At 55.5% G+C, this 56430-nt stretch carries 59 protein-coding genes, 1 tRNA gene, 3 pseudogenes and 2 riboswitches (1 of these 65 only partly in view); of the genes and pseudogenes, 10 read left to right on the top strand and 53 right to left on the bottom strand.

Translation table 11 applies throughout. The features are described 5' to 3' along the window. Window positions 1–95: 95 nt before the first annotated feature. Window positions 96–386 (bottom strand): annotated as a pseudogene (locus tag CV944_RS06075) (5-oxoproline transporter, DUF969 family subunit); the annotation flags it as partial. A gap of 309 nt (window positions 387–695) precedes the next feature. Between CV944_RS06075 and CV944_RS06080 the strand changes: the two are divergent. Next, window positions 696–1310, top strand: coding sequence for a sulfite oxidase-like oxidoreductase (locus CV944_RS06080; RefSeq protein WP_033014096.1), 615 nt, complete (start codon window positions 696–698; stop codon window positions 1308–1310). Window positions 1311–1352: 42 nt separating this feature from the next. Here CV944_RS06080 and CV944_RS06085 read toward each other — a convergent pair whose 3' ends face one another. Continuing rightward, entirely contained in the window at window positions 1353–1937 is a 585-nt protein-coding gene (locus CV944_RS06085) for an ECF transporter S component (protein WP_095859372.1), read from the bottom strand. Window positions 1938–2093: 156 nt separating this feature from the next. Next, a riboswitch (FMN riboswitch) is annotated at window positions 2094–2226 on the bottom strand. Window positions 2227–2308: 82 nt separating this feature from the next. Continuing rightward, window positions 2309–2548 (bottom strand): annotated as a pseudogene (locus CV944_RS06090) (threonine synthase); the annotation flags it as partial. A 195-nt stretch (window positions 2549–2743) separates the two neighbouring features. Here CV944_RS06090 and pepT point away from each other — a divergent pair. Next, on the top strand, window positions 2744–3979 hold the full coding sequence (gene pepT / locus CV944_RS06095; RefSeq protein WP_100659232.1) for a peptidase T: 1236 nt from the start codon (window positions 2744–2746) through the stop codon (window positions 3977–3979). Between the two features lie 169 nt (window positions 3980–4148). On the opposite strand, the gene CV944_RS06100 is transcribed toward pepT, so the two are convergent. Both CV944_RS06100 and CV944_RS06105 read right to left on the bottom strand, forming a co-directional pair. Next, window positions 4149–5771 (bottom strand): bifunctional metallophosphatase/5'-nucleotidase, encoded by a 1623-nt coding sequence (locus tag CV944_RS06100; RefSeq protein WP_100659231.1) that lies wholly within the window; start codon window positions 5769–5771, stop codon window positions 4149–4151. 300 nt (window positions 5772–6071) lie between these two features. Further along, window positions 6072–6497, bottom strand: coding sequence for an OsmC family protein (locus CV944_RS06105; RefSeq protein WP_033009997.1), 426 nt, complete (start codon window positions 6495–6497; stop codon window positions 6072–6074). Window positions 6498–6692: 195 nt separating this feature from the next. Between CV944_RS06105 and plsY the strand changes: the two genes are divergently transcribed. Continuing rightward, complete coding sequence (gene plsY, locus CV944_RS06110) at window positions 6693–7286, top strand: glycerol-3-phosphate 1-O-acyltransferase PlsY (protein ID WP_094238708.1); 594 nt, start codon at window positions 6693–6695, stop codon at window positions 7284–7286. A gap of 29 nt (window positions 7287–7315) precedes the next feature. Beyond that, a complete protein-coding gene (locus CV944_RS06115; protein ID WP_044742850.1) occupies window positions 7316–8680 on the top strand; it encodes an RsmF rRNA methyltransferase first C-terminal domain-containing protein in 1365 nt (454 codons plus the stop codon). A 127-nt stretch (window positions 8681–8807) separates the two neighbouring features. Here the strand turns inward: CV944_RS06115 and CV944_RS06120 are convergent, their stop codons facing one another. The 14 genes from CV944_RS06120 to CV944_RS06185 all read right to left on the bottom strand — a co-directional run bounded on the left by CV944_RS06120 (window position 8808) and on the right by CV944_RS06185 (window position 19128). After that, window positions 8808–9383, bottom strand: coding sequence for a YpmS family protein (locus CV944_RS06120; RefSeq protein WP_033009998.1), 576 nt, complete (start codon window positions 9381–9383; stop codon window positions 8808–8810). Between the two features lie 37 nt (window positions 9384–9420). Beyond that, window positions 9421–10194, bottom strand: a complete 774-nt coding sequence (locus CV944_RS06125; protein ID WP_033009999.1) for an SGNH/GDSL hydrolase family protein — start codon at window positions 10192–10194, stop codon at window positions 9421–9423. Between the two features lie 69 nt (window positions 10195–10263). Next, window positions 10264–10836 (bottom strand): SCO family protein, encoded by a 573-nt coding sequence (locus tag CV944_RS06130; RefSeq protein WP_061580917.1) that lies wholly within the window; start codon window positions 10834–10836, stop codon window positions 10264–10266. Between the two features lie 36 nt (window positions 10837–10872). After that, window positions 10873–11745 (bottom strand): DegV family protein, encoded by an 873-nt coding sequence (locus tag CV944_RS06135; protein WP_100659230.1) that lies wholly within the window; start codon window positions 11743–11745, stop codon window positions 10873–10875. Window positions 11746–11850: 105 nt separating this feature from the next. Further along, window positions 11851–12102: a YpmP family protein gene (locus CV944_RS06140; RefSeq protein ID WP_033010003.1), complete on the bottom strand. Its 252-nt coding sequence runs from the start codon at window positions 12100–12102 to the stop codon at window positions 11851–11853. 96 nt (window positions 12103–12198) lie between these two features. Further along, complete coding sequence (gene ilvA / locus CV944_RS06145) at window positions 12199–13470, bottom strand: threonine ammonia-lyase IlvA (RefSeq protein ID WP_033010004.1); 1272 nt, start codon at window positions 13468–13470, stop codon at window positions 12199–12201. A gap of 262 nt (window positions 13471–13732) precedes the next feature. Further along, complete coding sequence (locus tag CV944_RS06150) at window positions 13733–14176, bottom strand: YndM family protein (protein ID WP_063211610.1); 444 nt, start codon at window positions 14174–14176, stop codon at window positions 13733–13735. Between the two features lie 90 nt (window positions 14177–14266). Beyond that, window positions 14267–14767, bottom strand: coding sequence for a dihydrofolate reductase (locus CV944_RS06155; protein WP_033010007.1), 501 nt, complete (start codon window positions 14765–14767; stop codon window positions 14267–14269). Between the two features lie 13 nt (window positions 14768–14780). Further along, window positions 14781–15575 (bottom strand): thymidylate synthase, encoded by a 795-nt coding sequence (thyA, locus tag CV944_RS06160; RefSeq protein WP_033014075.1) that lies wholly within the window; start codon window positions 15573–15575, stop codon window positions 14781–14783. A gap of 74 nt (window positions 15576–15649) precedes the next feature. Further along, a complete protein-coding gene (locus CV944_RS06165) occupies window positions 15650–16354 on the bottom strand; it encodes an anthrax toxin lethal factor-related metalloendopeptidase (protein ID WP_033010009.1) in 705 nt (234 codons plus the stop codon). A gap of 91 nt (window positions 16355–16445) precedes the next feature. After that, window positions 16446–17030 carry a YpjP family protein gene (locus CV944_RS06170; protein ID WP_171698259.1) on the bottom strand — a complete coding sequence of 195 codons (585 nt, stop codon included), beginning with the start codon at window positions 17028–17030 and terminating at the stop codon, window positions 16446–16448. A 21-nt stretch (window positions 17031–17051) separates the two neighbouring features. After that, entirely contained in the window at window positions 17052–18236 is a 1185-nt protein-coding gene (locus tag CV944_RS06175; RefSeq protein WP_047818420.1) for an LL-diaminopimelate aminotransferase, read from the bottom strand. A gap of 251 nt (window positions 18237–18487) precedes the next feature. Then, on the bottom strand, window positions 18488–18619 hold the full coding sequence (locus CV944_RS06180) for a YuzL family protein (protein ID WP_080729592.1): 132 nt from the start codon (window positions 18617–18619) through the stop codon (window positions 18488–18490). 71 nt (window positions 18620–18690) lie between these two features. Next, window positions 18691–19128 carry a BrxA/BrxB family bacilliredoxin gene (locus CV944_RS06185; protein ID WP_100663976.1) on the bottom strand — a complete coding sequence of 146 codons (438 nt, stop codon included), beginning with the start codon at window positions 19126–19128 and terminating at the stop codon, window positions 18691–18693. 279 nt (window positions 19129–19407) lie between these two features. Here CV944_RS06185 and CV944_RS06190 point away from each other — a divergent pair, with 279 nt between their 5' ends. Continuing rightward, window positions 19408–19854 carry an NUDIX hydrolase gene (locus tag CV944_RS06190; RefSeq protein WP_100663957.1) on the top strand — a complete coding sequence of 149 codons (447 nt, stop codon included), beginning with the start codon at window positions 19408–19410 and terminating at the stop codon, window positions 19852–19854. 115 nt (window positions 19855–19969) lie between these two features. On the opposite strand, the gene CV944_RS06195 is transcribed toward CV944_RS06190, so the two are convergent. From CV944_RS06195 to CV944_RS06205, 3 genes are read right to left on the bottom strand one after another with little or no spacing between them, the layout of a single operon-like run. Further along, window positions 19970–21115 (bottom strand): conserved virulence factor C family protein, encoded by a 1146-nt coding sequence (locus tag CV944_RS06195; protein ID WP_033010012.1) that lies wholly within the window; start codon window positions 21113–21115, stop codon window positions 19970–19972. Window positions 21116–21147: 32 nt separating this feature from the next. Beyond that, window positions 21148–21624, bottom strand: a complete 477-nt coding sequence (locus CV944_RS06200) for a glutathione peroxidase (RefSeq protein ID WP_011231277.1) — start codon at window positions 21622–21624, stop codon at window positions 21148–21150. A gap of 59 nt (window positions 21625–21683) precedes the next feature. Continuing rightward, window positions 21684–22199, bottom strand: a complete 516-nt coding sequence (locus CV944_RS06205) for a hypothetical protein (RefSeq protein ID WP_011231278.1) — start codon at window positions 22197–22199, stop codon at window positions 21684–21686. Between the two features lie 125 nt (window positions 22200–22324). Here CV944_RS06205 and metA point away from each other — a divergent pair, with 125 nt between their 5' ends. The 3 genes from metA to CV944_RS17425 all read left to right on the top strand — a co-directional run bounded on the left by metA (window position 22325) and on the right by CV944_RS17425 (window position 23789). Further along, a complete protein-coding gene (metA, locus tag CV944_RS06210) occupies window positions 22325–23233 on the top strand; it encodes a homoserine O-acetyltransferase MetA (RefSeq protein ID WP_100663958.1) in 909 nt (302 codons plus the stop codon). A gap of 142 nt (window positions 23234–23375) precedes the next feature. Continuing rightward, window positions 23376–23471, top strand: a complete 96-nt coding sequence (locus CV944_RS06215; RefSeq protein ID WP_020959919.1) for a YjcZ family sporulation protein — start codon at window positions 23376–23378, stop codon at window positions 23469–23471. A 168-nt stretch (window positions 23472–23639) separates the two neighbouring features. After that, window positions 23640–23789 carry a hypothetical protein gene (locus CV944_RS17425; RefSeq protein ID WP_193442140.1) on the top strand — a complete coding sequence of 50 codons (150 nt, stop codon included), beginning with the start codon at window positions 23640–23642 and terminating at the stop codon, window positions 23787–23789. A 118-nt stretch (window positions 23790–23907) separates the two neighbouring features. Here the strand turns inward: CV944_RS17425 and cobO are convergent, their stop codons facing one another. From cobO to CV944_RS06335, 24 genes and pseudogenes are all read right to left on the bottom strand, one after another. Then, the gene (cobO, locus tag CV944_RS06220) at window positions 23908–24453 is read right to left on the bottom strand and encodes a cob(I)yrinic acid a,c-diamide adenosyltransferase (RefSeq protein ID WP_100663959.1); all 546 of its coding nucleotides are present in this window, start codon (window positions 24451–24453) and stop codon (window positions 23908–23910) included. Next, on the bottom strand, window positions 24434–25204 hold the full coding sequence (gene cobA / locus CV944_RS06225; protein ID WP_055358472.1) for a uroporphyrinogen-III C-methyltransferase: 771 nt from the start codon (window positions 25202–25204) through the stop codon (window positions 24434–24436). Before cobA ends, cobO begins: the two co-directional genes overlap by 20 nt. Then, a complete protein-coding gene (gene cobT / locus CV944_RS06230; RefSeq protein ID WP_100663960.1) occupies window positions 25201–26256 on the bottom strand; it encodes a nicotinate-nucleotide--dimethylbenzimidazole phosphoribosyltransferase in 1056 nt (351 codons plus the stop codon). Before cobT ends, cobA begins: the two co-directional genes overlap by 4 nt. A 221-nt stretch (window positions 26257–26477) precedes the next feature. Continuing rightward, window positions 26478–27980: a cobyric acid synthase gene (locus CV944_RS06235; RefSeq protein ID WP_100663961.1), complete on the bottom strand. Its 1503-nt coding sequence runs from the start codon at window positions 27978–27980 to the stop codon at window positions 26478–26480. After that, on the bottom strand, window positions 27973–29340 hold the full coding sequence (locus tag CV944_RS06240) for a cobyrinic acid a,c-diamide synthase CobB (RefSeq protein ID WP_047818426.1): 1368 nt from the start codon (window positions 29338–29340) through the stop codon (window positions 27973–27975). The genes CV944_RS06235 and CV944_RS06240 overlap by 8 nt, the downstream gene beginning before the upstream one ends. Further along, a complete protein-coding gene (locus CV944_RS06245; RefSeq protein ID WP_033010020.1) occupies window positions 29286–30470 on the bottom strand; it encodes a cobalt-precorrin 5A hydrolase in 1185 nt (394 codons plus the stop codon). Before CV944_RS06245 ends, CV944_RS06240 begins: the two co-directional genes overlap by 55 nt. A 1-nt stretch (window position 30471) precedes the next feature. Then, window positions 30472–31245, bottom strand: a complete 774-nt coding sequence (gene cobM, locus CV944_RS06250; RefSeq protein WP_100663962.1) for a precorrin-4 C(11)-methyltransferase — start codon at window positions 31243–31245, stop codon at window positions 30472–30474. Next, window positions 31242–31943: a precorrin-2 C(20)-methyltransferase gene (gene cobI, locus CV944_RS06255; protein ID WP_011887473.1), complete on the bottom strand. Its 702-nt coding sequence runs from the start codon at window positions 31941–31943 to the stop codon at window positions 31242–31244. The genes cobM and cobI overlap by 4 nt, the downstream gene beginning before the upstream one ends. Beyond that, window positions 31940–33145, bottom strand: coding sequence for a bifunctional cobalt-precorrin-7 (C(5))-methyltransferase/cobalt-precorrin-6B (C(15))-methyltransferase (locus CV944_RS06260; protein ID WP_063329959.1), 1206 nt, complete (start codon window positions 33143–33145; stop codon window positions 31940–31942). The genes cobI and CV944_RS06260 overlap by 4 nt, the downstream gene beginning before the upstream one ends. After that, complete coding sequence (locus CV944_RS06265; protein WP_044742813.1) at window positions 33111–34229, bottom strand: cobalt-precorrin-5B (C(1))-methyltransferase; 1119 nt, start codon at window positions 34227–34229, stop codon at window positions 33111–33113. Before CV944_RS06265 ends, CV944_RS06260 begins: the two co-directional genes overlap by 35 nt. A 6-nt stretch (window positions 34230–34235) precedes the next feature. Further along, complete coding sequence (locus CV944_RS06270; RefSeq protein ID WP_011231292.1) at window positions 34236–34883, bottom strand: precorrin-8X methylmutase; 648 nt, start codon at window positions 34881–34883, stop codon at window positions 34236–34238. 114 nt (window positions 34884–34997) lie between these two features. Next, on the bottom strand, window positions 34998–35774 hold the full coding sequence (gene cobK, locus CV944_RS06275) for a precorrin-6A reductase (protein ID WP_100663963.1): 777 nt from the start codon (window positions 35772–35774) through the stop codon (window positions 34998–35000). 22 nt (window positions 35775–35796) lie between these two features. Further along, window positions 35797–36621, bottom strand: coding sequence for a sirohydrochlorin chelatase (locus CV944_RS06280; protein WP_063329957.1), 825 nt, complete (start codon window positions 36619–36621; stop codon window positions 35797–35799). 37 nt (window positions 36622–36658) lie between these two features. Continuing rightward, complete coding sequence (gene cobJ / locus CV944_RS06285; RefSeq protein ID WP_100663964.1) at window positions 36659–38440, bottom strand: precorrin-3B C(17)-methyltransferase; 1782 nt, start codon at window positions 38438–38440, stop codon at window positions 36659–36661. Between the two features lie 64 nt (window positions 38441–38504). Then, window positions 38505–39293: an energy-coupling factor ABC transporter ATP-binding protein gene (locus CV944_RS06290; RefSeq protein WP_369806427.1), complete on the bottom strand. Its 789-nt coding sequence runs from the start codon at window positions 39291–39293 to the stop codon at window positions 38505–38507. Window positions 39294–39298: 5 nt separating this feature from the next. Next, on the bottom strand, window positions 39299–40024 hold the full coding sequence (locus CV944_RS06295) for an energy-coupling factor transporter transmembrane component T family protein (protein ID WP_100663966.1): 726 nt from the start codon (window positions 40022–40024) through the stop codon (window positions 39299–39301). Then, entirely contained in the window at window positions 40008–40301 is a 294-nt protein-coding gene (locus CV944_RS06300; protein WP_011231298.1) for an energy-coupling factor ABC transporter substrate-binding protein, read from the bottom strand. The genes CV944_RS06295 and CV944_RS06300 overlap by 17 nt, the downstream gene beginning before the upstream one ends. A 4-nt stretch (window positions 40302–40305) precedes the next feature. Next, entirely contained in the window at window positions 40306–41049 is a 744-nt protein-coding gene (locus CV944_RS06305; protein ID WP_044742818.1) for an energy-coupling factor ABC transporter permease, read from the bottom strand. Then, the gene (locus CV944_RS06310; protein WP_011231300.1) at window positions 41050–41448 is read right to left on the bottom strand and encodes a (2Fe-2S) ferredoxin domain-containing protein; all 399 of its coding nucleotides are present in this window, start codon (window positions 41446–41448) and stop codon (window positions 41050–41052) included. A gap of 185 nt (window positions 41449–41633) precedes the next feature. Then, window positions 41634–41827, bottom strand: a riboswitch (cobalamin riboswitch). Window positions 41828–41885: 58 nt separating this feature from the next. Then, window positions 41886–42026 (bottom strand): annotated as a pseudogene (locus CV944_RS17950) (RraA family protein); the annotation flags it as partial. A gap of 17 nt (window positions 42027–42043) precedes the next feature. Beyond that, window positions 42044–42424 (bottom strand): retropepsin-like aspartic protease, encoded by a 381-nt coding sequence (locus CV944_RS06320; protein WP_008880146.1) that lies wholly within the window; start codon window positions 42422–42424, stop codon window positions 42044–42046. Beyond that, window positions 42414–42668, bottom strand: coding sequence for a hypothetical protein (locus tag CV944_RS06325; protein ID WP_008880145.1), 255 nt, complete (start codon window positions 42666–42668; stop codon window positions 42414–42416). The genes CV944_RS06320 and CV944_RS06325 overlap by 11 nt, the downstream gene beginning before the upstream one ends. Window positions 42669–42719: 51 nt before the next feature. Beyond that, complete coding sequence (gene rraA, locus CV944_RS06330) at window positions 42720–43205, bottom strand: ribonuclease E activity regulator RraA (RefSeq protein WP_011231303.1); 486 nt, start codon at window positions 43203–43205, stop codon at window positions 42720–42722. A 257-nt stretch (window positions 43206–43462) separates the two neighbouring features. After that, window positions 43463–43534 (bottom strand) — tRNA-Gln (locus tag CV944_RS06335). A gap of 175 nt (window positions 43535–43709) precedes the next feature. Here CV944_RS06335 and CV944_RS06340 point away from each other — a divergent pair. Next, window positions 43710–44591, top strand: coding sequence for a glycerophosphodiester phosphodiesterase family protein (locus tag CV944_RS06340; RefSeq protein WP_199170443.1), 882 nt, complete (start codon window positions 43710–43712; stop codon window positions 44589–44591). A gap of 185 nt (window positions 44592–44776) precedes the next feature. On the opposite strand, the gene CV944_RS06345 is transcribed toward CV944_RS06340, so the two are convergent. Both CV944_RS06345 and CV944_RS06350 read right to left on the bottom strand, forming a co-directional pair. Further along, on the bottom strand, window positions 44777–46933 hold the full coding sequence (locus CV944_RS06345) for a DNA topoisomerase III (RefSeq protein ID WP_100663968.1): 2157 nt from the start codon (window positions 46931–46933) through the stop codon (window positions 44777–44779). Between the two features lie 12 nt (window positions 46934–46945). Then, a complete protein-coding gene (locus CV944_RS06350) occupies window positions 46946–47836 on the bottom strand; it encodes an aldo/keto reductase (RefSeq protein WP_100663969.1) in 891 nt (296 codons plus the stop codon). Between the two features lie 89 nt (window positions 47837–47925). Between CV944_RS06350 and pepF the strand changes: the two genes are divergently transcribed. Continuing rightward, window positions 47926–49782: an oligoendopeptidase F gene (pepF, locus tag CV944_RS06355; RefSeq protein WP_100663970.1), complete on the top strand. Its 1857-nt coding sequence runs from the start codon at window positions 47926–47928 to the stop codon at window positions 49780–49782. 140 nt (window positions 49783–49922) lie between these two features. Here pepF and CV944_RS06360 read toward each other — a convergent pair whose 3' ends face one another. The 5 genes from CV944_RS06360 to CV944_RS06380 all read right to left on the bottom strand — a co-directional run. Beyond that, on the bottom strand, window positions 49923–51392 hold the full coding sequence (locus CV944_RS06360) for a nicotinate phosphoribosyltransferase (RefSeq protein ID WP_015374911.1): 1470 nt from the start codon (window positions 51390–51392) through the stop codon (window positions 49923–49925). A gap of 80 nt (window positions 51393–51472) precedes the next feature. Further along, window positions 51473–52024, bottom strand: a complete 552-nt coding sequence (locus CV944_RS06365; RefSeq protein WP_015374912.1) for a cysteine hydrolase family protein — start codon at window positions 52022–52024, stop codon at window positions 51473–51475. Between the two features lie 166 nt (window positions 52025–52190). After that, window positions 52191–52940 carry a membrane protein insertase YidC gene (gene yidC, locus CV944_RS06370; protein ID WP_015374913.1) on the bottom strand — a complete coding sequence of 250 codons (750 nt, stop codon included), beginning with the start codon at window positions 52938–52940 and terminating at the stop codon, window positions 52191–52193. A gap of 42 nt (window positions 52941–52982) precedes the next feature. Next, entirely contained in the window at window positions 52983–53252 is a 270-nt protein-coding gene (locus tag CV944_RS06375) for a hypothetical protein (protein WP_015374914.1), read from the bottom strand. An 81-nt stretch (window positions 53253–53333) separates the two neighbouring features. After that, on the bottom strand, window positions 53334–56430 hold the 3' portion of the coding sequence (locus CV944_RS06380; protein WP_100663971.1) for a bacteriocin-processing peptidase family protein. The gene runs 1064 nt beyond the window's last position; the window shows 3097 of its 4161 coding nt (coding positions 1065–4161); its start codon lies off the right edge, out of view — the gene reads right to left on this strand; it ends in the stop codon at window positions 53334–53336.

Consider the following 56430-nt stretch of genomic DNA (forward strand, 5'->3'; position numbering starts at 1 on the left):
TCTATTGCCATCCAAAGAAGAAAGAGAAAAACAGAAAAACCGAACGCCATTCATCCCCCACCTGTAGAGGTGGGGGACTTCTGGCTGATTTATGTTAAATAGACCATCAAGATTCTCCCTGTTGTCGCCGCCTTGATTTTCGCCACGACACTCTCCGCCTGTTCCCGCAGCCCAAAGCGTTCCAAAAGGCCGATGACGGGTAATGTAGCAATAAACACCGCCATATACCGGTTGGTCGTAAACGCCGTTCCAAACTGTTCAATAATGTCATACAGCGATTGATGAGCGAGCAGTCCTGTCGCCAATCCAGCCGCTGTCACGACAAGAAGCGGATTAATGCGAACAATGAAGCCGATGATGACGATCAACACGCCAATGAGCACCATATTTCTCTTCTCCTCTCCAAACATCGTATTGACATTGTGGTTCATTCATCTCGCTTCCTTATTTCTTCACTAGCTTTTTCTTCCCCCTTTCTTTCGGTTGTTCCGTATTTCGGAACAATTATTCCAATTTCATCATTTTCATTATATAATTAAGAAAAATCGAAAATCAATCAATATTTGGGGGAATTTGTCCTCTCTCAACAATGCCGCCGCAGCAACTGAACCGAGCCCCTTTTTATTGCATCCCCTTCCCCTATTTTGTATCATGAATAATTAAGAGAAATTTAGCAGAAAAAGGAGTGCCTCCCCATGACCAAACAACTTCCTCCCGGCCAATTCGAAACGGAAAAATGGCCGATTTTGCATGAAGGTGATGTGTACGAATTCGATGAAGCGGCGTGGAATTTCCGATTGTTCGGCAATGTGAAAGAGGAAGTGACGCTGTCGTATCAGGAAGTGATGCGGCTGCCGAAGACGATTTCGACCGTGGATATGCACTGCGTGACGACGTGGTCGAAATTTGATACGACGTTTGAAGGCATCGCTTTCCGCGAGTTTTTGCGCTTCGTCGATCTCGATCCCGACGTGAAATATGTAAAAATTTACGGCTACTTAAACGGCGACCGGTTCGGCTATTCGGCAAACTTGCCGCTTGACGCGCTGATGGGCGACGATGCCTTGTTTGTTTATCGATGGAAAGACAAGCATCACGACTGGCAGGACATCTCGCCGAAGCACGGCTATCCGCTCCGGTTCATCCCGCCGGCGACATTTTATTTATGGAAAGGGGCGAAATGGGCGTCCGGCATCCGCTTTATGAAAGAAGATGAGCCGGGCTATTGGGAGGAGCGCGGCTATTCGATGACCGCCAATCCGTTTAAAGAAGAACGGTTTGCCGAGTGGGTGCCGCGGATTCGCTTTTGACAAACGCAAAAAAGCGAGGGAAAAACCCTCGCTTTTTGTTCCTCAAGCGGCTTGGCGAGATGCCGCCTGTTTGTCAAGCCAAGCACGAAGACGCCAAAAGAGAAGCTGAAATACGATGGCCGCCATCGCTCCTTTGACGGCGTTAAACGGCAAAATCGCCGATACCACCAACGCCTTCGCTTCCGGTGCGCTCATCTGCGGAGCGCCGAGGAAAAGCGTATACGCCGGCAAAAAGACGTAGTAGTTGAGCACGCTCATGACGAGCGCCATCGTCACTGTTCCCGCCGCCAGCCCCAGCAGCAAGCCTTTTTTCGATGCGGCTTTCCGATAAATATAGGAAACCGGCAAAAGGAACGCCACCCCGGCAGTGAAGTTGGCGATCTGGCCGACCGGAACGCCGGTCGCGCTGCCGACGAACACGTAGTTCAGCACGTTTTTCAATAGTTCGACCGCCACACCGGCGAGCGGGCCGTACAACAAGGCGGCGATGAGCGCCGGGATGTCGCTGAAGTCAACAAGCAAAAAGTTCGGAAACGGCGGCAGCGGAAAGTTGAGCATCATCAGCACATGCGCCATGGCGCCCAACACTCCGATGCTGACAAAGGCGCGGATGGAAATGCGTTTCATGCTTGTTCTCCTCCCCTTCTCGTGATTCATCCTCACAAGAAGAAGGCTGCCGCTGCGAGCGCCAACAAAAACTCCCTTAAACCGAACAAGGCTTAAGGGAGAAAAAGGGTGTGCGCAACTAGACGTTCGCATGCGCCAAAACGAACGCCGGCAAACCTTCATCTTCTCCCATCCAGACTATACTGTCGGCTCCGGACTTGCACCGGATCCTGCCTTGCGGCTCGCGGGCTGAGAGGCGAAGCGCCTCATCACCGCCGGTCGGGAATTTCACCCTGCCCCGAAGATGAATCGTTTTTCATTTTTAATTATTCTGATGAGTTTAGCATACAATACTGTTTTCAATTTGTCTATGTTTTTTGCTCACAGCTTGATTATTCCCGCATCGAAAGCGAATCTCCCGGTTCAAGCACCGGTGGGGCGACTTGAACCAAATCGGCGTATTTCAATCCCGTCCCCGTGTTGAGCACGACGACCGTCTCCCCGTCGCGAATCCAGCCGCTCTCGCGCAATTTTCGGACCGCCGCAAACGCCGCCGCTCCTTCCGGGCAAACGAACGCCCCTTCGAGCTCCGCCACCGTCCGCTTCTCGGCCAAAATCGCCTCATCGCCAATGGTTTGACGCCCAATTCCTTCGCTTTCGAAATCCCAACCGCCTCGCCGGCCGCGGAAAACTCGTGCGCCGCATGGCGCTCCCTCTTTCCTTGTTGGAGATCGCATATGATAAAATAAACACGGAACCGCTCCGCTGCATTGGAGAAGCGATTCGCGCATTCACCCAACACTCATACATAAAAAGGAGATGAACAAATGAAACAAGAATTGATCGAACGCTTCATCCGCTACGCCAAAGTGAATACCCAGTCCGATCCAGAAAGCAGCACATGCCCGTCGACTCAAGGGCAATGGGAGCTGGCGAGAATGCTCGTCGAAGAGCTGAAGTCGATCGGCATGGAAGACGTCACAGTCGACGAAAACGGCTACGTCATGGCGACGCTGCCGGCCAATACGGACAAAAACGTGCCCGTGATCGGCTTTTTGGCTCATATGGACACCGCTCCGGAGTTTACGGGAGCCAACGTCAACCCGCAAATCATCGAACAGTACGACGGCGGCGACATCGTGTTGAACAAAGAACAAGGCATCATCTTGTCGCCAAACGATTTCCCGGAGCTCGCCGGCTACAAAGGGCATACACTGATTACAACCGATGGGACGACGCTGCTTGGCGCCGATGATAAAGCCGGAATCGCCGAAATTATGACCGCGATGAACTATCTCATCCAACACCCGGAGATCAAGCACGGCAAAGTGCGCGTCGCCTTTACCCCGGATGAGGAAATCGGCCGCGGACCGCACAAATTTGACGTTGCCAAATTCGGCGCCCAATTTGCCTACACGGTCGACGGCGGGCCGCTTGGCGAATTGGAGTATGAAAGCTTTAACGCTGCCGAAGCGAAAATCACGATCAAAGGAAAAAACGTCCACCCAGGCACGGCAAAAGGAAAAATGATCAACTCAATCAAAATCGCCATGGAGTTCCAACAGCAACTGCCAGCCGATGAGGCGCCGGAACATACCGAAGGATACGAAGGGTTTTACCATTTGCTTTCATTCCAAGGGAGTGTAGAGGAGACGAAACTTCACTACATTATCCGCGACTTCGACCGTGAACAGTTCGAGGCTCGCAAAGCGAAAATGAACGAGATCGCCGCTTCGCTTGCACAAAAATATGGAAACGACCGAATCACGCTCGAAATCAACGACCAATATTACAACATGCGCGAAAAAATCGAGCCGGTGCGCCTCATTGTGGACATCGCCCACGAAGCGATGACGAACTTGGGCATTGAACCGAAAGTGAAACCGATCCGCGGCGGCACGGACGGGTCGCAGCTCTCCTACATGGGGCTGCCGACGCCGAACCTTTTTGCCGGCGGCGAAAACTTCCACGGCCGCTACGAATACATTTCCGCCGATACAATGGTGAAATCGGCCGAAGTGATCGTGGAGATCATCAAGCTGTTCGAGCAAAAAGCATCTTGATCTACGGAAAACCTTTCTTGAACGATCTTTTTTCGATCGTCCAAGCACAAGCGGCTGCAAGCCCGCCCGTTAGGAGTAAAGAAAAGGTGTCCCGAGTTTTTTGGGGACACCTTTTTCATTAGATAAGCGACCGTTCGCCCTTCCATCCTTTTTCCTCGGTCAACACCTGTTACGGAAGACGGTTGATCCGCCCCTCAATTCGTGCCGAGAACGGCTGCTCAAGACCGCGAATATACGAGACAAGGGCATCCAAATCGACCGGACCGACCTCGCGGTGTTGCCCTTGCGTCAACACTGTGAACCCATCACCGCCGTCGGCGAGGAAGCTGTTGACCGTTACTGTATATTCAGCGTCTGGATGAAGCGGGGTGCCATCTGGAAGCTGAATGTCAACAACCTTGTCCCCAGCTGGTCTGCTAGCGCTCCATGTATAGCGGAGGCCGGAAATTTGCAGCATGCGCGTTTGCCCTTGCTGCCATTGTTGGTTCAAAAGCTGGCGGATTTGCGCGCCGGTGAGCGTCATTTTCACAAGCTGGTTGTTGAACGGCTGAACGTTGTACAGCTCGCCCCACGTTACTTCGCCTTGTTCAATATCAGCGCGAATGCCGCCCGGGTTCATAAAGGCGAAATCGGTTTTCATCGCCGCCCGCTGGGCATCGGCGATCAAATCGCCCAAGGCGGACTCGCCGCTTTCATTTTGTTCATCGGTGATCATTTCAGCTGCCGTGCCGACGACTTGATTGACAAGCGGCGCCACTTTCGCTTCATATTTTTCAATGAGCGTCCGAATTTCCGGGTCCGGAGTGATGCCGTCATGATAGGTCGTCACGATCTCTGCTTTTTTGGCGACGACGTCTTTCGTGCGCGGGTCGATTTTCAAATCGACATCAGAAAACGCCGTGCCGTACGAATACGACTGAACGAGCAGCTTGCCGTCCACAACCGCATTTAAATAGGCATGGTTATGACCGGCGAAAATCACATCGACTTCATCATCGATATTTTTGGCGATATCGACAATTTCCCCGCTGGCGTTTGTCCCATCCGGATTGGATACGCCGGGGTTATGGGCGAGAACGACGATCGTTTGCACCCCTTTTTTCTTCAGTTCCCGGACCGCTTTGTTAATCGCTGTTGCCTCATCGATGAACTTGACTCCCGCGACGCCGCTTGGCGTCACAATCGTTGGTGTTTCCGTGAGCGTGACGCCGATCAATCCGATCGGTATGCCGTTGACCCGCTTAATCACATATGGCGGGAGAATCGGCTTTCCCGTTTGCGCATCAACGACGTTGGCGCTCACGTACGGAAAATCCGCTCCGGCAAAGTCACCGGTCGCCGGGTGGTAGCCGCCATGGATCAGGCGGAGCATTTCCGCTACTCCTTCATCAAACTCATGGTTGCCAAGGGTGCCGACGTCAAAGCCGAGCTTATTGAGCACTTCGATCGTCGGTTCATCTTGCAGCAGCGCTGATACCGGGGGGCTGGCGCCAACCGCATCGCCGGCATGGACGAGCAGCGTGTTTTTGTTTTCCGCCTCCCGCTGTTTCAAATAGGCAGCCAAATAATCAGCCCGTCCGACTTCCCGCCCGCCGACTTTTCTTGTCACATTGAGTTGGCCGTGGAAATCGTTCATGCCTAACAGCTGCACCTCAATATAACGGTGCGAGGAAGCAGGCGGCTTCCCCATGCTTTTCCCGTTCCCTGCCGCCCCGACTGGAGTGGCGGCCAGCACCGCTGCAGCGGCCAATGCGGATAGCACCCGTCTTCCCCATCGTTTGGAATTCTTCATTCCCGGTTCCCCTTTCTCTCGCCTTCTCGTTCACTCCCATTATATCCTTGCGAGTCCATACAATCATAGAGCAGAAAGGATGATTTTTCTGTAAATATTTTGTAAATTCACAACTGACTGTTGAGAACAACAGAAACAAAAAGACCGCTCGATAGAGTCAAACACATCTCTTCGGACAGCCTTTCCCTGTTAGCTCGGTGAAAAGGTGTTCCGCCAACGATCGGAACACCTTTTTCATCGTTTTGCCATTCCGTGCTATGCCACGCGAAACAAACATGAACGCCACGTTCTTTTCTTTGGTTAGATCGTCTCCTTCCCGCGCACGCCGTTGATCGAATAGCTCGCTGTAATGGCGGCATTTAACGAATGGGAAACGGAACAATATTTTTCTTTTGACAACCGAATGGCGCGGGCGACTTTGTCTTCCGGCAAATCGCCTTCGAGCGCATAATGAATATGAATGTCGGTAAACCGCTTCGGGTGGTCATCGGCGCGCGTTCCTTCGACTTCCATCGAAAACGCGCGGACGTCAAGCCGCATTTTCCGCAAGATCAAAACGATGTCAATGCCGGTGCAGCCGGCCAAGGCGTGAAGCAACAGCTCCATCGGCCGGGCGCCGGAATCGTTGCCGCCGACGTCTTTCGCGGCGTCGATCGGAATGGTGACGCCGGAAGCGCTTTGGCCGCTGAATGACATGTTTCCGTTCCACGTGACGGTCGTTTTCATCACAGCCGCTCCTCTCTTCTCTGCGTTTGCTGCGGGACGAATGAACTCGTCCGTCCCTGCCTGCTTTTCAGTTTACCGGTTATCATGTGGAAATGCAAAACAACCGCTTTTCTTCATTTCCAGTCTACCGTTTTAACCGGCGCATGATAAAATAGAAACATGCACAAACTTGTTGAGTAAAGGGTGTTTGATTCGATGACCGCACTCATTTTGCTTCTTGCTTATCTTCTCGGCTCGATTCCGTTTGGCCTTCTTGTCGGGAAAATCGGCTACGGGATCGACATCCGCGAACATGGAAGCGGCAATCTCGGGGGAACGAACACGTTCCGCGTGCTTGGGGCGAAAGCGGGCACGATCGTCATTGTCGGGGATATGTTGAAAGGAACGCTGGCGGCGAGCTTGCCGATGTTTTTTTCCGTCCCCGTGCATCCGCTTTTGGCCGGAGCGGTGGCAGTCGTCGGCCATATGTATCCGGTGTTCGCCAAGTTCCGCGGCGGCAAGGCGGTGGCGACATCGGGCGGGGTGATGCTGTTTTATTCGCCGTTGTTCTTTTTGTCGCTCATCGCCGTGTTTCTTGTCGTCTTGGCTGTTTCACGCTACGTCTCGCTGTCATCGATGGCCGCGGCGCTGTACGCGGTCGTGTACACCGTCTTTTTCACGGACGACATTCCATTGACGGTGGCAGTGTTGTTGCTGGCTTCGTTTATCTTTTATCGTCATCGCGCCAACATCAAGCGCATCTTGAACAAAACGGAGCCAAAAGTGAAATGGCCAGGCAAACGCTCATGACAACGGACGGAGAAAGGAGATTTGCTGCGTTGAGATTGCCGGAAGCATTTGTCGCGAAAATGAAGAAGCTGCTTGATGAAGAAGCAGACGAGTTTTTCGCTGTGTATGAAAACGAAAAAATCAACGGCTTGCGCGTCAATCCGTTGAAAACCGACCCGGGCGCATGGGTCAAAACGGCGCCCTTTTCCCTTTCCCCGGTGCCGTTTTGCCCGACCGGGTTTTATTATGAACCGGACGAACAGCCGGGAAAGCATCCGTACCATGCGGCCGGCCTGTATTACATTCAAGAACCGAGCGCGATGGCGGCCGCCGAGGCGCTGCAGCCTGAGCCGGGGGATACGGTGCTTGACTTGTGCGCCGCCCCTGGCGGGAAAACGACCCAGCTTGGCGCGATGATGAAAAACAGAGGGCTGCTTGTCGCCAACGAAATCCACCCGAAACGGGTCAAAGCGCTTGCAGAGAACGTCGAACGGTTCGGCTTGACGAACACCATCGTCGTCAATGAAGCTCCCGAAACGCTTGCCGAGCGGTTTCCGGGCTTTTTTGACAAAATTTTAGTGGACGCTCCGTGCTCGGGGGAGGGCATGTTCCGGAAAGAAGAAGAGGCCGCCTCGTTTTGGAGCCCGGCCTATGTGGAAGAATGCGCGGCCAGACAGCGGCGCATTTTAGAAAGCGCCTATGCGATGCTGAAAGAAGGCGGCATTCTTGTCTATTCAACATGCACGTTCTCTCCGGAGGAAAACGAGCAAACGATGGAATGGCTGCTCGAGACGTACGATGATTTGCGGTTGCTGCCGATTGCGAAAATCGGCGGCATCGAGCCGGGACGGCCGGAATGGACGAAAACCAATCGATCCGATCTCGTCCACGCCGCCCGCCTTTGGCCGCATCGCCTCAAAGGGGAAGGACATTTTGTCGCCAAGCTGCAAAAACAGCGGCCGACTCCGCCTTGGAGCGGGCGGTGGGCGAAAGCGAACGCGCCAAAAGCGGCCGTCCGATTGTACCGCCAATTTGAACAGCAATCGTTGCAAACCGTGCAGCACGGAACAATCCTCTCGTTTGGCAGCCATTTGGCCATGCTCCCGGACCGATGCCCGGATTTGTCCGGCTTGAAAGTGGTGCGCGCTGGCCTTCATCTTGGCGAGGCCAAAAAGGAGCGGTTTGAGCCGAACCATGCCCTCGCCTTGGCGCTGCGAGCGGACGAAGCGAAGCACGTGCTCGACTTATCAAGCGACAGCCGGGAATGCCTTCAGTATTGGCGCGGCGAAACGCTGTCCACCGGCGGCGACCGCGGCTGGCTGCTTGTGACGGTCGACGGGTTTCCATTCGGCTGGGGAAAAGAAGTCAAAGGGACGGTGAAAAACTTTTATCCGAAAGGGCTGCGCCTGATCTAACGGCGGGGCCGCACGAGGCTGGAACGGCCAAAAAAAGGTGTCTCATTGCCTTTGAGACACCTTTTTTCTTCCAAATAGACGCCGACAAGATTCACGATGTTGCACGGAAACGTTGACGTCAACGTTTTTACCGCGGACGGTTTGTCGGGATCGTTAAGGTAAATACGATTTCATCGGCCGCCAAATCGATTTTTTTCGCCGCTACTTGATACCCGTTGCCAAAACGAATCTCATGGAGCGCCACATAAATGCGGGCCCGTCCCGGATCGATGATGACTTCATCCGGCAGCGGCGCATGCTTTTGCAAGTAGCGAAGCACGTACGTCACCGGCAGCTTCCAGTCGCCGAGCGAAATGACCGGTTCGACAAGTTCGACGTTCCCGCCTTTCACGACTTTCGGCACAAACGAGACGACGAGCTCGACGTTGCGCCCAAAGATCGGAATTTCACTCGAGACGTAAACGCGGTCGGCGAGCCAAACGTCATAGCGAAGCGGATGGTCTTTCGTTTTTTCCGCCAAATAATCGTTAATGACAGCGTTCAAGTGCGCTTTTTTGGAGTACACCGTAAACGAAGCCCCTTCCACATCCGGGCGCTCCGGCCGTTTCACCGGCGGAGACGGCTGCAGCAGCCAAACAGCGGCAAGAATGAGCACAACAGCATTCACAGCCGCCAAAACGAAAAACGATCGTTTCCAATTCATTCCAACATACTCCTTATGCTGCTTCATTTCGTTTCCATCAGTTCGCCCACCACTCTTTTCGCGCATCGAGCGACTCATACACCCGCACTGCCATTTGCGCATATCCCTCGGCGTTCGGGTGAAATTCATCGCGGTGAAGCAAATCATCGCGGTTGGCAAACATGTCTTGAATATCCACAAAGATCGTGCGCGGATAGCGGGAAACCACTGCTTGGCTTGTGCGGTTCCATTCGGCGATGACATCATCGATTTCCGGGATGTTCGGCAACGTGGCGGAAAACGGATTGTACAAGCCGATCAGGACAACGACCGCATCCGGGTTGATCGTGCGCAACAACATCAACAAATGATCGAGCCGCTCGGCAAATCGTTGGCTCTCGTTCGCAAACCGCTCGTACGATAAGTCAAAAAAATGAGCGCGGACGACATTCATCACGTCATTGCCGCCGATCGTGATCATGACGATATGAGCCCGCTCAAGCTCCGCCTGATGGGCGCGAATAACCGGTTCAAGTTCGGTGATGCGCCGGCCGCGCTTTCCGGCATTCGTGACGGTCACCGTCCGCACCCCATCCTCCGCCGCCAAAAGCGGGACAAGGCGGCCGACATAGCCGCCTTTCCTTTCACCGTCTCCGACTCCTTCGGTCAATGAATCGCCTAACGCGACGAGGTGAATGTCTTTCGGCAACGGCTTCGCTTCCGGCTGGCTGACGGCGGTTTCATGCGGGCGGTCCGGCTTCCCGCCGGCCGGGAGCACCGTGCACCCGGCAAGCAACACCCCCACCATGATGAGCCATCCCCATCGCATCATGTGTGACACCTGCCTTTTGCCGCAACAGGGGAAAGACGAAAAGAAGGCAAAACGGCGTCCGTTTTTGCCTTATCGCGACGACTGCAAAATTTCAATATGCTCTAAAATCGTATCGTACGGCACATCTTGCACACCGCTGTACGTCTGAACCACTTTTCCGTCCGGCCCGACTAAATAAAAGCTTGTGCCGTGGATGACTTGGTCATCGCCAGCCGGCTTTTGCACCATCGTTTTAAAGCTTTTTTGCGCCAGCTCGCTGATCTCGGTTGGGCGGTACCCGGTCAGGAAATGCCAGTTTGCTAGGTCATTTGTAAATTGTTTCGCATAAGCCGCCAGTTTTTCCGGCGTGTCAACTTCCGGGTCGACACTGAACGAAACAAATTCAACATCGAGCCCCTTTTCTTCCGCCTTCTCTTTCAGTTTGGCCATGTGGGCGGTCATCGGCGGACACACCGTTTCGCAATTGGTAAAAATAAAATCGGCGACCCACACTTTTCCTTTCAGATCGCGAAGTCCAAACGGCTTGCCGGTCTGATCGACAAACGTAAAGTCAGCGACCGGCCAGTTTTTGGCATCCGGAATTGTTTTTCCGCACGCGGCAAGCAAACAAACGGCTGCCATCATCATGATTCGTTTCCACATCCACTGCTCGTCCCTTTCATCCTGTATCGCTTTGTTTCAAACTGCGCCCGACCCCTTGTGCTCCCCTTCTTCCGTATAATACATCAGCGCAAGCGCGCCGGGTCCGGTATGAATCGAAATAACCGGCGTCGTTTCAACAATGTCAACCGGCACAGAACCGATCGCCTCAGCGACTGCTTCTCTCAGCCGCTCCGCCCAGCGCCCGGCATCGGCATGGGCAATGGCGACCGCGCGCACCGGCGCTTCCGCCTTCTCCTCAACCAACCGGCCCGCTAAATCGGCGATGGCTTGCGAAAAGCTGCGCACGTTCGACACCGGTGTATACAGCCCGTCAACAAGCGCAGCGATCGGCTTGATGCGCAGCAACGAGCCGACGAGCGCTTTGCCGCGGCCGATGCGGCCGCCTTTCGCTAAATGATCGAGCGTATCGAGCACCACATACAGCCGCGTACGACGGCGCACGTCGTCTAAGCGCCGGATGATCTCGTCAACGCTTCGACCCGCCTTCGCCAAGCGGGCGGCTTCAAGCACTTGGAATCCAAGCGCATACGAAATGAATTGGGAATCGACGACCGTCACGTTCGCTTTGGTCAGGGCCGCCGCATGCTCAGCCGAACGGACCGTGCCGCTCAGCTCGCCGGCCATATGGATCGATATGATCTCGCTTCCGTCCGCCCCGAGCCGGTCATAGACAGCTAGAAACTCACCGACCGACGGTTGCGAGCTTTTCGGCAGTTCACGCGCTGCCTTCATCTTCGCCATAAACTGCCCTGGTGTGATCGTCACCCGGTCGATAAACGCCTCCCCATCCACTGTCAAATGAAGCGGAACGACTTCAACGCCGTGCTCGGCAAGCACCGCCGCCGGCACATCGACCGTTGAGTCGGTTACAATTTTGATTGATTTCATTCGTTCACTCCTAATACTGATGATCTCGTTTCCATTATATAATGAAACCGGCGAAAATCCCACCAAAAAAAAGTTGTTTTGCCGCCAAGGGCAAAACAACAACAGTCATGCATTATGCTTTAACGCCGTTTCTTTAAAGATCTGTTCATATACAGGCCATTTCAGCACTTTCTTCAAATGTTCGCGGAACGAATACACAGAACGGCTCGTTCTCGATCGGTACACCTTTGCAATAAACGCCTCCAAGCGCAGTTGGATCATGAATCGGTATGTGTTCTCTTCCTCCAATACTGGGATTTCGATAATCTTGACCTTCTGCCCATACGCGTTTTGAAACTCGAGGCTTTTGAATAGCAAAATATCAATCCTCTTTTTCACCGATTTACTTTTATTATACACCAATCCGGTGAAAAAGTATGTCGGAATGCGGCGAATTTGTTCCGACTTTTTTCGTCAAATCAATAGATGGAACAAGTTCGGGTCTTTGTTGACCTCTTGGAACGGGAAACCTTTTTTCTTCATCCGCTCGATGAGCGGTGCGTAGTCTTCGCGCCGTTTCAGCTCGATGCCCACAAGCGCCGGTCCGCTTTCTTTGTTGTTTTTCTTCGTGTATTCAAACCGGGTGATGTCATCCGTCGGCCCAAGCACTTCATCCAAAAACTCGCGCAGCGCCCCGGCCCGCTGCGGGAAGTTGACGATGAAATAGTGCTGCAGCCCTTCGTAAATCATCGAGCGCTCTTTAATTTCCTGCATCCGGTCGATGTCGTTGTTGCCGCCGCTCACCACGCAAACGACCGTCTTGCCGCGGATATGTTCCTTGTAAAACTCGAGCGCGGCGATCGGCAGCGCCCCAGCCGGCTCGGCGACGATGGCGTTTTCGTTGTACAGCTCCAAAATCGTCGTGCACACTTTCCCTTCTGGAACGACGACGATGTCATCAAGCACCCCGCGGCATAAGGCAAACGTTTTTTCCCCGACCGTTTTGACGGCGGCGCCGTCCACGAACTTGTCAATCTCCTCAAGCGTGACGACACGTCCATGCTCGAGCGCCGTTTTCATCGATGGGGCGCCGGCCGGTTCGACGCCAATCACTTTAGTGGACGGGGAAATGCTTTTCACATACGTCCCCAGCCCAGCCATCAATCCACCGCCCCCGATGCTGGCAAACAAAAAGTCAATCGGCTCATCGCAGTCGTTGAGCACCTCGACGCCAATCGTCCCCTGTCCGGCGATGACGTATTCGTCATCAAACGGATGGATGAACGTCCGCCCTTCCGCCTCGGCGCACTTCACCGCTTCGTTGTAGGAATCGTCAAACGTGTCGCCGACAAGCACGATCTCAACCATGTCTTTGCCAAACAGCTGCACTTGCGACACTTTTTGCCGCGGCGTCGTCGCCGGCATATAAATTTTCCCATGCACGCCAAGCGCTCGGCATGAATAGGCCACCCCTTGGGCATGGTTGCCGGCGCTGGCGCATACCACCCCGTTTCTCCGCTCCTCATCCGTTAAATGCTTCATCCTGTTGTACGCCCCGCGCAGCTTAAACGAACGCACGACTTGCAAATCCTCGCGCTTTAAGTAGACATTGCATTCGTAGCGCTCGGATAACAGCGGATTTTTTTGCAGCGGCGTATGGAACACAACATCCTTCAACGTATGATACGCGATCAAAATGTCCTCGACGTATACTGCCCCTTGCTTTCGTTTCAGCTGTTGTTCCATGTTCTCGTTCCCTTTCTTTTCTAAGTTGTCTTTGATTTGTAGATTATATCACAAATTCGTAAAAAGAAAAGGGAATTTTCGAAAAGTTTTTGAGTGAAGAGGGGCTGGCTCGCGATCATCGCGATAATCCCGCTTTACCGGACGCTTCCGCGGTCCTAGCTTGACGTCATCGGATGAGCTTCTAGAAACCTCTTCCACTCGGCCAATACAGGCACAGCGAACGGCTCGTTCATGCGCAAGCGGACCGAAAAAACGACCGGCGCTATGTCCGGTCGTCCTCTTTTTTAAACTCTTCTTCCTCGGCAAATTCCGTTGCCCATCTTCCTTCATCATACCAGCGGTGCTCTTCTTCCCTCCTTGCCTCTTCGAGAACATGGCTTTCCATATACAAGTGGAAAAACGCTTCAACCGCCCCGATCGCCAAGGCGCTGAAAAATGCGCCGTATGCCATGTTGACGGACGGGGCAATGAGGGCAAAGCTGGACGGCCAAATCAACAAAAAGGAAAGCGGCACGTCAAGTGCGGCAGCAACAAAATGGCCGACGCGCGGCAAGATGAACACATCGCCGATGACGTAAGACACGAGCGCCGTGATGACCGTCATGAGCGAAATCAACGAAAGCGGGGCGTTGAAGATCGTAAACATGGAAAATAAGACGACGCTCCAAGCGGCGAGCTTGACGATAAAAGGAACGATATGCTTCATTTGTCTTCCTCCATTTCCATTGTTGGGTCTTACTTGTTATCGTTCCTTGTTCGCCCCGCTTCTATGCAAAAAGACGCGCCCAGCCAAAAGCTAAGCGCGCCCTGTTTTTCGCTCATAAATGAGAAAGGCGTGATCGTATCGGTTTTTTTCATCGATCGTTCCTTGCGTATATGAAACGATCTCCCACTCTTGCTCGGAAATCGGCGGATAAAACGTATCGCCAGGGAACGAGGCGAAAATTTTCGTCACATACAGTCGGTCGGCAAGCGGCATCGTCGCCTGAAACAGTTCCGCTCCTCCGATGATAAACACCTCTTCATCGTTGCGGCCGGCGGCCCACTGTTTCACCTCGTCGAGCGAGTGAAGCACAAGGCAGCCTTCCGGGCGAAACGAACGGTTGCGCGTGACGACGATGTTTTCCCGGCCGGGAAGCGGCCGGCCGATCGCCTCAAACGTTTTTCGCCCCATCACGATGGCATGCCCCATCGTCACCCGTTTGAAATACGCCAAATCAGCCGGCAAATGCCAAGGCAAACCGTTGTCTTTGCCGATCACCCGGTTTTCATCCATCGCCACAATGTGCGACATCATCGCGCTCTCCCCTTCACACCGCCACCGGCGCTTTAATCGCCGGATGCGGATCGTAGCCGACGATTTCAAAGTCGTCGTATTCATAGTCAAAGATAGACGGCGGCTTCCGTTTGATCACGAGCTTCGGCAGCGGGCGCGGCTCGCGCGTCAGCTGCAGTTTCGCTTGTTCCAGATGATTTTTGTACAAATGGACGTCGCCGCCGGTGAAAATGAGTTCGCCGACATCGAGGTCGCACTGCTGGGCGATCATATGCGTCAACAACGCGTAGCTCGCGATGTTAAACGGCAACCCTAAAAACGTATCAACGGAGCGCTGCTGCCACATGCATGACAACCGGCCGTTGGCGACGTAAAACTGGAAGGCGTAATGGCACGGCGGCAGCTTCATCTCGTCCAATTCCGCTACATTCCAAGCGCTCACCAGCAGCCGGCGTGAATGCGGATTTCGTTTGATCTCTTCGACAACCCATGCGATCTGGTCGATGGTTTTCCCGTCTGCTCCCTTCCACGAGCGCCATTGCGCGCCGTAAATCGGGCCGAGATCGCCGTTTTCGTCCGCCCACTCGTCCCAAATCGTCACGCCATTCTCCTGCAAATAGCGGACGTTCGTATCGCCTTTTAAAAACCAAAGCAGTTCATAAATGATGGAGCGGATATGCAATTTTTTCGTTGTCACGAGCGGAAATCCATCTTGTAAGTTGAAGCGGAGCTGGCGGCCGAACACCGACAGCGTGCCGACGCCCGTTCGGTCTTCTTTTTCGACGCCGTTTTCCAAAATATCCTCCAAAAGCTGTAAATATTGCCGCAATGTCCTCACCTCACGCTCTATCATACCATAAAGCAACACATGGTGAACCATTTGTCCATAAAAAAACGAGCCTTTTACGAGGCCCGCTCCGCCAATCCACGGATGAATGCGTATGTGTTCGGCGCTGCCGCCCGCAGCGTGTGCCGCGTCTCTTCACTTGCGTAATAATAGGCAAACGACTCGGCAAAATACTCTTCTGGATAGGTCAAAAAATAAGATTCGCCAGGAAAAAGCCGCGGCGCCTCCTCCCGCCAAATCGCTTGAAATTCGTCCGTTTCATGAATGCGGTCAAATACGATGTAATCGAGCGAATGAGCAAACTCATGCAGCTCCAAATTGACCGAGCCGTGTCCTTTCCCTTTTTCGCTATGGCCGAGACGGACGAGCACCAAATGCGACCCGCCGATGCCCGGCACGTCATCCCATGTTTTGGATCCCGGCGCATAGCCGCGCGGGGTTTTCCCACGCAAGTGGCGAGCTGTCGGTTCATTCGTAATAGGGCCTGTCAACAGCTGAATGTAAATATGATGAGCAGCCGCCTGCTCTAAAATGCTGCGATCCATGCGGGCAAGCGTCTGAATGGTCTTGTTCGCCTCCGCAGCGGGAAACGCTGTCTCGGGCACGATCACAATGCGGCCGAGCACGTCACGGGACGGAATGTCCCGAAGATCAAGGCCGCTTTCTTGAAGCAGCACGCCGTGGGCGGCCGGGTACGGCGAAAGCGATAGAAGCGGAATCGCGAACAGCGCTGCCAACAAACTAGTCCACAATCGTTTCATGGTGTTCCCCCGCTTCTTTTATTCTATGAAAATGATATCATAGAACGAAGCAGGGAAAAACGCGCAAAATCAGGAAAGAACCGCAAGCGGTTTATGTGCGCCAATTCGGCGGCGTATTTTTGGACCAGTAGATTTTCCCGAGTTCATAGTGAGCTTGAAAGCCATCATCGCAAGTATGATAGTGAAATTGAAACCAGTACCCGTCCTGCGGCGGGTGTTCGCGGCGGACGTGAAAGCGGACGAGATCTTCTCCTGTGTCCATGCGATACAAATGGAAAATGCGTTCCCCTTGCCCGCCGGACGGATTTTCCGATACGGCCAAATAACGGAGCTCTTCTTCCGGACAGCGTTCAGCCAGCCCGGCAATCACCTCTTCGATGCGCGGCAAGATGACGGTGCGAAATTCATCTTCAATAACCGGGGCGATTTTGCGGCCGAACTTTTCGTACGACTGCGCCACTGCCTTTTCCATCGTCTCTTCGATAAACTGTTCACGAGTTAACGAAACAGAAACAGCTTCCGCCGCATGGTCTGCTTGGGAATGCTTCCAATCGGGAGACGGGGCGTCATCTGACGGCGGCTCTTTGGCCGCGAGCAGCGAAGCGGGCGGTGTGACGAGTCCAAACGTGCAGACGGTAATGGCGGCAACAAGCGTTTTTCGAAGCCAAGACGGCAGCTTCATCGCCTTCACCTCCCACTACCGCCGATCAGCGGCTAAAGACGCAAACAAGCCGGTCGCTTTTAATTTGGCGACCGCCCGGCGCAACACCGCCTCCGGCTGGACGAGGGCGATGCGCACATAGCCCTCGCCGCTTGGCCCAAACGCGTGCCCGGGCGTGACGACGACGCCCGCTTGGTCGATGAGCGCCTTCGCAAACGAAAGCGATGTAAAGCCGTCCGGAATTTTCGCCCACACGAACATACCGGCTTGCGGACGGTCAACCGCCCAGCCGATGTCGGCCAACCCGTCAACGAGCGCATCGCGGCGCGATTGATATATCGCGCGGCTTTCGGCGCAAAAGTCGGCCCCATGACGCAGCACTTCGGCCGCCGCTTTTTGAATCGGCCAAAAGACGCCATAATCCAAATTCGACTTAAACTCGGCGAACGTGCGAATCACCTCAGCATTTCCGCACAAATAGCCGACCCGGCAGCCGGCCATGTTGTAGCTTTTGGACAACGAATTGATCTCCACGCCAACGTCCTTTGCGCCTGGAACAGAAAGAAAACTCACCGGTTTGTTTCCGTCATAATACAGCTCGCCGTAAGCAAAATCGGACACAACGAGAATATCGTACCGCTTCGCAAACTCGACCACTTCGCGATAAAACGATTCTGTCGCTATAGCTGGAACTGGATTTCCAGGGAAGTTGATAAACATGATTGTCGCCCGTTTGGCAATGTCCTCCGGGATCGCACGCAAATCCGGCAAAAAGCGGTTTTCCTCCCTCAGCGGCAGAAAATACGGCTCCGCTTCCGCCATTGCCACCCCCGCCGCATACGCCGGATACCCGGGATCCGGCAATAAAATGACATCCCCCGGGTCGGCGAACACCATCGGCAAATGCACGAGCCCGTCCTGTGATCCGATGACGTACGTTACTTCCGTCTCCGGATCGAGCACGACGCCATGCGCCGTGCGATAATAGTCGGCGACCGCTTCATGAAACTCGCGAATGCCCCTTAATGTGTAGCCGTACGCATTCGGCTCGTTGGCGTAGCGGGCGATCGCCTCACGCACAAACGGCGCCGGGGGCAAATCCGGGCTGCCGACGCTTAAATCGATCCACTCGTCATGAAGATGGCGCCGCTGTTGTCGATACGCCGCCAATTCGGCAAAAATCGATGCAGAAAATGCGTTCATTCGTTTCGCCCTTTTCATCGTCTTTCCTCTCCCTTGCCAAAACAAAAACCGCTTTTCCTTTTCACTTTTGTTGGTATATACTATGATTACATGAATAGTGTATCATATGTTCAAGGGGAAAACATAGACAGAAAGGCGGGAAAACAGCGATGACAACCATCTTTTTTGCGGCCAGCCTCATTACGTTGTTGTATTTCATTTACAGCTGCATCGCCAATGCCTGACGGCGGCAGCGAAAACGGAGCTCCGCACAGGAGCTCCGTTTTCTTTCAGTCGATTTTCGTTTTTTTGCGCGCAGAATCAAGCTCGTAGGCGCCTGTTTCCGTTTGCGTCGTGCCTTGTCCCCTCACCTCCGGGGCGCTGACGCCCGTTTTCGAACGGTCTTTTTTCCGCTTCGGCACGCCGATCACCTCCGCCCTTATCGTTCCCCGGCGCCGGCAGCGGTATGCAAGGCCTGGGAAGGCATAAGGCATCAGTTACAATATTTGTCAAACGCAGCCAAAATGTTTTCCATCACGTCCTCCATCGAGTGAAACTCGATGTCTTCGCGCGGGATAAAATGAACAACTTCCTTTCCTTTTAAGAGCGCCATCGACGGCGAAGACGGCGGATAACCGACAAAGTACTCGCGCATTTTCGCTGTCGCTTCCTTATCCTGGCCAGCGAACACCGTCACCAAATGGTCCGGCTTTTTCTCGCTCCTAAGCACCGCCTGCGTCGCCGCGGGGCGCGCCAGTCCGGCGGCGCAGCCGCACACTGAGTTGACAAAGACAAACGTCGTTCCTTCCACTTGTTCCATAAACTGCTCGACTTCCTCACTCGTGCGCAATTCGCGGAAACCGGCGCGGACGAGCTCATCGCGCATCGGCTGCACGAGCTGACGCATATATTCTTCATATGCCATCGACATGGCCATCATCCCTCCATATGATCATCGTTGTGCTATCAGCATACTATACTTCGCACGAAAAAATCAATGAAGACGGCTGCCAGCGGCAAGTGAAAAGCTGATGGCCGGGGGAAGACGCCCCTCCAAATCAGCGCCGGCTGGGAAACATCCGCAAACCGCGAAATTCCCTGCCAACATCGGCCTTTTCTTTTCCGTTTCTAGCAACTGCCGCGGCCATCGGCTGCCATTCGACATATACTGAATCGTGAATGGCACGAGGAAGCGAAAGGAGCGCGGTCGATGGGGTACATTGAAGAGTTGCGTAAAATCGTCGGAACCCGGCCGCTCATTTTAGCCGGTGTCGGCGTCGCGGTCATCGATGGCTATGGACGGATTTTGCTGCAAAAGCGCCGCGACGGGCTGTGGGGAGTCCCCGGCGGCTTGCTGGAGCTCGGCGAGTCAACCGAAGAAGCGGCGCGGCGGGAAGTGTTGGAAGAAACGGGGCTGGAGATCGGTGAACTTGAACTTATCGATGTGTTTTCCGGCCAAAAATACTTTGTCCGGCTGCCAAACGGCGACCAATACTACCCGGTCACGATCGTCTACCGCACCCGCGATATTCGCGGCGGGGAACTGAGAGAAGACGGGGAAGAATCGCTCGAGGTAAAATTTTTCTTTCTTCATGAATTGCCAAACGAGCTTTCTCCGCTCTTTCAAGATCTTGTTGAGCATTATTTCGGCAGCTGACGGACAAAGCCTTGGAGAATCAACCCCAAGGCTTTGTTGCGGTCAGCGACTGCGGCGCGAAACAGTTAGAAGCCGATTTTCATTGAAACAGGCGCGCCGGCCGGCGCGCCTTTTTTTATTTCTCCGTCTTGTTCTCTTTTTTTCGACTTTCCGTCATTTGCTTCCAGACGGAGCCTTTCGCCTCTTCGCCGCCTTCAATCCGTTCGATCGCCATTTTCACTTGCAAGCTGACCTCAAATTCCGGATCGTTTTCCGCCGCTTTTAACGCCGGCAAGGCCGATTCATCGCCGACTTCGTACAAAAACATAGCCGCGCGCCAACGAACGAGCTTGCTTTCGTCCTTGAGCGCCTCGATCATCGCCGGAATGGCGTCCGGGTCGCCGATGTCGGACAAACAGTCGCCGGCAGTGCGGCGGACAGCGACAGCCGGATCTTTTAGCGCTTCGTACAAATACGGAAGCACCTTTTTCCCGCCGATCATGCCAAGGTATGCCGTCGCCAGGCGGCGAATCGCCATTTTTTCATCCTTGAGCGCCTTGGCCAGCACTGGAATATCGTCTTCGGTCGGCTCAGCCATTTGTTCGAGCGCGGCATACCGTTTGCGCCAGTCCGGGTCATCGAGCATCTCGCTTGTCACTTTGATGCCCGGCCGTTTTTGCGCCGTTTTTTCCAGCTCGCCGCGACGGAACATGTTGACGATCCGCTCCAGCCGCTCGGGCGGATAGGCGGCTGACAGCTCATCGACTATTTCGCGGCCGATTTCTTCGAACGTGCCGTAACGCACCCCTTTTTCGACCCATTTGCGCTCAAGCACAACATTTCCCGCGTATTTTTGCGCCTCAATGACTGCGTCCATAAACGGTTTCGGCAGCCCGACGCGGTGTTCGCGCTCCCCATCGACAAGCTTCACTTGCATCGGCAGACCGTACAGCATTTGCACGAACACTTTCACTTCGCCAAAATGTTCGTTCACCGTCGGCTTTTCCTCTTCCGCTTCCCCCACATCTTCACCGAACACTTCGCGCACTTTCGTCAAAATGTCGCGCCAATCGTACTTCGGATGACGCTCGACGGCCAGAAAATCGGCGACATGGTAAATGCCTTTCACCCCTTCAATGCGCATGAGCGCCTGGATGATCGGCGGCGCGGCGGCGACGTTGTCCGGCTTGTAGTTATGGCTCGTGCCAAACGGCAGCTCTTCATCAAGCAGTACTTTCATCGTATTCGGGCTTGGTGTCGGTTCAATCGCTTTAATGCGCAAGCGCAACCCCCTCCTTTGACTGTCCCACTGTCTTACAGCAGTTTTTCGATGTCTTCTTTCAGCTCGCTCGGCTTTGTTTGCGGAGCGAAGCGGGCGACGACGCGTCCATGGCGGTCAACCAAAAACTTTGTGAAATTCCATTTGATCGCCTTTGTCCCCAACGCCCCCGGCGCCTCTTCTTTTAAATATTGAAACAATGGATGGGCGTGATCGCCATTCACATCCACTTTCGCAAACAGCGGGAACGTCACGCCGTAATTCAACTGACAAAACTGCTCGATCTCCGCTTCCGTCCCCGGCTCTTGGCCGCCGAACTGGTTGCACGGAAAGCCGAGCACCACAAACCCGCGATCACGATATTCGTCATACAGCTCCTGCAGTTCTTTATACTGCGGGGTAAAGCCGCAACGGCTCGCCGTGTTGACGATCAACAACACTTTTCCTCGATAGGCAGACAACGGCTGTTCTTCTCCGCGAATCGTTTTGACGCTGAATTCATACACACTCATCGTTCTCACCTCACCCCCATCATAGCCGATTTCTCCGTTTGTTTCCACTTTTTGCACCGTTACTGGCCGGCAAATGGCTGCAGCTGTTCGAGCGAGGAAATCATATACGGCACCATTTCCGGTAAATCGGCCGCGTTTTCTTCGTAAATAAGGCGGGCAAATTCGACCACGGCTTCATTTTCATACGAGCCGCGTTCATGCGGAAACGGAAAGCGGAGCGTTTGCCGAATGATTCGCTCCTTGCCCCAAATCGTCCGCAGCGTTCCTTCGATAAGCGCACAAACGGACAGGCGGCGCACCGGCAAGGCGAACGAGACCGCAAGCCGGCAGCCGGCCTGGCCGTGATGGAGCCGTTCATTCACCAGTTCGGCAAAATCGATCGCAAGCCGCACCGTGCAGACGACCGGCGGTTCAGGCGCACCGGCCTGTTGAAAGGAAATGGCGTACTCGCGCGACAGGCGGGCCAAATCGGCGAGATCGCGGCGGTCGGTGACGGCAATGCGCCCTTGCAAGTCGGCATCATAGACGGCTCCTTCCAACACCGTTTTCAAATTGTCAAACGCCGTCGGATCCATTCGTTTCCCCCCTTATTTTCTTTCGCTGTTGAATGTCCACGAACGAAAAAATGAATTGAAGAAAGTCAATAAACTTTTTATAATGGAATTATTTAAAAAACGAGAACGAAACGGAGGGGACATCGTTGCCAATCAACATTCCAAAAGATTTGCCAGCAAAAGAAATCCTCGAACAAGAAAACATTTTCGTCATGGACGAAGAACGGGCGTATTCGCAAGATATCCGCCCGCTCAATATCGTTATTTTAAACTTAATGCCGGAAAAAGAAAAAGCGGAAACGCAGCTATTGCGCCTGCTCGGCAACTCGCCGCTGCAAGTGAACATCACCTTTTTGCGCCCAGAAACCCATGAGCCGAAAACGACAAGCAAACATCATTTAGAACAATTTTACACCATTTTCCCGCACATTCGCCATCGCAAGTTCGACGGGATGATCATCACCGGAGCGCCGGTCGAGCAATTGCCGTTCGAAGAAGTTACGTATTGGGATGAGCTGACCGATATCATGGAATGGACGAAAACGAACGTCACCTCGACGTTGCACATTTGCTGGGGAGCACAGGCCGGCTTGTATTACCATTACGGCATCCCGAAACATCCGCTGCCAAAAAAATGCTTTGGCGTGTTCAACCATACGCTCGAAGTGAAAAATGCCAAACTGCTGCGCGGGTTTGATGATGTGTTCCGCATGCCGCACTCCCGCCATACGGATGTCAAACGCGAGGACATTGAAAAAGTGCCGGAGCTGACGATTTTGTCGACCGCCGACAAAGCCGGTGTTTCTCTCGTCGCTTCGAACGACGGGCGGCAAATTTTCTTGACTGGCCATCCGGAATATGACGCGACGACGTTAAAGGACGAGTATGAACGCGATTTGGCGAAAGGGCTGCCGATTCACATTCCGGAATCATACTTTCCGAACAACGACCCAAGCCAGCCGCCGCTCAATACATGGCGCTCGCATGCGAACTTGTTGTTTGTCAACTGGCTGAACTATTACGTGTATCAGGAAACGCCCTACGTTTGGGAATGAAAGGAAAATATCATTCGACAATAACGCCTTTGCTTTTCCTAGCAAGGCGTTTTTCTTATTTTGTCATTTTCCGACAATTGCCCCGTTCCTTCGTGCAATGAATGGCATACCATATAGTAGATTTTGCAGGGAGGTGAACGGGATGGGCGCTTGGCATGGCAATGGCTTTGCGCTGATCGTTGTCTTGTTTATTTTGCTCATTATTGTCGGGGCTGCGTTCGGCGGCTACGTTTACTAAACCGTAATCCCTTTCTCCGGCCGCCGTGTTTGCCAGCACCCGGCCGTCATCACCGCGGGCGAGCGCCAGAACGGCGTTCCCTGCGTTTTTTCATGTTGCGGCGGAATAAAAAGGGTTCGTCGGTCTATGCTAATGGTATGGTCAGCGTGCCTAAAGGAGGTGTGACGTATGACGAAACGACCGAACAACGGAAGCCGGAACCAAAACGCGCCGACGCAAGACCCGATGGCATTGCTTCACGGCCCGATAACCGGCGACAACAGCAAAGGACGGCGGCAGCATAAAGAGCAAAGCGATAAAACGGATACGGACCGATAAATGGAAAAAGGTGTCTCAAAAGCAGCGAGACACCTTTTTCGTATCGAACCGGTTCGTCGTTCATATTGTGCCTTTCCCCGAAGGACAGACAGCCTTTTAAGCCGGCCCCTGTTAGTCGCTAAAATTCGATTCCTTTCATGGCTTTCGTCCCTTGTTCATAATCATGCTTGATGAGCGCCATCTCGGTCGCGATATCGGCGGCGGCAATCAACTTCGGATCAGCGCTGCGCCCGGTGATGACAAGATGAAGCGCCGGCGGACGCGTCCGGATTGCCTCGAGCACCTCCTCGACCGATACAATGTCGTGAACCGGAAACCGATCGATAGCGAGAGCATTGTTCAATTCGTCCAGCACAATAAGGTCATACCGGCCGGAATGAATATACTGTTTCGCCAGCGCCCATGCGTGTCTCAGCGCTTCACGGTGGATATCGGGCGTTTTTGTCCAAGTGAAGCCAGCGCCGAGTTGGCGCACCTCGACGCCGAGGCGGCAAAGGGCGAGCTGCTCGCCGTACGTGCGCTCTGGAGACTTGACAAATTGCAAAATGGCGACGTTCATTCCCCGCCCAACCGCGCGCAGGGCAAGCCCCAATGCGGCCGTCGTTTTTCCTTTCCCATCGCCCGTATACACAATGACACGCCCTCTACGACGAGGCGTCGGCATTGCCCACGCCTCCTTGCCCCTCTGGAAACCATCGAATCGTCTCACGCAGGCGAACGACATCGCCGATGATGATGATGGCCGGATGGGAAATGCCCGCCTGTTCCGCCTCGTCCGGCAACGTCGCCAGCGGCGCCGCCACGGTGCGCTGCCGCTCAGTCGTCCCCCATTCAATGACGGCCGCCGGTGCATCCGACGGCTTGCCCGCCGCCATCAGCCGGCCGCAAATATCCGGCAAATTGGCCGCTCCCATGTAGACAAGGATCGTATCGCATCCGCGGGCGATCGCCTCCCAATCGACTTGCTCGCTCCGATGCCCGCTGACGATCGCCACCGAGTCAGCGTAATCCCGGTGGGTGACCGGAATGCCGGCATACGCCGGAACAGCGATGCCGGATGTCACCCCGGGAACGATTTCAAACGGAATGCCGGCTTTCGCCAACACTTCCGCTTCTTCACCAACGCGGCCAAACACACACGGATCGCCGCCTTTTAAGCGGACGACCGTTTTGCCTTGTTGCGCATGCCAAACGAGCAGCTCGTGAATTTGTTCTTGAACGGTGTCATGTTTTCCCGGCTCTTTGCCGCAGTAAAGAACCTCAGCGCCCGGCTTTGCGTAGCGCAGCAGCTTCCGGTTGATGAGCCGGTCGTAAATAATGACATCCGCCCGCTCTAGGCATTCGCGGCCGTAAACCGTGATGAGCTTTTCATCGCCCGGCCCGGCGCCGACTAAATACACTTTGCCGATGGTCATTTCCCGTTCTCTCCTTTCGCATCAGCGGTGGAAACGCCCGCCGAAGCGAATGTCGCCATTTCGTTCACCATCGCCGTCGCGGACACCAAGAGCGGAAACGCCACAGCAGCTCCGCTTCCTTCGCCAAGGCGCAGGCCAAGATCCAAAAGCGGCTCTTTCCCAAGCAAACGAAGGGCTATGCTGTGCCCCGGCTCTTCGGAACGATGGCCGGCAATCATATAGTCGGCGACGTTCCCGGCAAACTGGCGGGCCACAAGGGCAGCCACCGTGCAAATAAAGCCGTCAAGCAAAATCGGAATGCGCCGTTCAGCGGCTGCCAACATCGCCCCGGCCATAGCCGCAATCTCCAACCCGCCGATTTTCGAAAGCCATTCAACCGGCTTTGACGGATTGGGGCGATGAAGCAAGAGCGCCCGGCGGATGACGTCCCGTTTATGGGCAAGCATCTCCTCTTGAATGCCGCTTCCTTTGCCAACGATGCGCTCAAGCGGCTCCTCGGAGAGCGTGGCCAATAAAGCGCTCGCAGCGGTTGTATTGCCGATGCCCATTTCGCCGACAATAAGCGTGCGGGCGCCTTGTTCAATGATGGATGCCGCCTGCTCGTAACCGACATAAAGCGCCTGTTGGGCCTCGGACGGCGTCATTGCTTCCGTTTTGGCGAAATTGTTCGTTCCCGGGCGCACCTTCTTCTGAATGACACGCTCATCAGCAATTGGCACGGCGACACCGACATCAATGACTTGAAGCAACGCGCCGATTTGCCGGCTGAAGGCGTTGATTGCCGCTCCGCCGTTGGCAAAGTTGTACACCATTTGCGCCGTCACTTCGGCTGGATAGGCGGACACCCCTTCTTCCGCGACGCCATGGTCGGCCGCAAACACGAGCACTCCGGGCGGAGTGACGCGTGGGAGCAGCTCTCCAGTCATACCGGCAAGCGCGGCCGCCACTTCTTCCAGACGGCCGAGGCTGCCGGGCGGTTTCGTCAGCTGATTGATGTAATCACGTGCTTGTTCCACCATTTCACGGCGGATCGGTGGGATGGAAGCATTCATCACGGTCGCACCATATCCCCATCAAGCGGGAATAGGCGCTTCCTCCTTTCTCGTCTATGATTGAGGGGCGAAAAAGCAGCTTTCCCCCGTCACGCTTTAGCGCAGTGGAAGGCCGGCCACCCCCCGCTTTACAGAGGAATTCGCACCCCCAAACCGAGCCAATCGCTCGGCAAAAGCGGGCCATATCGGCCGTTCCTCCGCACCACCATTTTCCATATCGATCACAGCCGCTGAAATTGACGCATCATCTGTTCGATCCGTCCGACGTCGACATGCTCGCGGACATGGGCGGCAAGCCGGTCAAACATCGCTTCCTTACGGGTGTGAAACGATACAGCGCCGTGCAACGGAGCTCCCTTTTCGCGGCGAATAGCATTCAAAAAAGCGGTGCGGAACGCATCGTTATGAAACAAATCGTGCATGTACGTGCCCAGCACCCGCTCATCACTGTGCTTCGCCCCTTCATGACGGCCGTCCGCCTCAATAAGCGGCGCATAGCCAGAAAGCGGCGCCGAGCGGCCCATATGAATTTCGTATCCTTGCACGGCAAATCGCTCTCCGCCCCATGTAAGCACTCCTTCGGAACGGATCGTGATTTTCGTCCGCTCAAGCGTTGTTTCCATCGGCAGCAACCCAAGCCCTTTGACTTCCAAAAGCGGCGTCTCGACTCCATACGGGTCGCGGATGACGGCGCCAAGCATTTGGTAGCCGCCGCATAAGCCGACGACCCTCGCTTTTCCTTCATTGACAAGCGACACAATGCGGGAAGCGAGTCCTCTTTTCTTCATATAAATCAAGTCTTCGATCGTGTTTTTGCTTCCCGGCAGCACGATCACATCCGGCTCGCCGAGTTCACCCACGTGCGTCACCAACCGGACGCGGCAGTCCGGTTCGGCCAAAAGCGGGTCGATATCGGTGAAATTGGCGATTTTCGGACAGCGGATGACGGCGATGTCAATCGCTTCCTCTCCCCCGACAGATGAAGCAAACCGCTCAAGCGACAGCGAATCTTCCGCATCGATCGCCAAATCCGGCAAATAGGGGACAACGCCGAGCACCGGCACGCCGGTGTGCTGCTCAAACCAATCAAGCCCCGGTTTAAGCAGTGACACATCGCCGCGAAACTTGTTAATGATGACGCCGATGACCCGCTTTCGGTCCTCAGGCTCAAGCAGCGACAGCGTTCCGACGAGGCTCGCGAACACCCCGCCCCGCTCAATATCGCCGATCAACACGACCGGAGCATTGGCGAGGCGGGCGATGCGCATGTTGACGAGCTCACGGTCGTTTAAATTTACTTCGGCCGGGCTTCCCGCTCCTTCGATGACAAGCCGGTCGTATTCGTTCATCAGCGTTTCAAGCGACTGGCGAATGACGGCCAGTCCTTGGTCGAAAAACTCGTTTCGGTAGGCGAACGCCTGCATATTGGCATACGGTTTGCCAAGCACGACGATTTGCGACTCGTGATCGCGGCTTGGCTTAATCAAAATCGGATTCATCTCGACGCGCGCCGCCACTCCGGCCGCTTCCGCCTGAATGCCTTGCGCCCGGCCGATTTCTTTCCCGTCCGGCGTTACATATGAGTTTAACGACATGTTTTGCGACTTAAACGGCGCCGTCTTCCAGCCGTCTTGGGCAAACATGCGGCAAAAGGCGGTTGCGATGACGCTTTTGCCGGCATCGGAATGGGTGCCTTGAAACATGACTGGCAGCGCTCTAGCCATCGCGTTTCACCCGCTCGCATGCGGCGAGCCATCGTTCAGCCATCGCCGGGGCGGACGCGAAATGGAAATGGACGTAGCCGGCGACAAGCCGGTGCATTAGACAACCGTCCGGCTTTGTTCCTTTCCGGCCGCTCGTGTCATAAGCAAACGGCATCTCGCTCCGCGGTTCGTACACCGAATAATGGAATTCATGTCCGCGCGCTGTTTCTCCTTCCGGCAATAGAAAATTCCCTTTCCGCCCGCGCACTTCGCGATACCCAAGCGCCGCCAGCGTCCGCTGCATGACGACCCGCCCCGGAATGACGCCGACCATGTCGTACGCCTCCCCGCTCGTCGTCACAAGCTGTTCGGTGAGAAACATAAATCCGCCGCACTCAGCCAGCGTCGGCAAACCGGATTCAATCGCCGCCCGGATCGACTGTTTCGCCGCCGTCTGCCGCGCCAGCTCAGCGGCAAATTCCTCCGGGAAGCCGCCGCCGATATACAGCCCGTCGGCGCCTTCCGGAAGCGGCTCGCCGGCGAGCGGAGAGAAATAAACAAGTTCCGCGCCATAGGCGGCCAATATCTCCAAGTTTTCTGGATAGTAAAAGTGGAAGGCGGCATCCTTCGCCACCGCGATGCGAACCGGATACGTCCGGCTTGGCTGGACAAGCGGCGCAGGCGCCTCCAGAGGCGGAGCGGACTCGGCGATTTGAAGCAGCGCCTCCCAATCGACTGTTTCCGCTACTTTTTCCCCAAGGGCGGCAAAAAAAGCATCCAATTCGCCGCGCTCCACCGACGGTACGAGCCCTAAATGCCGCTCGGGCAACGTCAGAGCCTCGTCTTTTGGCAAATAACCGACCGCCGGGATGCCGCACATTTGCTCGATGGCCGCCTGAATCAGCCGGAAATGCCCTTCGCCGCCGACGCGGTTCGCAAACACGCCGGCAATGCGGACGTTGGGGTGAAACGTTTGAAACCCGCGGACGATGGCAGCAGCGCTGCGGGCCATGCCGGCGGCGTCAATGACAAGCAGCACCGGGCTTTCCGTCAATGCCGCAATATCGGCTGTCGATCCTTCATCAGACAGCGGCTGCTTGCCGTCAAACAGCCCCATCACCCCCTCGATGATGGCGAGATCCGCCCCTTGGCAGCCGTTCGCCAACATTTGGCGCACGTTCGCACGGCCGGCCATCCAGCTGTCCAAGTTGCGCGCCGGCCGGCCGGTGACCGCCGTATGGTACGTCGGATCAATGTAGTCTGGTCCGCATTTAAACCCTTGCACCGTATATCCTTGCTGCTTCAGCGCCGCCATCAAGCCGAGCGTTACAGTCGTTTTGCCGGCACCGCTTCCTGGCGCAGCGATGACAAGCCGTCGCATGGCTCGCTCTCCTTTCTGCGTCTGTGATCGATCAGTGCCACCGAAATCGTCACGTTACCCGATTTCTTTTTCACGAGCGCCATTCGATCGGCCCCGCTGTACAATTTCGCCGCCGGCTCGCTCACCCCGTAGGCGCCGGTGTAGCGAAACACGGTCTCCGACGGCGCTTCGATCGGCACCGTGTTCAGCTCTTCTGGCGTATATGCAACCAATTCCCATCGATATTTGTTGACTACCTCCAAAAGGCCTTGTTCATCCTTTTTCAAGTCAATGGTGCACACCGCTTTGACGCTTTTCATCGAAAAGCGCAGCTCATTGAGCGTCTCATGGATGACCGCTTCGATTTCGTCAGCCGATGTGCCGCGGTTGCAGCCGATGCCAAGGGCGATCACTTTCGGGCGATACAAGACGCCGTTTTGCAAAATCGCTTCTTCTTCCGGCGCAAGCAGCCGGTGAGTGACCACAAGCGCCGCCGTCGGGCGGGCGGCCAGCGCCTCCGCGATCGAGCCGTACACGGTGATGTTTTTCGGCAGCGGGCGGCCCGCCGGCCACCAATTTGGTTCTCCTGACTCTTGCACAATGGCGACCGGTTCTTCATTGACAACAGCCGCGCTCACCGGCGTCAAGTTGTCATCCGACTCCCATTCCCAGCCGAATTCGCGGCCGAATAGATCAACAGCGATCGTCTGCTGCACATCGGAAGCGGTCGTAATGACCGGGCGGGCGCCCAATATGGCGGCCACACGCCGCGTCAGTTCGTTGGCGCCTCCTAAATGGCCGGATAATACGCTGATGACATGTTCTCCTTTATCATCAATGACGACAACCGCCGGATCGGTTTTTTTATCTTTCAGCAATGGAGCGATCATCCGGACGACCGCGCCGAGCGAAATGATGCAAATGAGTCCGTCGTAGCGGGCGAACAGCTCCGGCAGCAACGTCTTCACGTTGCCGGAAAACAAGCGGATCCCGTGCTCCGCTTCATCGCCGCGGGCGAATTTCTCCGTATAATACACGTCCGCTCCAACTAGCGCGCCGCCGAGCCGGCGGGCGATCTCGACCCCGTGTTTCGTAATGGCCACGACCGCATAGGCGCCGTTCCTTTCGTTGTTTATGGCAACAGCCCCCACCTTACGCCTCCCCCTTTCGATATCCGTGCGTAAACGTCCGGTCATACAGCTTCGACCGATAGCCTTGTCCATGAATATGCGGATCGAGCGCCCAGCCGGCTAAGATGATGGCGTGCTTCGTCACGCCATAGCGCCGCATATCGTCAGCCATTGTGGCAACGGTGGAACGAATCACGACTTCATCCGGCCATGTCGCCTTATAGACGACCGCCACCGGCGTATCACCGCTCCAGCCCGCGTCAAGGAGCGCCGCGCTTACTTTTTTGGCAAGCGTCGCGCTTAAAAAGAGGACAAGGGTGCAATGATGCTGCGCCAGCTCCTGCAATTTCTCACGCGGCGGCATCGGCGTCCGCCCCTCGGCGCGGGTGAAAATGACCGTCTGCGTCAATTCCGGAACGGTGAGCTCCGCCTGCACGGCGGCCGCGGCGGCAAACGCCGAACTGACGCCGGGGACGATTTCCACTTCAATTCCTTCTTCTTTCAACAAGGCGATTTGCTCGAGCGTCGCCCCGTAAATCGATGGATCACCTGTATGCACGCGGACGACGAGCCGACCTTGCCTCACCTTGTCGGCCATCATCGCCACCATTTGTTCCAAATGCATGCCAGCCGTATGAAACACCTCTGCCTCCGCCTTCCGGTAACGCTCAATCAGTTCCTCGCTCACTAACGAGTCGGTGTAAAAAATGGCGTCCGCCGCGGCCAACAGCTCCGCTCCTCGAACGGTGATCAAATCCGGCGCCCCCGGCCCCGCTCCGATGATATACAGCTTCACTTTCTCACCACCAGCAATGTCAAATATTCGAGTTCTGCCCCTTCGAGCCGCTCAACGTCCCAAATGACTTCTTCCCTTGACGTCACTTTCGTCACCACTGCCGCCCGATGAAGCAAATCGAGCTCGCGCAGGAGGCGGATCATCAAGTCGATCACTTTCGCTACTTTAAAAAAGATGACACAATCATGTGCAAGAATCGCGGCTTTCATCGCTTCATAGTCGTCACGCGCCGGCACGATCGCCACTTGCTCATCGCCGTCCGCAAGCGGCAGGCGAAGCCGGGCGGCGGCGGCGTTCGCCGAGCTGACGCCGGGGACGACTTCGATCGGCGCGTCTGGATAGCGTCGCTCCATCACATGCATCAAATGGATGAACGTGCTGTACAACAGCGGATCGCCTTCGGTGACAAACGCGACATCGCGCCCAGCCGACAGTTCCGCCCAAATGGCGTCGGCTGCTTCGTTCCATTTTGGTTCAAGCACGGCCACGTCTTTTGTCATCGGAAAATGAAGCCCAAGCCGGCGTTTTTCCTCCGGCGCAAAATACGCGTCAATAATTTGTTCGGCATAGCTTTTGCTTTGCCGCCCTTTTTTTGGATAGGCGATCACCTCCGCCTCTTTTAGGCGGCGGTATGCCTTGACGGTCATCAGCTCCGGATCGCCTGGGCCCACGCCGATGCCATATAATGTTCCCGTCATTCCTCTCCCTCCCGCTTCGCGGCTATGATGTACACCGGATTGAGCGCCTCAAAGCGCGTCAAGTTCAAAATCGGCTTGCTTCGCGACACTTGCGCGAGCGTGATATCGACATGAAACCCGCGTTCGCCGAGCTCGCGGCTCGCTTCGGCCAGCGTCTCGATCGTCGCCGCATTGATGACGATGCGCCCGTTTCGTTTCAAGCGGCGGCAGCACACATCCAGCAATGGCGCCATCGCCCCTGACGTGCCGCCGATAAAGATGGCGTCCGGGTCGGCAAATTCGTCGAGCCGATCGGGCGCCCTGCCGTGCACAAGTGTGATATCGACGCGGAATTTGCGCAAGTTTTGCCGGCAAAGTTCGATATCTTGTTCATTTTTTTCAATCGCAAACACGGCGCCGTCGCGGGCGATTTTCGCCGCTTCAATCGCCACCGAACCGGTGCACGTTCCAATATCCCAGACGACGCTGTCCGGGCGCAAGCGCAAGGCGCTTAGACTTAAAACTCGGATTTCTTTTTTCGTGATCAATCCTTTGTCCGGCTTGCGCTGAAAAAACTCGTCATCCTCAATGCCGAACGGCCAAACCGGGCTTGGCGCTGTCTGCCGCAAAATGACTATATTTAATGGAAGAAACTCGGCTTCCGCCATCTCTTCCAACGAAAACAAGCGGCAGCGCTCGTTCGGGCCGCCGAGCTCCTCGCCGACAAACGCCTCATATTCCGTCATGCCGTACTCGAGCAAATAGCGGGCGATGACGGCCGGCGAGTTCGTCTCATCGGTTAAGATGGCGACTTTGCGCCGCCCGTCGATCCGTTGCACGAGGCCGGTGAGCGGGCGGCCATGGGCGCTGACAAATGCGGCATCTTGCCAAGACTCCCCCATTTTCGCAAACGCCCATTGCACCGAGCTGACCGCCGGATACACCTCAATCGGCAATTTGCCGGCCAAATAGCTGCCGATGCCGTAAAAGAGCGGATCGCCAGACGCCAGCACGACAGTACGGCGCGTCTCGTGCCGAAGCCGCTCCACCAGCTCCGCCAGTCCGCGGCGGATGACGATCGTTTCTCCTTTGTAATCGGGAAACATCGCCAGCTGCCGCTCGCCGCCGACAAGCAGTTCGCTTTCATCAATCCAGCGCCGATACAGCTCAGGAAGACTTGCCTTCCCGTCAGCTCCCACGCCGATCAGTTTCATCGTCCCCATCAATTTGCACCGCCTTTCCTAATCGTTGTCCGTTCATGGTGTAAATGGACGTCGCCACCGTCAAGCCGCCTCCGACTTCGTTGAGCGCTGCCCGGCAACACGCCTCACACAACAGTTCGAAAAACTTCGTGCAGCCGGCTTCTTGCATCATGTCGCCGACTTGCGCCGCCGTGTTCGCGCCGCGCACCGCGGCCACCAACGCGGAAGAGGCGCCGGCTTGCTCAGCGAGCGCCGCCAAAAAACCGAAGTCAACCGGAGCGCTTTTCGAGTGCACCATCATCACCCCTTGGGCGACTTTCGAAAATTTCCCCATCATCCCGACCATCGACACCATCTTGATGCCAAGCCGTTTGCATTGCTTCAGCGTAAACCCGACAAAATCACCCATTTCAATAAATGCTTCTTCCGGCAAATGCGGATACTCTTGCATGGCATATTTCTCGCTCCGCCCCCCGGTCGTGATCACGACATGGCGGCAGCCGTTCGCTTTCGCCACTTGAAGCGCCTGTACGATGCTCGCCCGGTAGGCGGCGGTCGAGAACGGAACGACGATGCCCCGCGTTCCTAAAATCGAAATGCCGCCCATAATGCCAAGCCTCGGATTCAACGTTTTTTTGGCGATTTCCTCGCCGCCGGGCACGGAAATGACAACGTTCACTCCGCGATGTAAACCGTATTGCGCCAATACTTCGTTGACTGCTTCGCGGATCATTTGCCGCGGCACTGGATTGATCGCGGCTTCCCCGACCGGCACCGGCAAGCCGGGTTTCGTGACGCGTCCGACCCCTTCCCCGCCGTCAATATGAACGCCCGGCGACGAGGCCCATGAGACAGTGGAAACGATGAGCGCACCGTGCGTCGCATCCGGATCATCGCCGCCGTCTTTCACCACAGCTGCAGTCGCCGTTTCGCCTTCGAACGAACAAGAGGCAAGTGAAAAGGTGACGACCCGCCCGATCGGAAGGCGAATCGTCGCGTCTGTCTGCACTTGGCCAGTGATGAGCGCCGTGAGCGCGGCTTTCGTGGCCGCTGCCGCGCACGATCCGGTCGTATATCCTTCACGCAGCGTTTTTTTTGTTTCCATCGTTCGTCACGCTCGCTCGGCAAGCAGCGATAACGCATTCAAAGCGGCGACCGTCACGGTGCTTCCTCCTTTGCGGCCGCGGTTGGTGATGAACGGCACATCGAGCTTCGCCAATTCTTCTTTCGATTCCGCCGCCGAGACGAATCCGACCGGCAAGCCGATCACAAGCCCCGGCCGCGCTTCTCCTTCTTTGATGAGGCGAATGAGCTCCAATAACGCTGTCGGAGCGTTGCCAATGGCGAAAATGCCGCCTTCCGCTTCTTTCACCGCTTTGCGCATCGCCACAATCGCCCTCGTCGTATTCAGCCGTTTCGCTTCCGCGATCACGTCTTCATCAGAAATATAGACACGCACCGCGCTGCCGAACTTCGCCAACCGCGCTTGATTGACGCCGGCTTGCACCATTTGCACATCGGCGACGACAAGCTTGCCGCTGCGGATGGCATCAATGCCTGAGCGAATCGCATCCGGGTGGAAAAGAAGACTTTTGCCAAGCTCAAAATCAGCCGATGCATGGATGACGCGCTGAACGATTCGATATTGTTCTTCCGTAAACGAATGCTCGCCGATCTCTTCATCAATGATTTGAAAACTTCGCGCTTCAATTTGTTCCGGCTGGACGGTGGCCGGACGAAACGTGGTATGAAACTCCATCTTTCACTCGCTCCTTTTTTCGCTTGATGTTCAGGGAACTCCCGCTAGCCAAATCTATTTTGTTTGACACTACGTGTGCGCTTTACCCAGCGGCATGGAGGAATGTCCATCCGTTTACGCCGTCGGAAGCGGGGCATGCTGCTTCAACGACTCAAGCACGCCGGCAAAATCGTGGTGCACGATGCCGTATGACAGCCGCGGGCGGCGGATGACGATGACCTCGATGCCGAGCTCCTCGGCGGCGGCGATTTTCTCATCCACAAACCCGACTTTGCCGCTTTCTTTCGTGACGACGACCGTGACGCCGAAATGACGGTACAGCGCCCGGTCGAGCTCTTGGGTAAACGGCCCCTGCATCATGACGATCTGCTCTTGCGAAAACCCAAGACGCTCGCATTTGTCCAAATTGTCTTTTCTCGGGAGCATCCGGGCGATCACCTTCACGTTTGGGCGATTGAGCAGTTTGGCGGCGAAAATGTCGAGCGTTTTGCTGCCGGTCGTCAGCATCACGACGCCGCCTTTTTCCGCCGCCAAGTCAGCCGCTTCTTCATAGCTGTCGACAAATGTCACCTTCTCGGATGAAAGCGAAGACGCCTGCCGCTCATAGCGGATGTACGGCAATTCGGCAGCGGCCGACGCTTGCATGGCGTTTTTCGACGCCTCCTCCGCAAATGGATGGCTCGCATCGACAATCGCTTTGGCTCCCTCGGCTTTGGCCAGCTCGGCAAGCTGGGACGCATCCAAGCGGCCGACGTAGGCGCGAATGCCGGATGACCGAAGCTGTTCGGCCGCGTGATCAGTGACGACCGTCGCGGTTACGTTATAGCCGGCTTGTTGGATCATCACCGCCAATTCGCGGGCATCGCTCGTCCCTGCCAACATCAAAATCATCAGCGCTCCCCCTTTTTGTTTTTTAGTGATGATGGTGATGATGATGGTGAGAAACGTGCAGCCGGTATTGACAGACATCGCAGTTCATCGCCACCGTTTGATCGAGCACTTCTTGCAGGCGGTCAAGCACGATATCGATCAGTTTCGGATGAAAGCCGACATAATCGGCCAGCGCAAATGAGACGTGCGGGTGATCGAGGCGGTATTGCGCCACTTGCCGTTCAAGCCGCTTGATGAGCACACCGGTGAACAAAAAATACGGCAAAACGACGATCCGCTTCGCCCCAAGCATGAGACAGCGGCGGACGGCGTCATCAAGCGACGGCGTCGTCACCCCCATAAACGCCGGCTCGATGAGCGCATAGCCCGTTTGTTCCCAAAACAAGCGGGCGATTTTATACAAGTCGCTGTTCGCGTCCGGGTCGCTCCCGCCGCGGCCGAGCAAAATGACCGCTGTGCCGTCGTCTGGCTCTTCCGGCCGCTCGCCGATTTCTTGCAGACGCTCGCGCAAAATCGCGAACGTCTGCTCATGAACGCCGATCGGCCGTCCATATCGAAACATGATGTGCGGATAGCGCGCTTTCGCCTCATCGATTTCCGCCGGGATGTGCAGCTTCGAATGCCCAGCCGGCAATAAAATGAGCGGAATGACCGCCACTTCCGCCGCTCCGGCCTCAACGCACCGCGCGATTCCTTCGCTGATCGACGGACGGCCAAACTCTAGAAAACTCGTTTCAACATGGAAAGAAGCAGAAAGACGCGGCCGCAGGCAGTCGACAAACTGCTGTACTTGCTCATTTCCTTCCGGGTCGCGGCTTCCATGGCCGACAAATAAAATGGCTCTCATATTCGCTCTCCTCTCTTTTATATCGCTCCATCCGAGGTTACTCACCGCATGCCGGCGTTTTGATCTTCGCCGCCGTCTTGGCCTCCTCGTACGAAAAGCGGCCGATTTGTTTCACGCGGGCAAAAAACTTATGAAATCGTTCGTTCGGATGAGCATGTTCTTTGTACTGTTCAATGATGTCCGCCACAATGGCCACCATCTCTTCCGGCGGGATGCCTTCCGCAACGAGCTGGCCGGGATGGGCGTTGCGGCCGACCGTTTTCCCGCCTAAAAACAAGTCAAATTTCCCTTTCCGGTACACAAGCCCGATGTCTTCGCGCACCGCGCCGTAGCATGCCATGCCGCAGCCGTTGATGCCAAGCTTCAACTCTTTCGGCAGCGCCATGCCCCCAAATCGCCGCGCCAATTCCTCCGCGTATGGAATGGCGTCTTTTTTCTCTCCATCGCAAAAATCACATGCCTTCACCGTCAGCACATCACCAACCGGCATCACCATCAGTCCGACAGCAGCGAGCCGATCGACAAGCCCTTTTGGATCCTCTGTCACCCGCTCGATTTTGATATAATGATCCGGCGTGTACGTCATTTTCCCGTCCGGTCCGACCGCTTCGGCGAGCGCGATGAGCTGCTCCGGAGTAAACTGCTTGTTGGCCACCCCTGGGCTCACTGCCGCTTCGAACAGCACGGCGGACGCCTTCTTTGTCGTTCTTCTTTCCAATGCTGCAAGCGCGTCCTCCGCTGTTTCTCTCACCCGATGCAACAGAGCGGATGACGGCCGGTTTTCCGTTTGGACGAATGGCTCCTCCGGCAGCGAAAAAGCGGAAGCTGCCGGCGCCAATCCAGCTTCCTTCGCGGCCGCGTCCACAGCCGGCGGCAAAACCGCTACGGCGGCAAAACCGCGGTCTTTCTCGTCGCCGAAAGCGGAGGCAGCCGCGGCAAACGGCCGAAACGCTTCTCCGTTTTCTTCGTCCGGCTCTCTCAGCGGCTTCGTCTGGTCAAGCGCCCATGGCTCCGCCTCTTTGCGTAGCCGTTCATGCGGTTTGAGCGGCTGGACGGCGGCGGTCAACTGGTATTTGCGCTGGTAGCCGCGCGGCGTGATCATCACGCCGTCATGGACGAATGTCGTTGAGTTGCCGATAATCACCGTCGTCAACATGCCGATCTCATGGTCAAGCATATGCGCCAAGTCGGTGAGGACGATATGCTGACGCTCGCGATACGCGCTTTTTACCAGACCGACCGGGGTCTCCGGAGACCGGTGGCGAAGCAGGATGCGCTGCGCCTCCACAATCTGCCGAGTGCGCCGCCCGCTTTTCGGGTTGTACAGCGCGATGACAAAATCGGCCGCCGCCGCGGCGTCAATCCGCTTTTCAATCAGCTCCCACGGCGTCAAATGATCGCTCAAACTGATCGTACAGGCATCGTGCATAATCGGGGCGCCAAGCAGCGCCGCGCACGAATGAATCGCGGAAATGCCGGGGATGACTTCGACTTCAATCGGACTCGCTTTCGTCCACCCTTTTTCGATCAACACTTCATACACGAGCCCCGCCATGCCGTACAACCCGGCGTCGCCGCTGGAGATGACGGCAACCGTTTTGCCGCGCTCGGCCCACTTCACCGCCGCTTGGGCGCGGCTCACTTCTTCGGTCATGCCTGTGCTGATGATCTCTTTTCCAGCAATGAGATCGCGCACAAGTTCGATGTACGTTTTGTAGCCGATGATGACGTCGCTTTCTTCAATTGCTTCCCGAGCCCGTTTCGTCATATGGTCGACGCTTCCCGGGCCGAAGCCGACAATGAGCAATTTGCCGCTCATCATGATCCCTCCTTTTGCCGACTAGCACCCATTTTTCACACTCCATTCGCCGCTCATGTCCCTTTCACGGCGCAACACATCGGGGGACGATCTTTTCCTCTGGCCGCCATGCTTGCCAAAGCCGCACGAACAGCGGAACATCCAAGCGGATGTCCAACAGCCGCTGGCGGTCGGCGAATACGTCTTCGGGCGCCCCTTGCATCACGATCCGTCCTTCGTGCATGACCGCGACGACATCCGCCCACTGCCAGACGAAATCCATGTCATGGGTGGCGATCAACACAGTCGTCCCCGCCTGGTGAATGGCGTCAATTTGTTTGAGAAACTGCTTTGTCTGATGCTGATCCAAATAGGCGGTCGGTTCGTCCAATACGAGCAAGTCCGGCTTGGCCGCCATCGTACAGCAGAGCGTCAGCCATTTTTTCTGTCCGAGACTGAATTGATGGGTCGGGCGGTCCAGCCAAGATTGAAGGTGGTATTCCGCCGTAATCGCGGCAAGCGCCTCCCCCATTTTTTCTCGATCGATTCCGGCATGGACTAAGCTGATCGCCAATTCATCACGCACGAGCGGAGCAAGGATTTGATGCTCCGGATTTTGAAAGACGATGCCGACTTCACGCCGCCATTGCGCCCAATCAGCGCCGCGTTCATACATGTTGCGCCCTTTCCAATACACCGCTCCTTCCTGCGCCCGCAGCAGCCCGTTCAAATGAAGAAACAACGTCGTTTTGCCGCAGCCGTTTGGCCCGATCAAGGCGCATTTTTTTCGCTCTGGAATTTCCCAATCAACCCCATTTAGCACATACCGTTCCGCCTGGTAAGCGTATTTCACTCGTTCCATCCGCAGCAGCAACGTTTTCACCCCTTCCGCCATGCCCAACCAAGCAGCAAGGCCATGATGATGCCGGCCGCAACATCGACAAGAGGCACATGCGCTTTTTCCCGCTGATGCGTATGCCCAGCCGACGCGACGCCTCCACGCGCCGCAAGCGAACGGCTGAACGCTTCATACGACTGCCACGTTTTCATCCATAGTTGGTACATCAGCATCCCGCCATGCCGCCAATGCGTTCCCCCGCTGCGGGCCCGCAGCGCCAGCATTAGCTCTGCGGCCGCCTGCTCGAGCAAAAAGATAAAGCGATACATAAGAAAGCAAAGTTCCACGAGCGACGCCGGCAGCCGCATTCGCCTCAGCACCGCAATCAAGTCCGGCGCCGGCGTCGTAATGAGAAGGAAAAACAAGCACGACCAGGCGGCAAGGGAGCGGACGGCGAGCTTTGCAGCCGGCTGCAGCTGGCTGTCGATGAAAGTTATTTGAAAAGGAACCGACACGGACACAACGAGCGTCAGCAGGCTGAGCCCTAAAAAAACGGAGGCGGCGAGCATCGCTTTTCCATACACGGAAAACGGCACTCGTGCACGAGCGACAATCCAATACGCCATTCCGATGAGCACAAGCCATTGTTCGCGCCAGCCGCCCATCATGACAACGGCAAGCATAACAAACGCCACGATCAGCTTCCACTCCGCCCGCCATGCCCGCAGCCGGTTGTCATACGCCCAACGGTCAAACTCGCGAATCATGGCTGTTTTTCCGCTCCGAACGCCCTTTGTACAACCCGACGACGTAGCCGATCACGCCGGCGCCAAGCGCGGCTTGCAGCGAGAACAGAAGCGTTTCGACTTCGCCGCCTGGAGGGGTGAAGATCGACTCAAACCACGGCCGGTAATGCGGGTTGAGCGTTTGAATGGCTTTTTCCGCCTGATCGTCCGTTCCACCGAATTCCGATCCGCGCGCCCACCAAAGCGGAATGATGACAAGCAAAGCAGCCAGCAACACGAGCAAGCCATTTTTCTTCATCGCATTACGCCCCCTTTTCCTTTTGGAACAGCGGAGAAGCTTGATAGGAGGAAAGCCAGTTCCAGACGATTACCGTTATGATGCCTTCCGTCACCGCCAACGGCACTTGAGTAATGGCAAAAATGCCGGCGAATTTCAAAAACGAGGCGGTGACTCCCCCATCAGGAGACGGAAACGCCAGGGCAAGCTGCAGGGACGTCATGACATATGTAGCCAAATCAGACAAACAAGCGGCAAGAAACAAAGCCGCTCGATTGGATACCGCCCCTTTTCGGCACAGTTGATACACTCCGTACGCGACGAACGGGCCGACGATCGCCATCGACATCGCATTGGCCCCAAGCGTCGTCACTCCTCCGTGGGCAAGAAGCAGCGCTTGAAAGAGAAGAACGACTGTGCCGATCACCACCATCACCCATGGTCCAAACAAAACCGAGCCGAAGCCGATCCCGGTCGGATGCGAGCTGCTGCCGGTGACGGATGGAATTTTCAACGCCGACAATACAAATGTAAACGCGCCAGCTAACGCCATCAGAAGCTTATGTTCGGGGTGCTGCTTCAGCGTATGCACAAGCCGCCGCAATCCGAACACAAAGAACGGCAAAAACAACAGCCACCAAAACAGCGCCCATTTGACAGGCAAAAATCCTTCCATAATATGCATGGCATACGCTTCATTTTCATTCGTCAACAAAAAATAGGAAACGAACAAAGCCACCATTCCGCTCCATCGAACCGCTCTCTTCATTTATCCCTTCACTCCTTTCGCAGCATGTTCCGTTTTCCGTTTTCCGCTTGGCGCCTCCCGTTCGCCGGCTGGCGTCAACACCAATTCGCCTTCGTATTCATACGTCGCCCACTCCCGCATCGGAACCCCCTCACCCAAATGGGCGCGCACAACCTCCTTCGCCCGCTCCGGCGTCATCTGTCGATACCAGATGCCTTGCGGATAGACGATCATCACACACGCATCTTGACAGCGTCCGTTGCAGCGCGTCCTTGTTGTATGGACAGCGTCGTCAAGCCCGAGACGGGCGATCTCCTCGCGCACCGCCGTTGTCACATCATCCCCGCCATGGCGGAGGCACGTCCCTCCGTTGCAAATGAGCACATGATGCTTCATTCCCCGCAAATCCCATGTCGCCACCGAATCCCCCCTTTTTGGCTAGAATGATAGAATTTAGACGCAGACAGACGGGCAGGTTTTCGGCAAAAGAAAAAGCACCTCTACAGCAGAGGTGCAGAAAAATGTATACGAAAGCCGCAAACGGCCCAAACAGGGCCCCTAAAGCCGTCATTCTCCCGCACGTCTGCCTATAGTCCCGTAGGCATCCGTCCGATCCAAACAAGGCAGGTCTCCTGACTTAGGATCATCGCTTGGCGGCGTCTTCCCGAAGCATCCTTCAGTGACTTGCTGCCGCAAAGCTCCCCATCACAGTGGCGGGCACCGTGCCGGATTTTCACCGGGCTTCCCTTTTCACCCAAACCCTAGAGCAGGCTTAGGCACCTTGTTTGTTTCTCGCCTATTGATCTTGTCATGGAACAAGCATCCGTTCTCATCGTAGTACAACTTGCTGGCAGGCGTCAACCGTTTTTTGCCGACAAATCTTCGCGGGCGACGACAACGCCGTCGGCATCGGCGTACACGTATGCGCCCGGCTCCCAGCGGACGCCGCCGAACTCGAGCACAACGTCGCGGGCGCCTTTTCCTTCTTTTTGGCATTTCGAGCGGGCGTTCCATTTCAACCAGAACGATACATCTCCAACTTGTCCAGGTCTAAGACAAATCCAGCGCCCAGCAATATATCCAATCCTAACAAACCGTTAATCCCCTCATAGTCCATCCCGCTAAAATCAATTTCATACTCTCTTAGCTGGAAAGAATCTAGCTGAATACAGTCTAATTTTTTTGTAAACGCGTACTCTTTCCCACCGATTCCGTAATAAGCCACAATACGATCGCCCGGCTCTACCCGCAAATGAATATCTTCTACTGCATTTTGAGAAATCACTGTTTTCGCCGCACCAGTATCAATCACCATATTATGAATCAACTTAGACCTTCCTTGATAAACGATTTCGATCGATGCAAACAGCAAGCCTTCACGATATTCAATCTGCATAATGAAATTTCCCTCTCAGGCCAATCGCTCCCCGAACTTTTAAAACAATCTCCTTGTGGCTAGTATGATAAACAAGCTGATTCCCTTTCGATTGCAGCAACTCACGAGTTGCATCCTTGTCCGAAACCGTTCCGATAACAGCCACCTCTTCAATGATTTCTTGATCTCCCTCTAAATGGGACTTTAATACTTGTAATTTCACAAATTGATTTGGATACAATGAACGCACTTCCTGCCATTCCATCTCCATCGCCTCAACCTGTTCGTTGTATTGAACGAGACTCGACCGCAGCCGTCAACCATTTTTCGCCAACAAATCTTTGTTGGCGACGACAACGCCGTCCGCATCAGCGTACACGTACGCCCCTGGCTCCCAGCGGACGCCGCCGAACTCGAGCACAACGTCGCGGGCGCCTTTTCCTTCTTTTTTGCTTTTCACTGGGCATGTGCCGATCGCCATCACGCCAATCGGCATGGCGCCAATTTCCGCTGAATCGCGGATGCAGCCGTGGATGATGACGCCAGCAAGCCCCCTCTCGCAAGCGATTTGCGCCAGCCGGTCGCCTAATAGCGCGACGCGGCGCGAGCCTTTTCCATCGACCACGAGCACCGTCCCCGGCGGCACCGTCTCCAGCGCTTCGCGGACAAGGACGTTGTCCTCAAACACGTCGACCGTCGCGATCGGCCCGGAAAACATCCGTTTTCCGCCGTACGATTGGAACGGCAACTCGCATACTTGCAACTCGTCTAAAAATTGATCGCATAAATCGGCTGTTTTCATTGTCGCTCTCCCCTTTCATGTTTTGCATTCGCCGTCATTCGCCAAAATCCTTCTGCCTCAGCAGTTTTTTGTCGACGATCTTTCATTCGAACGACTGACACGAACGCGGCGATGTGAACCAAACCATTGTGTGGCCGTCAATCGCTTCGATGTATTCCACCGATCGCATTGAAACCATAAAAAACGGCCCCGCGCCGATATATAGCGGAGACCGTTTTCACCGGCTCAAAGCCCCTCCGGTTTGACCAGACGTTCAGCTGGGCTAGCTGGATTCGAACCAGCGCATCACGGAGTCAAAGTCCGTTGCCTTACCGCTTGGCTATAGCCCAACGTTTTGTTGTCGTTTACAGTATGCGGCATGATGGTGCACGTTATGCATCAACCTGAATATCCTTTTGCTTGATGTGCGACACTATCGGTACAAGCACCCTTTCCCCACTATATCACCCCGTATTCCCCTAACACTTGTTTTCCTGATATGATACTGGAAGGGGAGAGATGTCTATGCGCCGGATCACGGTTTTTCGCTTCTATCTTTGCGCATTGTTTTTGTTATCGTTGCCGATCGTCTTAGCGGCCGCGGCTGCCTGGCAGCCATCCAGCCAGCCGAAAACCGCCGTCATCGCCCACCGCGGCGCGTCCGGATACGCGCCGGAGCATACGCTCTCATCCTACCGCCTTGCCGCCCGCATGCAGGCGGACTATATCGAAGTCGATGTGCGCGCAACGAAAGACGGGAAGCTCGTTGCCCTGCATGATGCGACGCTCGCCCGGACGACAAATGTCGAAACGGTTTACCCGCACCGGTCGCCATGGCGGGTCAGCGATTTTTCATTGCGTGAGCTCAAAAAATTGGATGCCGGGTCGTGGTTTCATCCACGCTTTGCCGGCGAGCGCATCCCGACGCTTGATGAGGTGATTCAGATGCTGAAAGCGGAGCGTGTGGAAGCCCCGTTGTACATCGAAACGAAACAGCCCGGCATCGAAGAGGCGGTCGTCCATCTATTGAAAAAACACGGTTTCCTGCAACAGCGCCGCGTCATGTTTCAATCGTTCCACCCGGAAAGCTTGCAAGCGCTCCGGCCGCTCATCCCGCACGGCATTCGGCTCATTCAATTGGTCGACGAGAAGGAAGCGCACAGCGGCCGCGACGAGCTGCTGCAACAAATCGCCGTCTATGCCGATGGCATCGGCTTGCCGCTCTCAGCCGTCACCGAAGAGTGGGTGCGCGCCGCCCATGGCCGCGGGCTCATTGTTCACGTCTATACCGTCAATGAACCACACGATCTCGCTCGCCTATGCGCCATGGGCGTTGACGGCCTGTTCACCGATTATCCAGACCGCCCTGGCCGCATTGCCGCCTGCCGTCGTCTGCCCCGCCATTGACCGGCCTTCAGGGAGCCAGGGGGAGTTTATTGTTTACATAATGTTATTATGGTTAATAAAAACGAAAATCGTTCCCATTTGACCCGATTCGGTGTATCATTTGAGAAAAAGGAGGCCAGATCGGCGGGCCGCCATCGGTCCGCCTTTTCGCCAAACCTCCCGTCCCCCAACGCCTGTTGCCTTCGTCACCGCTTCGGAAACTGAAACGACAATTTCTTCTCGTTTTCATCCCAGACAAGGATGGCGTCAAACGTTTTTTCGCCTTTTTTAAACCCTTTGATGACATTCGTTTTCCCTTGCGCCAGCAGTTTTTTCACATTGGCCGCCGAAATCGATTTGCCGAGAATGCGTTTGGAAATCGTAAACGGGCATTTTGTTTTCGCGTACTGATCGCAGCCGTACAACGTTCCTTTGTCGACGACGGTCCCACCGCAAAGCGGGCACGGTCCAAGCTTCTCGCCCATCGTTTTTTTCTTCCTTGTCCGCTGGATCGAGGCGGTGTCAACCCCTCTGAAATTCCAATTCGGCGCGGCGGCGATGGCGTCAGCGACCACTTTTTGCGCCAACTTTTTCACCTGTTCCATAAAGGCGGCGGGCGAGGTGCTCCCTTCGCCGATTTCGCTTAAGCGCTGCTCCCATTTCGCCGTCATTTCCGGCGAGGCGAGGATCGTGCCGCCAAGCGCCTCGATCAACACTTTCGCCTTGTCGGTCGCGTACACGAGGTTCTTTTTCACTTCAATATACTTCCGCTCTTTCAGCATGGTAATGATCGCCGCCCTTGTTGCTTCCGTGCCCAGCCCTTCCGTTTTGGCGAGCACTTTTTCCAGTTCCTCATCGTCCAAAAATTTTCCCGCCGTTTTCATCAAGGTGATGAGTTCGCCTTCTGTATACCGTTTCGGCGGCTCGGTCTTCCCTTCTTTCACCTTTACAGCGGCCGCTTTCCCCGCCTCCCCTCGCTCAAGGGGAGGCAGCGCAGCATCTTTCTCCTCCTCATGCGGACGGATGACCGCACGCCACCCCTCCTCGACGACCTGCCTTCCTTTCGAAACGAAGCGAGCCCGGCCGTCAACGAGCGTCGTGACGGTCGTGTAATCGATGACCGCCGCCTGATGGTGGGCGGCAATTAGGCGGCGGACGACCAAATCGTACACCTTCCGTTCGTCGGCTGACAGCTTCTCGGGATCCACCACTTGCTCGGTCGGGATAATGGCGTAATGGTCCGTCACCTTTTTCTCGTTAACATAACGTTTATTATGTAAAATCGACGGCTGCGGCAACGGAAAATACGAAACGTACGCCGGAAACGACGACAGCTTTTGCAAAATCGCCGGGAACGTTTCCGCCTCTCCCTTTGTTACGTGCATCGAATCGGAGCGCGGGTACGAAACGATCCCTTTTTGGTAGAGCGATTGCAGCACATCAAGCGTCTTTTTCGGCGAGAAGCGGTACAGCTTGTTCGCTGTCGCCTGCAGCGTCGATAAGTTGAACAACAGGGGCGGCTGATACGTTTTCCGCTCCGTGTGGACGTCGGCGACTTCCGCCCGTTTTCCTTGGCAAAAGGCAGCGATCTTTTTCGCCATCTCCTCGTCCCCAAGACGCGTTTGGCCGTTTTTATCCGTCCATTTTCCTTCATAACGCTTGTCGCCAATGACAAACGAGGCGACGACTTCCCAAAACGGTTCAGGGCGGAACTGCTCAATTTCCCGCTCACGCCGGACGATCAGCGCCAATGTCGGCGTCTGCACGCGCCCGACGGAAAACACATCATTCATCCCGCGCTCTTTCAGCAACAGGCTGTACACGCGCGAGGCGTTCATGCCGACGAGCCAATCCGCGCAGGCGCGAGCGTACGCTTCCTCATAGAGCGGGCGCGTCGTCTGCTCATCGAGCAGGCGGCGGAACCCTTCCTCGATCGCCTTCGGGGTCAAGGACGACAGCCAAAGCCGCTTCATCGGCTTGTTGACGCCGCTTAGGCGGATGAGGTTGCGCACAATGAGCTCCCCTTCGCGCCCCGCGTCGCCGGCATGGATGATTTCCGTCACTTCCGGCTTTCGCAACAGTTCCTTGACCACTTGAAACTGTTTCGCCTTCGCTTTTTCGATCTCATACTCGAACCGTTCCGGGATGATCGGCAACGTGTTGAGCGTCCATCGCTTCCACTCCGGACGATACCGCTCCGGCGGGGCGAGCTGGAACAAATGCCCGATCGCCCATGTCATATACGCCCCGTCGGGAAACAAGTCATTCGGCAAAATTTCGATATAGCCTTGCCGTTTTTTCGTCCGAAAAATCGAGGCGAGCGTCGCCCCTTGGTCCGGCTTTTCCGCGATAATGACCTTCATCGTCCTCTCCCCTTACGGCACATCATGCCCCATGGAGCTTTGTAAGATAGCGAACCATTGCTCGCGGGAAAGCGGAAGCGACAACGCCCGCACCGCCCGCTCGATGCGTTCTCGTTTTCCCGAGCCGACAATCGGCATCATCCGCGCTGGATGAACGAGAAGCCACGCGTACAACACTTCGTCGATCGTCTCAGCGCCCACCTCACCCCGCACTTGTTCAAGCGTCCCGCGCAGCCGCATCGCCCGGTCATCGTCAGCGGAAAAAATCGCTCCACCGGCGAGCGGCGACCATACCATTGGCGGAATGCGCTTCTCAAGGCAAAGGTCAACGGTGCCGTCTTCAAGATTTTCCAACCGATACGCCGATACTTCGATTTGGTTGGTCACGAGCGGAAACGGCAAATACGACTGAAGCATTTCCCACTGCGAACGCTTAAAGTTCGAAACGCCGAAATAGCGCACTTTTCCGTCCTGTTTCAGCTTCAAAAATGCCTCGGCCACCTCTTCTGGATTCATGAACGGATCCGGACGATGAATGAGCAAGACATCGATATAATCCGTGCGGAAATTGGCGAGCGACTGCTCGACCGAGGCGATGATATGGGTTTTGCTTGTATCATATAATTTCATCCCGTATTTTGACGGCAACTTGATGCCGCATTTCGTCACGATCTCGATCTGACCGCGCAAGCTTGGCTTTAACGCCAGCGCTTCGCCAAAGCGCGATTCACACGTGTAGTCGCCGTAAATATCAGCATGGTCAAACGTCGTAATGCCGCGCTCAAGACAAAATTCAATGAGCCCGAGCAGCTGCTCGCGCGAATAGCCCCAGTCCGCAAGCCGCCAACAGCCGTGAATGAGGCGGGAAAACGTCAAATCGTCCGCCAACTGAATTCGTTCCATTGATTGTCTCCCTTTCTTTATTTTTGGCTAAAATCGTTCCGCTTGCGCATACTACCAACAAGAGGAAAAAACGGAAAGGACGTGATGATATGAAACGCTGGCTTCTTGGGCTCGCCGCTGTGCTTCTTTTGGCCTCCCCATGGCCGGCATCAGCCGCCGAAACCGCATACGAATGGAACCTAGCCGACATTTATCCATCCGAAGCCGAGTGGATGCACGACTACAAGGCGGTGCAAAACGCCTTGCCGAAACTGGCGGCGTTTGAAGGAAAACTCGATGATGCAAAGACGATCGCCAAACTGTTCGCCCTCAACGAACAAACGGCCCGCAAGCTCGAAAAACTGTCGCTTTACACCCATTTAAAACGCGATCTGAACATTGAAGACGAGGCAGCGGCCCGGCTTGGGGCAAAAGTGGAAGCGCTCGCCGCCCAATATGCGGCGAAAACAGCGTTCATCGAGCCGGAACTGCTCGCCCTACCCGAGCGGACGCTCAAGAAGCTCCAAACGAGCAAAGAACTGAAAGCGTACCGCTATTACTTCCATGAGTTGCGCGAGCAAAAGCCGCATACGCTCACGAAACGCGAAGAACAGCTGCTCGCGAAACTATCGCCGGCGCTCGGCGAGGCGGAGAACATTTATGACCACGCCGCCCGCGGCGATTACGAGCCGCCGTCTGTCACGATGCCGAATGGAAAAACAGTGACATTGACCGACGACCAATACGCCGCCATGCTCGAGCACCCGGACCGCCGCTATCGAAAGGCGGCGTTTGAAGCGAAAGCGAAAAGCTATGAGGCGCTCGAGCAGACCGCCGCGGCGACGCTGTACGCCTCGGTCAAAGCGGATGAATTGTATGCGAACGTGCGCCGCTATCCATCCGGCCTTGCCGCCGCGCTGGCCGCCGACGATGTCCCGAAGGAAGTGTTCGATCACTTGATCGCCGCCACCCGCCGCCATTTGCCGGCGCTGCACCGCTATATCGAACTGCGGCGGCGCGCGCTCGGGCTTGACCGCGTCCATAGCTATGACTTGTACGTGCCGCTTGTCGGCGAAACGGCGAAATCGATCCCAGTTGAAACAGCGAAAACGTTCATTGTCGAAGGGCTCAAGCCGCTCGGCGCCGACTATATCAAACAGGTGCACCGAGCGTTTCAAGAACGATGGCTTGATGTCTTCCCGCGCCCGAAAAAATATACCGGCGGCTACAACACGGGAGCGTATGACACCCATCCGTTCATCTTGCTCAATTACAACGGTTCGCTTGATGGCGTATTGACAATGGCCCACGAGCTTGGGCACGCCATGCATTCCGTCTACACGAACCGTGCGCAGCCGTACCATTATGCCGGCCATTCGATTTTCACCGCCGAAGTCGCCTCGACCGCGAACGAATGGCTCATGCTCGATTATTTATACAAACAGGCGAAAACAAAAGAAGAAAAACTCCGCCTGCTCGTCGAACAAATCGAGCAAATCCGCGGCACGTTGTACACGCAAGTGATGTATTCCGAATTTGAGCGGATCATTCATGACAAAGTGCGCCAAGGCGGCAGCCTGACAGCGGACGAACTGAACCAGCTTTGGCTTGGCTTGCTCAAAACGTATTACGGCCCGGCGTACGCCGCCGATCCCGGCGCCGCGCGCGGCTGGCTGCGCATTCCGCATTTTTATGACGCCTTTTATGTATACAAATATGCCACTTCGCTCGCCGCATCGTACACCATTGTGAGCGGCATCCAAACCGATGCAAGCGGCAAGGCGGTGAAGCGGTACAAACAATTTTTGCGCTCCGGCGCATCCGATGACCCGATCCGTCTGCTCAAGCGAGCCGGAGTGGATATGACAAGCCCCGAACCGATCGAGCGAGTCTTAGGTCATTTCGCCGAACTCGTTGACGAACTCGATCGACAGCTGTCGAGCCAAAACCGTCAGCGGTCTACATGAAAGAGGTGTCCCGCGCCGTTCGGGACACCTTTGTTGTTGCGGCGGAAAGAAGAATATCGCTTTGCGCTGCAACGCGCCGAGCTTCAATCGGACGCCAGCGCGCAAAGCGGAACCGTTCGCTTGCCCCGCAGCCAAGACGGTTATTCACTTAAAGATGCGCCGGCAATTTTTTCTTTCACCTTGCGGATGTTTTCCATCTTATTGTCCCAACACGCTTGGCTCAAATCGACGGGATATTGCTCGGGATTGAGCGTCCGTTTGTACTCCTCCCAAAACAAGCGCAAGCTTTCTTTTGCGTACGCTTGAATGTCCGGAAGCGGCGGCGACGTATACACGAGCCGGCCGTTGTCGAAGATCGTCACATGCAAGTCACGCGCTTCGAAATTGGTGACGAATTTGCTGATGAACGTGTACACCGGATGGAACATTTTCAGCCGCTCTTCTTGCTGCGGGTTTTCGCTCTCTAAGGCGATGTAGTCGCCTTCCGCTTTATGGTTGATTTTGTTGACGATGCGGTACACCCGCTTCAGCCCCGGCGTCGTCACTTTCTCTGGATTGCCGCTGATTTTGATTGTATCGACCATCTCACCGCGTTCGTTTTCAATCGCCACCATTTTGTACACGGCGCCGAGCGCTGGCTGATCGTACGCCGTAATGAGTTTGGTGCCGATCCCCCACACATCGATTTTCGCCCCTTGCGACTTCAAGTTTAAAATCGTATCTTCGTCCAAATCGTTTGAGGCGAAAATTTTCGCGTTCGGAAATCCGGCTTCATCGAGCATTTTCCGCGCTTCTTTCGACAAATAGGCCAAATCGCCGCTGTCGATGCGGATGCCGATAAAGTTGATTTGGTCGCCCAGCTCCTTCGCGACGCGAATGGCGTTTGGCACCCCGGACTTCAACGTATCGTACGTATCGACAAGAAAGACACAGTCTTTATGACGGCGTGCATACTTCAAAAAGGCGGTGTATTCATCCTGATACGCTTGAATCATCGAATGGGCGTGCGTTCCGGCGACCGGAATGCCAAACAGCTTCCCGGCACGCACGTTTGATGTCGCCTCAATCCCGCCGATATACGCTGCGCGCGCGCCCCAAAGCGCCGCATCCATCTCCTGCGCCCGCCGGCTGCCGAACTCCAAGGCCGGCTCATCCCCGAGAATATGCTTAATGCGCGACGCTTTCGTGGCGATGAGCGTCTGAAAATTGATGATGTTTAAAATGGCGGTTTCAATGAGCTGCGCCTCCGCAAGCGGCGCCTCGATGCGCATAATCGGCTCGTTGGCAAACACCACTTCCCCTTCGCGCATCGAACGGACCGTGCCGGTGAAGCGAAGCGTCCGCAAATAGTCTAAAAAGTCATCACGGTAGCCAAGCTCTTGGCGCAAATAGTCGATGTCGCTGTCAGAAAATCGGAACTGCTGCAAAAACTGAATGACGCGCTCCAACCCAGCGAACACCGCATAGCCGTTGCCAAACGGCAGCTTGCGGAAAAACACTTCAAACACAGCGCGGCGCTCATGCATACGATCTTCCCAATACGTCTCGACCATATTGATTTGATATAAGTCCGTATGAAGCATCAAACTGTCATCAGCATATGTCTTCATGAATTGCTACCTCCAACACACGAATGACGGCGCCGCCGAATAAAACAATGTTCATCGTCTATTCTATCACGTTTTCTCCATTATTCCACTATTTCCGCGCCTAGCGTATGGCGAAAATGGCGGAGCGCCCATTCGTGTCCCGCCGCGTCGAAGCTCGCCACCGCCCGCCGGTGGACGACGATGCGAAATCCTTTGTTGTACGCATCGACCGCCGTATGAAGAACGCAAATATCGGTGCAGCAGCCGACCAAATGCACTTCCGTGATGCCTCTTTCGCGCAATTTCAGCTCCAAATCCGTTCCGGCGAACGCGCTGTAGCGCGTTTTGTCCATCCAATACACATTGTTTTTATGCTTGTTCCCCTGATACACCGCCTCGAGCTCCCCGTACAGCTTTCGCCCCTCCGTCCCTTCAATGTTATGCGGCGGAAACAACTTCGTTTCCGGATGATAGTCGTCTCCCGCCACATGCTTGTCAATGGCAAAGACGACAAAATCACCGTTGTCAATAAACTGTTTCGTCACCCGCACGAGCTCTTTTTCAATCGCCTGCCCCGGTTTCCCGCATGTAAGCGCGCCATGATCAGCGATGAAATCGACGGTGTAGTCGATGTTAATAAGCGCTTTGTTCATTCCCGTTCACTCCTTTTCCTCTTCCTGCATGGTCGGGTTGCTGTTTTTTCATCCCGCCTACATCTTGTTGGGCTTTTCTACCATTATACCATAGCAATATGGACAGCAGACAAGACAACAAATCCCCTGCCTGCTTTGAAGCAGACAGGGGATTGTCGAAGTCGTTTTAGCTGTTTTCCGCCGCTTTGGCCGCTTTCATTTGAGCACGCAAAATGAGCGACTGGATGATCGAGAAGCAGCCGCCGACGACCCAATAGAGCGACAGCGCCGATGGAACGGAGCTGGCGCCGATAAAAATCATAACCGGCATGATGTACGACATCATCGCCATTTGCGGCATTTGTTCTTCAGCCATCGACGGCGACAGGCGGAGCGAGATGAACGTCGTCAACGCCGCTAAAACGGGCAAAATGAAATACGGATCGCGATGGCCGAGCTCGACCCATAAGAACGAATGCGTTTTAATTTCTTGCGTCCGCGAAATCGCGTAATACAGCGCCATAAAAATCGGCATTTGAATGAGCACCGGCAGGCAGCCGCTCGCCGGGTTGACGCCGTGCTTTTGATACAGCTGCATCATTTCTTGCTGGAGCTTGCGCTGCGTTTCCGGGTCTTTGCTTTTATATTTTTCTTGCAGCTTCATAAGCTCCGGGCGCAGTTTTTGCATGGCGATCGATGCGCGGAACTGCTTCAAAATGAGCGGCAGCAAGCAAAAGCGGACGATGAGCGTCAGCACGATAATGGCGATGCCGTAATTGTCGCCAAACCAGTGCCCAAGCGTCAAAAGAAGCTTCGACATTGGATAGACAAAATAATGGTTCCAAATGCCTTGGCTATGTTCGTCGATCGGTTCGTTGCGGTTGCAGCCGGCAAGAAGCAAAACGGCGCCAAGCAGCACCAATACCCATTTTTTCATGAAAAGCCCTCCTTCAATATCATGTTGCAAAATCATGCCGTTTCAACATAAAGGAAAGGGCCTTCCATCCTCATCCGTTCGGCTTGTCCGTTCCCGAACGGGAATTTTCCGCCGTTGCGGCAAAAACAGCGGGCGCCATGGAAGCGCCGCCCGTTCGGCGCCTCCCTCTGCTTCATGCTCGCGAACCGCGGCCAACGCCGGTTCATAAAACAGCGAACCTGCCATCCGGCGCGCGCTCGTATGTCCTTTCATGATGATCCATAGCGCGCCGACAAGCGACATATACACAAGCAAATCAATAGGCGCTTCCATGCGTCCACCTCCCTTTCGCCTGTCGATTGTTCTCTTTCCATACAATAGCAAACTTTCAACCGAAAGAAAAGCAACAATTGATCACATCCGCTCCAAGCGGTGAAATGCCGGCTCGTCGGCTGCCAAGACGGCCAGCTCCCCGCTTTCATCAGCCGCCAGCGCCGCCCGAAGCTCTTCTTTCGCCTCATCGAAGCGTCCAAGCAGCGCGAGATAGCGGGCTCGTTCGTAGCGAAGCCGGGCATCGTTGGCCATATGGACGCACCGCTCGATGGCCGCGAGCGCCTGATCGATGCGCCCCGCTTCTTCATAAACAGCCGCAAGCTGCATATGGAACTCTTCATCCTCAGGATACCAATCAGCATAGCGCTCCCAAAGCGCCGCCGCTTCTTGATAGCGGCCCGTTTCCATATAATGCTCGCCAAGCAACATGAGCGCCTCATGGGCGAGCGGTTCTTCCGCCACAATCTCCTCGAGCTGCCGCTCGGCTTTCTCGCGCTGTCCTTCTTGAAGCCAAACGACCGCCTGCAACACGCGCAGGTCGACATCATCCGGGTCATCAGCCAGCAGCCGCTCCAGCCAGCGCTTCGCTTCCTCGCGTTTTCTTTCCTCATCGGCGGCCAATAAATATTCCACAAATTCTTGCGCCAAAGACGGATCCCAAACGCGGGCGAGCGCTTTGCGCCACGTTTTCACGGCATCGCTGTCCAATTCGAGCGCGGCATATAAGCGGGCGAGCCGCCTGTAGGCTTCCGCATCGCTACGGTTGAGGCGAATCGCTTCGTCGTAGAAATCGGTCACAATCGAAAACAAGACAACGGTGCCGACCCATTCTTTCGCTTTTGTCCACCATCGCACCGGTTCGTCATGCTCCCCCTGCTCCTCGCCAAAATACGGGAAAAGAGCCGAGGCGGTGTTCCGATACATCACGCTTTTCGCCTCGCGGCTTGCCTTCAGCCGCTCGAGTCGATGGCGCAGCTTCCCTAAGCCGCGCATCGTTTTCGGAAAGAGAGCCACATACAACGGGTACAACGATTCATCGTCCGGATGGCGCACCATCAACTGTTCGAGCAGTTTCGCCGCCTCTTTTTGGCTTCCTTCCGCGATCAGCACCATCGCCCAATGGCGGAGCACTTCAGGATGGTCCGGGTCAAGAGCAAGCGCCTTCTCGACGGCCGCCTTTTCTTGATCGCGGCGCTCAAGCGCTCCATAAACATATCCAAGGCTGTCGTAATACCACGCCTCCCCTGCATGCGGACGGGCGTCAGCCAGCGCGCGGAGAAGCGCGGAAGGCTCCGCGATCGCGGCAAGCTGCTCCATATCGATGCGCTTCGGGGCCAAGCGCACCGCCTGAAGCAAATGCGCGTGCTGCCGCTCTTCGTTTTCTTCCGCCTCATAGAGTGAAGCTAAGCGAAAATGGCAAAGGACAAACGATGGATCGGCTTTGAGACAAGCCTCATACTGTTGTTTCGCCTCTTCGTGGCGTCCAAGCGAGGCGCACAGCTCCGCGAGCCGGAAGAGGGAAAGCGCATGGCCCATGGCGGCAGCTTCTCGGTAAAACGCCATGGCCTTCGACGGCCGGCCTTGCCGTTCATAAAGGGCGCCGAGAGCGGAATGGGCCGAAGCGAGTGTCGGGCGAGCCGAGACAAGCTGCTCTAAAAACGCCCGGCCGCGTTCCTCTAAAGACGGCGTTGCCAGCTGATCAAGGTAAAACTCATACGCTTCTTCCGCCTCAAACTCAGCCAGACGCAACCCTTCTTCCAACCACGACAGCGCCGTCTCGCGTCCTTCCTCCTCGTCGGCGAACCCATGGGCGACAAGCCATCTTCCCGCGTTCAGCCAATATTCGCTGTTGTTGGCAAAACGGGCGCGCTGCTCGATCACATACCGGCGCGCCGCTTCCACATCCCCGCGCTCCGCAAGGGCAGACGCCAAGCCGAGATGGGCGAACACGTCATCGCGGTCATGACGGACCGCCTCTTTGTAGCACGAAACCGCTTGTTCCGCCTCCCCTTCCTCCATATAGAGATCGCCAAGACGGACGTAAAGCGGCGCCAAGCGTCTAGCAGCGGCCAGCCCCTCTTCCAGCACCGCTTTCGCTTTTTCCCGATCACCGGCATCATCATACAAGTCAGCCAACATCAAATACGGATGCGGTTCCTGCGGGTCGAGCGCTTTGGCGACGCCAAAGCCGCGTTCCGCCTTGCGCCGGCGGCCGAGCTCCCGATCACAGCGGGCCCGCTCATACCAAAGCTGGGCATCCCGCCGCTCGCGGCGCACAAGACGATCAAACCAGGCGCGCGCTTCGGCAAACCGCTTCGCGTGGAACAACAGCACACCATGGTTCGTTTCGATAAACAAATCGCCCGGATACAGGCTGACTGCCACGCGCGAAGAGATGAGCCCTTTTTCGATATGACCGGCGTACGCCGAGGTGAGCCCGAAATAGCTCCACACTTCCGGCTGGTCTGGGTCCAACTGGAGCGAGGTGCGAAAATAGCGGGCCGCCTCTTCATAGCGGCTGGCAAAAAAGGCGATTCGGCCGCGCAAATAATGGTAGAGCGGGCTTTGCGCCTTTCCTTTCACCCGTTTGAGCACGTCTTCAGCCTTCTCCATTTCTTGCGTGTAGACATACGCTTTCGCCGCCATCAGCAGCAAGTCGTTATGTTCGGGATACTCGCTCAAGACGCGCCTGGTGTAATCAAACACAAGCGGCTTCGCCTCATCGCTGCTAAAATGCTTCATGACATACAGCCATGTGTACGGGATGTGCTCATGCTTGCGCAAAAAGGCGACAAAGGCGGCGAAATGCGCCTGTTCGTCCTCATCCATCTTTTCGGCCAACGCATGCAATTCGCGGAAATAGCGGTCTTCCTCTTCGGGGAGCTCGGCGGCGAGCGCCGCTTTTTCCCGGGGAAGCGCCACAATCGACAAATAATGCGTCCCTGCATACCATTTGGCAAGCTCGTCCTCGGAAACAACAAACGGATCAAATAGATTCGGGTCTTGCACGTACAACGCCCCAAGCCGCTCGTCATAGCCAAACAGCACTTGCACGTGCGATGACTGTTCATAATCGACGCTTAACAGCACCGGAACGCCCTCATCAATCAGCCGCTTCCAACGAAGCGGCGAGCCGACGAAAAAGCGGCAAACAAAGCCAAGCTCTTCCAAATAATGA

Source organism: Geobacillus sp. WSUCF-018B (genome assembly GCF_002809985.1).
In the GTDB taxonomy this organism is placed as follows: domain Bacteria; phylum Bacillota; class Bacilli; order Bacillales; family Anoxybacillaceae; genus Geobacillus; species Geobacillus thermophilus.

What these genes read in the sequence shown, in the direction of transcription:
- CV944_RS06295 (WP_100663966.1), bottom strand. Translation starts at nt 40,024, where the DNA reads ATGATTCGCGAGTTTGACCGTTGGGCGTATGACAACCGGCTGCGGGCA.
- cobJ (WP_100663964.1), bottom strand. Translation starts at nt 38,440, where the DNA reads ATGAGCGGCAAATTGCTCATTGTCGGCTTCGGCCCGGGAAGCGTCGAC.
- CV944_RS06265 (WP_044742813.1), bottom strand. Translation starts at nt 34,229, where the DNA reads ATGGAAACAAAAAAAACGCTGCGTGAAGGATATACGACCGGATCGTGC.
- CV944_RS06165 (WP_033010009.1), bottom strand. Translation starts at nt 16,354, where the DNA reads ATGAAACGATTGTGGACTAGTTTGTTGGCAGCGCTGTTCGCGATTCCG.
- CV944_RS06340 (WP_199170443.1), top strand. Translation starts at nt 43,710, where the DNA reads ATGCGCCGGATCACGGTTTTTCGCTTCTATCTTTGCGCATTGTTTTTG.
- CV944_RS06175 (WP_047818420.1), bottom strand. Translation starts at nt 18,236, where the DNA reads ATGAAAAGGGCGAAACGAATGAACGCATTTTCTGCATCGATTTTTGCC.
- CV944_RS06215 (WP_020959919.1), top strand. Translation starts at nt 23,376, where the DNA reads ATGGGCGCTTGGCATGGCAATGGCTTTGCGCTGATCGTTGTCTTGTTT.
- cobO (WP_100663959.1), bottom strand. Translation starts at nt 24,453, where the DNA reads ATGCCGACGCCTCGTCGTAGAGGGCGTGTCATTGTGTATACGGGCGAT.
- CV944_RS06135 (WP_100659230.1), bottom strand. Translation starts at nt 11,745, where the DNA reads ATGAAATCAATCAAAATTGTAACCGACTCAACGGTCGATGTGCCGGCG.
- pepT (WP_100659232.1), top strand. Translation starts at nt 2,744, where the DNA reads ATGAAACAAGAATTGATCGAACGCTTCATCCGCTACGCCAAAGTGAAT.
- CV944_RS06105 (WP_033009997.1), bottom strand. Translation starts at nt 6,497, where the DNA reads ATGAAAACGACCGTCACGTGGAACGGAAACATGTCATTCAGCGGCCAA.
- CV944_RS06185 (WP_100663976.1), bottom strand. Translation starts at nt 19,128, where the DNA reads ATGTCGATGGCATATGAAGAATATATGCGTCAGCTCGTGCAGCCGATG.
- CV944_RS06120 (WP_033009998.1), bottom strand. Translation starts at nt 9,383, where the DNA reads ATGAATTGGAAACGATCGTTTTTCGTTTTGGCGGCTGTGAATGCTGTT.
- CV944_RS06100 (WP_100659231.1), bottom strand. Translation starts at nt 5,771, where the DNA reads ATGAAGAATTCCAAACGATGGGGAAGACGGGTGCTATCCGCATTGGCC.
- CV944_RS06260 (WP_063329959.1), bottom strand. Translation starts at nt 33,145, where the DNA reads ATGGGGACGATGAAACTGATCGGCGTGGGAGCTGACGGGAAGGCAAGT.
- CV944_RS06325 (WP_008880145.1), bottom strand. Translation starts at nt 42,668, where the DNA reads ATGGAATGGCAGGAAGTGCGTTCATTGTATCCAAATCAATTTGTGAAA.
- pepF (WP_100663970.1), top strand. Translation starts at nt 47,926, where the DNA reads ATGAAACGCTGGCTTCTTGGGCTCGCCGCTGTGCTTCTTTTGGCCTCC.
- cobT (WP_100663960.1), bottom strand. Translation starts at nt 26,256, where the DNA reads ATGAATGCTTCCATCCCACCGATCCGCCGTGAAATGGTGGAACAAGCA.
- ilvA (WP_033010004.1), bottom strand. Translation starts at nt 13,470, where the DNA reads ATGGAACAACAGCTGAAACGAAAGCAAGGGGCAGTATACGTCGAGGAC.
- CV944_RS06155 (WP_033010007.1), bottom strand. Translation starts at nt 14,767, where the DNA reads ATGATGTCGCACATTGTGGCGATGGATGAAAACCGGGTGATCGGCAAA.
- CV944_RS06205 (WP_011231278.1), bottom strand. Translation starts at nt 22,199, where the DNA reads ATGGATCCGACGGCGTTTGACAATTTGAAAACGGTGTTGGAAGGAGCC.
- CV944_RS06360 (WP_015374911.1), bottom strand. Translation starts at nt 51,392, where the DNA reads ATGAAGACATATGCTGATGACAGTTTGATGCTTCATACGGACTTATAT.
- CV944_RS06320 (WP_008880146.1), bottom strand. Translation starts at nt 42,424, where the DNA reads ATGCAGATTGAATATCGTGAAGGCTTGCTGTTTGCATCGATCGAAATC.
- yidC (WP_015374913.1), bottom strand. Translation starts at nt 52,940, where the DNA reads ATGAAAAAATGGGTATTGGTGCTGCTTGGCGCCGTTTTGCTTCTTGCC.
- CV944_RS06240 (WP_047818426.1), bottom strand. Translation starts at nt 29,340, where the DNA reads ATGCGACGGCTTGTCATCGCTGCGCCAGGAAGCGGTGCCGGCAAAACG.
- CV944_RS06150 (WP_063211610.1), bottom strand. Translation starts at nt 14,176, where the DNA reads ATGAAGCATATCGTTCCTTTTATCGTCAAGCTCGCCGCTTGGAGCGTC.
- CV944_RS06190 (WP_100663957.1), top strand. Translation starts at nt 19,408, where the DNA reads ATGGGGTACATTGAAGAGTTGCGTAAAATCGTCGGAACCCGGCCGCTC.
- cobI (WP_011887473.1), bottom strand. Translation starts at nt 31,943, where the DNA reads ATGACGGGAACATTATATGGCATCGGCGTGGGCCCAGGCGATCCGGAG.
- CV944_RS06270 (WP_011231292.1), bottom strand. Translation starts at nt 34,883, where the DNA reads ATGGAGTTTCATACCACGTTTCGTCCGGCCACCGTCCAGCCGGAACAA.
- CV944_RS06300 (WP_011231298.1), bottom strand. Translation starts at nt 40,301, where the DNA reads ATGAAGAAAAATGGCTTGCTCGTGTTGCTGGCTGCTTTGCTTGTCATC.
- CV944_RS06345 (WP_100663968.1), bottom strand. Translation starts at nt 46,933, where the DNA reads ATGAAGGTCATTATCGCGGAAAAGCCGGACCAAGGGGCGACGCTCGCC.
- CV944_RS06130 (WP_061580917.1), bottom strand. Translation starts at nt 10,836, where the DNA reads ATGTGGAAACGAATCATGATGATGGCAGCCGTTTGTTTGCTTGCCGCG.
- CV944_RS06200 (WP_011231277.1), bottom strand. Translation starts at nt 21,624, where the DNA reads ATGAGTGTGTATGAATTCAGCGTCAAAACGATTCGCGGAGAAGAACAG.
- CV944_RS06280 (WP_063329957.1), bottom strand. Translation starts at nt 36,621, where the DNA reads ATGAGAGCCATTTTATTTGTCGGCCATGGAAGCCGCGACCCGGAAGGA.
- cobA (WP_055358472.1), bottom strand. Translation starts at nt 25,204, where the DNA reads ATGACCATCGGCAAAGTGTATTTAGTCGGCGCCGGGCCGGGCGATGAA.
- cobK (WP_100663963.1), bottom strand. Translation starts at nt 35,774, where the DNA reads ATGATTTTGATGTTGGCAGGGACGAGCGATGCCCGCGAATTGGCGGTG.
- CV944_RS06235 (WP_100663961.1), bottom strand. Translation starts at nt 27,980, where the DNA reads ATGGCTAGAGCGCTGCCAGTCATGTTTCAAGGCACCCATTCCGATGCC.
- CV944_RS06085 (WP_095859372.1), bottom strand. Translation starts at nt 1,937, where the DNA reads ATGAAACGCATTTCCATCCGCGCCTTTGTCAGCATCGGAGTGTTGGGC.
- CV944_RS06125 (WP_033009999.1), bottom strand. Translation starts at nt 10,194, where the DNA reads ATGATGCGATGGGGATGGCTCATCATGGTGGGGGTGTTGCTTGCCGGG.
- rraA (WP_011231303.1), bottom strand. Translation starts at nt 43,205, where the DNA reads ATGAAAACAGCCGATTTATGCGATCAATTTTTAGACGAGTTGCAAGTA.
- CV944_RS17425 (WP_193442140.1), top strand. Translation starts at nt 23,640, where the DNA reads ATGACGAAACGACCGAACAACGGAAGCCGGAACCAAAACGCGCCGACG.
- CV944_RS06375 (WP_015374914.1), bottom strand. Translation starts at nt 53,252, where the DNA reads ATGGAAGCGCCTATTGATTTGCTTGTGTATATGTCGCTTGTCGGCGCG.
- CV944_RS06350 (WP_100663969.1), bottom strand. Translation starts at nt 47,836, where the DNA reads ATGGAACGAATTCAGTTGGCGGACGATTTGACGTTTTCCCGCCTCATT.
- plsY (WP_094238708.1), top strand. Translation starts at nt 6,693, where the DNA reads ATGACCGCACTCATTTTGCTTCTTGCTTATCTTCTCGGCTCGATTCCG.
- CV944_RS06080 (WP_033014096.1), top strand. Translation starts at nt 696, where the DNA reads ATGACCAAACAACTTCCTCCCGGCCAATTCGAAACGGAAAAATGGCCG.
- CV944_RS06305 (WP_044742818.1), bottom strand. Translation starts at nt 41,049, where the DNA reads ATGAAGAGAGCGGTTCGATGGAGCGGAATGGTGGCTTTGTTCGTTTCC.
- CV944_RS06365 (WP_015374912.1), bottom strand. Translation starts at nt 52,024, where the DNA reads ATGAACAAAGCGCTTATTAACATCGACTACACCGTCGATTTCATCGCT.